Source organism: Cupriavidus sp. MPR-AND1C, assembly GCF_058809705.1.
Window position 1 is genome coordinate 1 of record NZ_JBXASU010000041.1, and the last position, 57,237, is coordinate 57,237.

The 57,237-nt window shown below is 62.6% G+C and carries 48 protein-coding genes and 4 pseudogenes (1 of these 52 only partly in view); 23 read left to right on the forward strand and 29 right to left on the reverse strand.

Annotated features, from left to right (window positions below; all coding sequences use genetic code 11):
• Positions 1-552 precede the first annotated feature (552 nt).
• Entirely contained in the window at positions 553-942 is a 390-nt protein-coding gene (locus AC1RWI_RS21325; RefSeq protein WP_043346218.1) for a nuclear transport factor 2 family protein, read from the forward strand.
• 326 nt (positions 943-1,268) lie between these two features.
• Here the strand turns inward: AC1RWI_RS21325 and catC are convergent, their stop codons facing one another.
• From catC to AC1RWI_RS21360, 7 genes are all read right to left on the reverse strand, one after another.
• Entirely contained in the window at positions 1,269-1,544 is a 276-nt protein-coding gene (gene catC, locus AC1RWI_RS21330) for a muconolactone Delta-isomerase (protein WP_492868568.1), read from the reverse strand.
• Positions 1,545-1,637: 93 nt separating this feature from the next.
• Positions 1,638-1,976, reverse strand: coding sequence for a 4-carboxymethyl-4-methylbutenolide mutase MmlI (mmlI, locus tag AC1RWI_RS21335; RefSeq protein WP_492868570.1), 339 nt, complete (start codon positions 1,974-1,976; stop codon positions 1,638-1,640).
• A gap of 58 nt (positions 1,977-2,034) precedes the next feature.
• The gene (locus tag AC1RWI_RS21340; RefSeq protein ID WP_492868572.1) at positions 2,035-3,342 is read right to left on the reverse strand and encodes an MFS transporter; all 1,308 of its coding nucleotides are present in this window, start codon (positions 3,340-3,342) and stop codon (positions 2,035-2,037) included.
• Between the two features lie 81 nt (positions 3,343-3,423).
• A complete protein-coding gene (locus AC1RWI_RS21345) occupies positions 3,424-4,086 on the reverse strand; it encodes a 3-oxoacid CoA-transferase subunit B (protein WP_043346208.1) in 663 nt (220 codons plus the stop codon).
• Positions 4,087-4,091: 5 nt separating this feature from the next.
• On the reverse strand, positions 4,092-4,838 hold the full coding sequence (locus tag AC1RWI_RS21350; protein ID WP_492868574.1) for a 3-oxoacid CoA-transferase subunit A: 747 nt from the start codon (positions 4,836-4,838) through the stop codon (positions 4,092-4,094).
• Between the two features lie 283 nt (positions 4,839-5,121).
• Positions 5,122-6,036: a LysR family transcriptional regulator gene (locus AC1RWI_RS21355; RefSeq protein WP_043346207.1), complete on the reverse strand. Its 915-nt coding sequence runs from the start codon at positions 6,034-6,036 to the stop codon at positions 5,122-5,124.
• Positions 6,037-6,143: 107 nt separating this feature from the next.
• Entirely contained in the window at positions 6,144-7,034 is an 891-nt protein-coding gene (locus AC1RWI_RS21360; RefSeq protein ID WP_492868576.1) for an MBL fold metallo-hydrolase, read from the reverse strand.
• 538 nt (positions 7,035-7,572) lie between these two features.
• Between AC1RWI_RS21360 and AC1RWI_RS21365 the strand changes: the two genes are divergently transcribed.
• Positions 7,573-8,931 carry a sensor domain-containing diguanylate cyclase gene (locus AC1RWI_RS21365; RefSeq protein WP_492868578.1) on the forward strand — a complete coding sequence of 453 codons (1,359 nt, stop codon included), beginning with the start codon at positions 7,573-7,575 and terminating at the stop codon, positions 8,929-8,931.
• 42 nt (positions 8,932-8,973) lie between these two features.
• Here the strand turns inward: AC1RWI_RS21365 and AC1RWI_RS21370 are convergent, their stop codons facing one another.
• A complete protein-coding gene (locus AC1RWI_RS21370; RefSeq protein ID WP_043346200.1) occupies positions 8,974-9,387 on the reverse strand; it encodes an NINE protein in 414 nt (137 codons plus the stop codon).
• 455 nt (positions 9,388-9,842) lie between these two features.
• Between AC1RWI_RS21370 and AC1RWI_RS21375 the strand changes: the two genes are divergently transcribed.
• From AC1RWI_RS21375 to AC1RWI_RS21385, 3 genes are read left to right on the forward strand one after another with little or no spacing between them, the layout of a single operon-like run.
• Positions 9,843-13,181, forward strand: a complete 3,339-nt coding sequence (locus AC1RWI_RS21375) for a bifunctional diguanylate cyclase/phosphodiesterase (protein WP_492868580.1) — start codon at positions 9,843-9,845, stop codon at positions 13,179-13,181.
• Between the two features lie 55 nt (positions 13,182-13,236).
• Positions 13,237-13,743 (forward strand): glycine-rich domain-containing protein, encoded by a 507-nt coding sequence (locus AC1RWI_RS21380; protein WP_236702011.1) that lies wholly within the window; start codon positions 13,237-13,239, stop codon positions 13,741-13,743.
• A gap of 50 nt (positions 13,744-13,793) precedes the next feature.
• The gene (locus AC1RWI_RS21385; RefSeq protein ID WP_492868583.1) at positions 13,794-15,194 is read left to right on the forward strand and encodes a hypothetical protein; all 1,401 of its coding nucleotides are present in this window, start codon (positions 13,794-13,796) and stop codon (positions 15,192-15,194) included.
• A gap of 276 nt (positions 15,195-15,470) precedes the next feature.
• On the opposite strand, the gene pdxR is transcribed toward AC1RWI_RS21385, so the two are convergent.
• Positions 15,471-17,003, reverse strand: coding sequence for a MocR-like pyridoxine biosynthesis transcription factor PdxR (gene pdxR, locus AC1RWI_RS21390; RefSeq protein ID WP_043346193.1), 1,533 nt, complete (start codon positions 17,001-17,003; stop codon positions 15,471-15,473).
• A gap of 158 nt (positions 17,004-17,161) precedes the next feature.
• Here pdxR and AC1RWI_RS21395 point away from each other — a divergent pair, with 158 nt between their 5' ends.
• The 4 genes from AC1RWI_RS21395 (at position 17,162) to AC1RWI_RS21410 (ending at position 19,678) form a co-directional block, all read left to right on the forward strand.
• Positions 17,162-17,914, forward strand: coding sequence for an SDR family oxidoreductase (locus AC1RWI_RS21395; protein WP_492868585.1), 753 nt, complete (start codon positions 17,162-17,164; stop codon positions 17,912-17,914).
• Positions 17,915-18,107: 193 nt separating this feature from the next.
• The gene (locus tag AC1RWI_RS21400; RefSeq protein WP_492868587.1) at positions 18,108-18,587 is read left to right on the forward strand and encodes a carboxymuconolactone decarboxylase family protein; all 480 of its coding nucleotides are present in this window, start codon (positions 18,108-18,110) and stop codon (positions 18,585-18,587) included.
• 4 nt (positions 18,588-18,591) lie between these two features.
• Positions 18,592-18,996 carry a cupin domain-containing protein gene (locus AC1RWI_RS21405; RefSeq protein WP_492868589.1) on the forward strand — a complete coding sequence of 135 codons (405 nt, stop codon included), beginning with the start codon at positions 18,592-18,594 and terminating at the stop codon, positions 18,994-18,996.
• Between the two features lie 316 nt (positions 18,997-19,312).
• A complete protein-coding gene (locus AC1RWI_RS21410) occupies positions 19,313-19,678 on the forward strand; it encodes a hypothetical protein (protein ID WP_492868591.1) in 366 nt (121 codons plus the stop codon).
• Positions 19,679-19,769: 91 nt separating this feature from the next.
• Here the strand turns inward: AC1RWI_RS21410 and AC1RWI_RS21415 are convergent, their stop codons facing one another.
• Positions 19,770-19,904, reverse strand: a complete 135-nt coding sequence (locus AC1RWI_RS21415) for a hypothetical protein (protein WP_269083389.1) — start codon at positions 19,902-19,904, stop codon at positions 19,770-19,772.
• A gap of 229 nt (positions 19,905-20,133) precedes the next feature.
• On the opposite strand from AC1RWI_RS21415, the gene AC1RWI_RS21420 reads away from it, so the two are divergent.
• The 3 genes from AC1RWI_RS21420 (at position 20,134) to AC1RWI_RS21430 (ending at position 23,350) form a co-directional block, all read left to right on the forward strand.
• Positions 20,134-20,364 (forward strand): hypothetical protein, encoded by a 231-nt coding sequence (locus AC1RWI_RS21420; RefSeq protein ID WP_492868593.1) that lies wholly within the window; start codon positions 20,134-20,136, stop codon positions 20,362-20,364.
• Between the two features lie 392 nt (positions 20,365-20,756).
• Positions 20,757-21,821 (forward strand): SMP-30/gluconolactonase/LRE family protein, encoded by a 1,065-nt coding sequence (locus tag AC1RWI_RS21425; RefSeq protein ID WP_492868595.1) that lies wholly within the window; start codon positions 20,757-20,759, stop codon positions 21,819-21,821.
• A 449-nt stretch (positions 21,822-22,270) separates the two neighbouring features.
• Positions 22,271-23,350 carry a YncE family protein gene (locus AC1RWI_RS21430; protein WP_158408278.1) on the forward strand — a complete coding sequence of 360 codons (1,080 nt, stop codon included), beginning with the start codon at positions 22,271-22,273 and terminating at the stop codon, positions 23,348-23,350.
• Between the two features lie 483 nt (positions 23,351-23,833).
• Here AC1RWI_RS21430 and AC1RWI_RS21435 read toward each other — a convergent pair whose 3' ends face one another.
• The 3 genes from AC1RWI_RS21435 to AC1RWI_RS21445 all read right to left on the reverse strand — a co-directional run bounded on the left by AC1RWI_RS21435 (position 23,834) and on the right by AC1RWI_RS21445 (position 25,634).
• Positions 23,834-24,250, reverse strand: coding sequence for a type II toxin-antitoxin system VapC family toxin (locus AC1RWI_RS21435; RefSeq protein ID WP_492868597.1), 417 nt, complete (start codon positions 24,248-24,250; stop codon positions 23,834-23,836).
• A complete protein-coding gene (locus AC1RWI_RS21440; protein ID WP_492868599.1) occupies positions 24,247-24,501 on the reverse strand; it encodes a FitA-like ribbon-helix-helix domain-containing protein in 255 nt (84 codons plus the stop codon). The genes AC1RWI_RS21435 and AC1RWI_RS21440 overlap by 4 nt, the downstream gene beginning before the upstream one ends.
• A gap of 425 nt (positions 24,502-24,926) precedes the next feature.
• Positions 24,927-25,634: a TetR/AcrR family transcriptional regulator gene (locus AC1RWI_RS21445; protein WP_052494570.1), complete on the reverse strand. Its 708-nt coding sequence runs from the start codon at positions 25,632-25,634 to the stop codon at positions 24,927-24,929.
• Between the two features lie 193 nt (positions 25,635-25,827).
• Between AC1RWI_RS21445 and AC1RWI_RS21450 the strand changes: the two genes are divergently transcribed.
• The 6 genes from AC1RWI_RS21450 (at position 25,828) to AC1RWI_RS21475 (ending at position 34,063) form a co-directional block, all read left to right on the forward strand.
• The gene (locus AC1RWI_RS21450; RefSeq protein ID WP_492868602.1) at positions 25,828-27,093 is read left to right on the forward strand and encodes an MFS transporter; all 1,266 of its coding nucleotides are present in this window, start codon (positions 25,828-25,830) and stop codon (positions 27,091-27,093) included.
• 46 nt (positions 27,094-27,139) lie between these two features.
• Positions 27,140-27,943 (forward strand): cyclase family protein, encoded by an 804-nt coding sequence (locus tag AC1RWI_RS21455; protein ID WP_492868604.1) that lies wholly within the window; start codon positions 27,140-27,142, stop codon positions 27,941-27,943.
• 7 nt (positions 27,944-27,950) lie between these two features.
• Positions 27,951-29,264, forward strand: coding sequence for a fumarylacetoacetase (gene fahA, locus AC1RWI_RS21460; protein WP_492868606.1), 1,314 nt, complete (start codon positions 27,951-27,953; stop codon positions 29,262-29,264).
• Between the two features lie 269 nt (positions 29,265-29,533).
• A complete protein-coding gene (locus AC1RWI_RS21465) occupies positions 29,534-30,532 on the forward strand; it encodes a porin (RefSeq protein WP_492868608.1) in 999 nt (332 codons plus the stop codon).
• Positions 30,533-30,563: 31 nt separating this feature from the next.
• A complete protein-coding gene (locus AC1RWI_RS21470) occupies positions 30,564-32,273 on the forward strand; it encodes a CocE/NonD family hydrolase (RefSeq protein ID WP_492868610.1) in 1,710 nt (569 codons plus the stop codon).
• 209 nt (positions 32,274-32,482) lie between these two features.
• Positions 32,483-34,063, forward strand: a complete 1,581-nt coding sequence (locus tag AC1RWI_RS21475) for a fatty acyl-CoA synthetase (RefSeq protein ID WP_492868612.1) — start codon at positions 32,483-32,485, stop codon at positions 34,061-34,063.
• Positions 34,064-34,346: 283 nt separating this feature from the next.
• Here AC1RWI_RS21475 and AC1RWI_RS21480 read toward each other — a convergent pair whose 3' ends face one another.
• From AC1RWI_RS21480 to pgaA, 6 genes are all read right to left on the reverse strand, one after another.
• The gene (locus tag AC1RWI_RS21480) at positions 34,347-35,585 is read right to left on the reverse strand and encodes a hypothetical protein (protein ID WP_492868614.1); all 1,239 of its coding nucleotides are present in this window, start codon (positions 35,583-35,585) and stop codon (positions 34,347-34,349) included.
• A gap of 2 nt (positions 35,586-35,587) precedes the next feature.
• Positions 35,588-37,093, reverse strand: coding sequence for a glutamine--fructose-6-phosphate transaminase (isomerizing) (gene glmS / locus AC1RWI_RS21485; protein WP_492868616.1), 1,506 nt, complete (start codon positions 37,091-37,093; stop codon positions 35,588-35,590).
• A gap of 93 nt (positions 37,094-37,186) precedes the next feature.
• Positions 37,187-37,630, reverse strand: a complete 444-nt coding sequence (locus AC1RWI_RS21490) for a hypothetical protein (protein ID WP_492868618.1) — start codon at positions 37,628-37,630, stop codon at positions 37,187-37,189.
• Between the two features lie 13 nt (positions 37,631-37,643).
• Positions 37,644-38,966, reverse strand: coding sequence for a poly-beta-1,6-N-acetyl-D-glucosamine synthase (gene pgaC / locus AC1RWI_RS21495; protein ID WP_043346157.1), 1,323 nt, complete (start codon positions 38,964-38,966; stop codon positions 37,644-37,646).
• Between the two features lie 66 nt (positions 38,967-39,032).
• The gene (gene pgaB / locus AC1RWI_RS21500) at positions 39,033-41,078 is read right to left on the reverse strand and encodes a poly-beta-1,6-N-acetyl-D-glucosamine N-deacetylase PgaB (protein ID WP_492868620.1); all 2,046 of its coding nucleotides are present in this window, start codon (positions 41,076-41,078) and stop codon (positions 39,033-39,035) included.
• Between the two features lie 6 nt (positions 41,079-41,084).
• Entirely contained in the window at positions 41,085-43,007 is a 1,923-nt protein-coding gene (gene pgaA, locus AC1RWI_RS21505; protein ID WP_492868622.1) for a poly-beta-1,6 N-acetyl-D-glucosamine export porin PgaA, read from the reverse strand.
• A gap of 1,627 nt (positions 43,008-44,634) precedes the next feature.
• Between pgaA and AC1RWI_RS21510 the strand changes: the two genes are divergently transcribed.
• Genes AC1RWI_RS21510 through AC1RWI_RS21520 form a run of 3 tightly spaced genes read left to right on the forward strand, consistent with a single transcriptional unit; the run spans position 44,635 to position 45,892 of the window.
• A complete protein-coding gene (locus AC1RWI_RS21510) occupies positions 44,635-45,138 on the forward strand; it encodes a hypothetical protein (RefSeq protein WP_144409808.1) in 504 nt (167 codons plus the stop codon).
• A 2-nt stretch (positions 45,139-45,140) separates the two neighbouring features.
• A complete protein-coding gene (locus tag AC1RWI_RS21515) occupies positions 45,141-45,605 on the forward strand; it encodes a helix-turn-helix transcriptional regulator (RefSeq protein ID WP_492868624.1) in 465 nt (154 codons plus the stop codon).
• Positions 45,602-45,892, forward strand: a complete 291-nt coding sequence (locus tag AC1RWI_RS21520) for a hypothetical protein (protein WP_043346151.1) — start codon at positions 45,602-45,604, stop codon at positions 45,890-45,892. Before AC1RWI_RS21515 ends, AC1RWI_RS21520 begins: the two co-directional genes overlap by 4 nt.
• A 160-nt stretch (positions 45,893-46,052) precedes the next feature.
• Here AC1RWI_RS21520 and AC1RWI_RS21525 read toward each other — a convergent pair whose 3' ends face one another.
• The 4 genes and pseudogenes from AC1RWI_RS21525 to AC1RWI_RS21540 form a co-directional block, all read right to left on the reverse strand.
• Complete coding sequence (locus AC1RWI_RS21525) at positions 46,053-46,847, reverse strand: type IV pili methyl-accepting chemotaxis transducer N-terminal domain-containing protein (protein ID WP_492868626.1); 795 nt, start codon at positions 46,845-46,847, stop codon at positions 46,053-46,055.
• A gap of 13 nt (positions 46,848-46,860) precedes the next feature.
• Positions 46,861-47,541 carry a methyl-accepting chemotaxis protein gene (locus tag AC1RWI_RS21530; protein WP_492868628.1) on the reverse strand — a complete coding sequence of 227 codons (681 nt, stop codon included), beginning with the start codon at positions 47,539-47,541 and terminating at the stop codon, positions 46,861-46,863.
• A 339-nt stretch (positions 47,542-47,880) separates the two neighbouring features.
• Positions 47,881-47,994, reverse strand: a pseudogene (locus AC1RWI_RS21535) (IS110 family transposase); the annotation flags it as partial.
• 203 nt (positions 47,995-48,197) lie between these two features.
• Positions 48,198-48,479: a hypothetical protein gene (locus tag AC1RWI_RS21540; protein WP_492868630.1), complete on the reverse strand. Its 282-nt coding sequence runs from the start codon at positions 48,477-48,479 to the stop codon at positions 48,198-48,200.
• Between the two features lie 411 nt (positions 48,480-48,890).
• On the opposite strand from AC1RWI_RS21540, the gene AC1RWI_RS21545 reads away from it, so the two are divergent.
• Positions 48,891-49,094: a hypothetical protein gene (locus AC1RWI_RS21545; protein ID WP_043346144.1), complete on the forward strand. Its 204-nt coding sequence runs from the start codon at positions 48,891-48,893 to the stop codon at positions 49,092-49,094.
• Positions 49,095-49,139: 45 nt separating this feature from the next.
• Here the strand turns inward: AC1RWI_RS21545 and AC1RWI_RS21550 are convergent, their stop codons facing one another.
• Positions 49,140-49,988, reverse strand: a complete 849-nt coding sequence (locus AC1RWI_RS21550; RefSeq protein WP_492868641.1) for a methyl-accepting chemotaxis protein — start codon at positions 49,986-49,988, stop codon at positions 49,140-49,142.
• A 352-nt stretch (positions 49,989-50,340) separates the two neighbouring features.
• Here AC1RWI_RS21550 and AC1RWI_RS21555 point away from each other — a divergent pair, with 352 nt between their 5' ends.
• On the forward strand, positions 50,341-52,983 hold the full coding sequence (locus tag AC1RWI_RS21555) for a bifunctional diguanylate cyclase/phosphodiesterase (RefSeq protein ID WP_043346142.1): 2,643 nt from the start codon (positions 50,341-50,343) through the stop codon (positions 52,981-52,983).
• Positions 52,984-53,133: 150 nt separating this feature from the next.
• Here AC1RWI_RS21555 and AC1RWI_RS21560 read toward each other — a convergent pair.
• From AC1RWI_RS21560 to AC1RWI_RS21580, 5 genes and pseudogenes are all read right to left on the reverse strand, one after another.
• Positions 53,134-53,463 (reverse strand): annotated as a pseudogene (locus AC1RWI_RS21560) (IS5/IS1182 family transposase); the annotation flags it as partial.
• Positions 53,464-53,468: 5 nt separating this feature from the next.
• Positions 53,469-53,702, reverse strand: a pseudogene (locus tag AC1RWI_RS21565) (thioredoxin-disulfide reductase); the annotation flags it as partial.
• A 2-nt stretch (positions 53,703-53,704) separates the two neighbouring features.
• Positions 53,705-55,554, reverse strand: a pseudogene (locus tag AC1RWI_RS21570) (DUF4158 domain-containing protein); the annotation flags it as partial.
• Between the two features lie 797 nt (positions 55,555-56,351).
• On the reverse strand, positions 56,352-56,963 hold the full coding sequence (locus AC1RWI_RS21575) for a DUF6036 family nucleotidyltransferase (RefSeq protein WP_492868632.1): 612 nt from the start codon (positions 56,961-56,963) through the stop codon (positions 56,352-56,354).
• A gap of 1 nt (position 56,964) precedes the next feature.
• Positions 56,965-57,237 carry the 3' portion of a hypothetical protein gene (locus AC1RWI_RS21580; RefSeq protein ID WP_150984839.1) on the reverse strand. It continues 18 nt past the right edge of the window, so 273 of the gene's 291 nt are visible here — the last part of the coding sequence; the start codon falls outside the window, past its right edge; its stop codon occupies positions 56,965-56,967.

The following is a 57,237-nucleotide window of genomic DNA, read 5'->3' on the forward strand; positions in this document are numbered from 1 at the left end:
GTAAGCTAAAAGACCGAAGTCTTCCGCATCCGCTATCAAGCGCCCACACTTATCGGTTGTTTGTTTGTTAAAGAACTGGCCGCGGTTCGCTTTGCTTACCGCGTCACTGCGTTTGCTGCAGCGGAGAAACGAGACTATAAAGAATTATCTGCGTTTCATCAATACTTTTTTAATCTTTTCTTGCTCGGGAAAGTTTCGCTATGCGGATTACTCACCTTCCCCACTAGCAGCCCCCGCGAACTCTTCCGCCCTGCCCCTGAAGCTGAGCCTCATGCCGCGAGGGGAGCGAATACTAAGTCGTTCGCGCAACGCTGGCAAGTTTTTTCCAAGATTTTTTGCCCCAAGCTTTGTCGCCGCGGGATGAAGATCACCGCAGAGCACTTGTGCAATGACGATGGGGATACCACCAGCCTGCCGGGCGGATTCCGGCCAGAGCCGAACGGCGCGGACCCCCGAGCTGAACATATTGTATGCAATAATAGAATGCAATTACATGGTTTGACGCCCGCCATTCTGGCCAAGGCCAGGCGGATTCATAGATCTGGAGACAACATGACATTCAGCACCCCCGGCATGACATCACAACATGTAGCCGCTCTTGAGCCGATCGAGAACTACCTGCAAGCCCACATCACCGGCGATGCCGAATACATGCGCAAGGCGTTCCACCCGGATGCCAGGATCATCTCGTTTCGCGAGGGAAAGCTGCACGCCTTGACCCTCGATGAGTTTTCCGCGCGCTTCCAGGGCCAGCCTGCGGCAGATGAAGCACAACGCAAGCGCTACATCACGCATTTCGACGTCACCGGCAACGCCGGCACTGCCAAGGTCGTGCTGGAGTATCCGGAAGTGACCTTCACGGACTACATGACGCTCCTGGAAATCGACGGCGTCTGGAAGATCGCCAACAAGACGTTCAGCGCAGCGCCGCCGAAAAAATAGCCAGGCAGAACCGCGCAGGGCACGGCGCCCGGTGGGCGCTGGCCCGCCTCCTGATGCGCCAAAATCTGGCGATGACGCGGAGAAATTAATTTAAAATCAATGAGTTGAAGGAAAATCGAGTTCGCCGGACCGCGTCCTTCGGATGCAAAATCTGGCGCATCCGCCCTTTGCCAGCAGCACTGAACCCCAGCGCCATTCTTGGCCGATGCTGCTCGGTGCGGAACGGCAACATACCTCGGAAATTCACATGTGCCGAATGCGTCGCCCCCCCCTTCCCGAGGCGGGGCGACGGCATGGCCGCATGCTTGCCCCGCGCCCCGCCGCCGTCAGATCGCCGACGGATGCTGTGCCAGCGGCGTGACCTGGATGGTCATATAGGGAAACAGCGGCAGCGACGACAGCAGCGCGTGCAGTTCATCGTTGCTCTCCACGTCGAAGAGGCTGACATTGGCGTAGCGGCCGACGACGCGCCATAGGTGGGACCACTTCCCGGACTTCTGGATCTCGATGGCGCGCGCCTTCTCGGCTGCCTTGATGGCGTCGACCTGCTCGGCCGGCAGGGAGTCGGGAATGTTCACGTCCATCTGCACGTGGTAAAGCATGGTGTCTCCTTGAAGGATGGTTGCGGGACGGGCACGACCGCGCGGTGCGCCGGCCGGGACCCGCCGGGTGGGGATCGTGGGGGCCGGCCCGGCTCAGCCCGCGCCGTCGCCGCCGACCGTTTCGGTACGAAAGGGCTTGAGCCGGCCGATGAAGGTCTTGCCGTGCTCGAACCAGGCCTTGCGGATGTCGCTGGCCAGATAGGCGGCGTAGGCCGCTTCGTTCTCGAACCAGCATTCGCCGACGGCGTCGACGTGGCCGATGTCAAAGAAGGGCACATGGGTGTCGGTGGGCTGCTCGGCGATGAGGCGGACCTCGTACTTGTGCAGACCCGGGATGGCGTGCGACATGTCGTAGTGGCGCCGGCATTCGGCGCGGAAGGTGGCATCGGACATGCCTTCAGGCTTCACCAGCAGGTACAGCATGCGGATCATCGCGTCTCCTCTCGGTATGGATCAGTTCTATGTGGCGTGCGCTTGCCGGCGCCGCGCATCAACCATGCGCCCGTACGGGCTCGGCCCGCGGTGCCGCGGCATGGGCATCGTGAGCATCGGCGTGGCCACCGTCCGCCGCGCCGATGTGCTCGATGGCAATGCCTCGCGTCTCGGGCAGCAGCAGGATGCCGAACACGGCGATGGCATAGGCCACCAGGCAGAAGGCGCCCATGGCGTTGGCGAGGCCGATGTGGGTGGACAACACGCCGACGCCGACGACGGAGCCGGCGCCCACCGACTTGCCGACGTTGTAGGCGAAACCCATGCAGGTAGTGCGCACGTGGGTGGGGAACATCTCGCTCAGGAAAGGCCCCAGCGCAGCAAACATGCCGATCGCGGAAAAGCCTACCAGGAAGCCGAGCACGGCCGCCAGCACCGGGTTCAGCGGCAGCAGCATGTAGCTGGCGGTGACGATCCACGCGCACACGGCCAGGCCGATCAGCGTGGGGCGCCGGCCGATGCGGTCGGCCAGGTCCGCGGCCACGGCGAAGCCGCAGAACGAGCCGAAAGACATGATGAATACGGTGACGATCATCGAGGACGCGGCCACCTGGCGCTGGGCGAGCAGCGAGGGCAACCAGATCAGGATGGCATAGCAGCCGGCCTGCAGGCCGATCACCAGTATGCTGGAGAGGATCAGTGAGCGCGCGTACTGGCGGCTGAACACCGAGGCCAGCGAAGCACGCGCCATGCGGCTCTGCCTGGCGCGCTCGAACATGGGCGAGTCCTTGATGTGGCGGCGGATGAAAAGCACGATCGAGGCCGGGATTACCCCACTCCAGAAGGCCACTCGCCAGGCCAGGTCATGCGGCAGCCAGGCCAGCAGCGCGGTGGCCACCACCACCGCCAGCGCCCAGCCCAGGGCGAAGCCGGATTGCACGAAGCCCATGGCCTTGCCGCGGTGCTTGGGGTCGATCACCTCGGCCATCAGCGCGGCGCCGACGGCCCATTCGCCGCCGAAGCCCAGACCTTGCAGCGTGCGCGCGACCAGCAGCTGGTTGTACGACTGCGCGAAGCCGGCAAGCACGCCGAAGAATGTGAACCAGACGATGGCGAACACCAGGATGCGCGCGCGGCCGTAGCGGTCGCTGAGGATGCCGGCGCCCCAGCCGCCGATGGCGGTGACGACCAGCGCCACGGTGCCAAGGACACCCACTTCGGCCTTGCCCAGGCCCCACGCCGCGGTCAGCGCGGGCAGCAGGAAGCTGAACATCTGCATGTCGAAGGAATCCAGCGCCCAGCCGGAATAGCAGGCCCAGAACGTCTTCTTCTGCTGGGCATTCCCAGCCTTGTACCAACCTGTCATTGTCGTCTCCTGTTTGTTCTGACTGTTCTACTGACTCTTCTGTCTGGTCTTGGTCCTGCTATCACGCGCGCCACCCGGCGCTCAGGCGTACTCGGCCATGACCATGTTCGTGAAGTCGAGCGCCACGTCGGTGACCGACTGCAGCGCTTGCGACGACATGTCGCCGACGATCTCGATGACCGACACCCCTTGCGGGCCGATAGCGAAGGTGCCAAGTTCGGTGTACACGCGGCTCACGCATGCCATTCCGGTAAGCGGGTAGCTGCACTGGCGGCGCAGCTTGCTCGTCCCGTCCTTGGTCAGGTGGTCCATCATCACGAACACCTGCTTGGCGCCGATGGCCAGGTCCATGGCGCCGCCCACCGCGGGGATGGCGTCGGGCGCGCCGGTGTGCCAGTTGGCGAGGTCGCCGCGCTCCGAGACCTGGAAGGCGCCAAGCACGCAGATGTCGAGATGGCCACCGCGCATCATGCCGAAGGCGTCGGCATGATGGAAAAAGGCCGCGCCGCGCTCCAGCCGGATCGCTTCCTTGCCGGCGTTGATCAGCTCCCAGTCTTCCTGGCCAGGTTCGGCGGCTGACCACTGCCCCAACACGCCGTTCTCGCTGTGCAAGATGACTTCGCGGTGACGCGGCAGATGGTTGGCTACCAGCGTGGGCAGCCCGATGCCGAGGTTGACATAAGCGCCGTTGGGGATGTCGCGCGCCACGCGCGCGGCCAGCAGGTTTCTTGCCACTTGGTCCATTTTCCTCACCTTGCCTGTGCGCTTGCCTTCGCGCCTGCCTGCTGATTTGCCGGGGCGCCTTGCGGCCCGCGCATTGGCTGTGCGCAGCCACCGCCGCGCAGCACCACGCGCTTGACGAAGATGCCGGGCGTGACGATGGCCTCGGGGTCCAGCTCGCCGAGTTCGCACACGCGCGTCACCGCGGCGATGGTGGTGGCGGCGGCCATCGCCATCACGGGTGCGAAGTTGCGCGCGGTCTTGTTGTAGACGAGGTTGCCCCAGCGGTCGGCTGCCGCGGCGTTGATCAGGGCCACGTCGACGTGGATGGGGTACTCGAGCACATAGTCGCGCGCGCCGATGCGGCGCGCTTCCTTGCCTGCCGCCAGCAGCGTGCCGTGGCCGGTCGGCGTATAGAAGCCGCCGATGCCGCAGCCGGCCGCACGCAGGCGCTCGGCCAGCGTGCCCTGGGGAATCACTTCCAGCTCGATCTCGCCGGCCCGGTACAGTGCCTCGAAGACGTAGGCATCGCGCTGGCGCGGGAAGGAGCACATCAGCCTGCGCACGCGGCGAGCCTTGAGCAGCGCGGCGAGGCCGGCGTCGCCATTGCCGGCGTTGTTGCTCACCACGGTGAGATCCTTGGCGCCCTGCTCGATCAGGGCATCGATCAGTTCGTCAGGCATGCCGGCGCCGCCGAATCCGCCGACGGCGATGGTGGCGCCGTCGGCCACGTCGGCCACCGCCTCGCGCGCTGTTGCGTAGAGCTTGTCGATCATGTCTCGCGTCGTTGTTATCGGGTACGGCAAGATTGCCATGCACCTGCCAGCCAAACAATTTTGCGATTTGCAAGCACCCTTAGCGCTGCGTTAAAGACCAGGCCAGGGCTGCCGTGAAGGTCTGGCGGGAACGCTTCGACATGCCGCGCTCATACCATGCGCGACGAGCCGGGAAGCGCCTCGCGCGCTGTGCCGAGGGCGAAGGCGAACGGTGAAAGGAAGGCGAAGAGAAGGCGCCCTGGGCGGGCAGCGAGCGCGACAGGTGCCCCGCTGCCCCGCGCGTCTAGCCCGCGTCGCCGGCGGGCGCGTAGTGGCCGATCAGGCGGTTCGCGAACTCGCGCGCAAAGCTGGACAAGCCTTCCAGGTCCCGCGCGCAGACCTGGAAGGTGCGCACGGCCCAGTCGTCGAGCAGGTCGCTGCAGCCGATGCGTTGCTCGCCCTTGAGGCGCGCGAAGGCGGCCTTGGGCATGATGGCAATGCCGGCGCCGGCGGCCACCATGCGGCAGGTGGCATCGTAGCTGGCCACGTGCACGCGGATCGTCATGGGCTTGTGCAGCGCGCCCGCGGCGCGCGTCATGAACATCTGGTAGGCGCTGCCCTCAAGCAAGGCGACGAAGGCATGCTCGAGCGACTGCTCGAACCACACGGCCGGCTCCGCTAGCAGCGGATGGCCGAGCGGCGCGACCAGGATCAGCGCGCTCTTGACGAAGGGTACCGCCTGCAGGCCTGCGGTGGGCACGTTGCCGGAGATGATGCCGAGATCGGCTCCGCCCTCGCGGACCACGCGCACCACGTCATCGCTCAGGCGCTCGCGCACGTCGATGCGCACATCCGGATGGGTGGCGAGGTACTCCCCGATGACCGGCGGCAGGTATTCGGTGATGGCGGTGGTGTTGGCCACCAGCTTGACCTGCCCGCTCAGGCCTGCGGTGAAGGGCTGCAGGTTGCCGGTGAGCCGCTCCAGCTCGGCCAGCACCACGCGCGCGTGGTGCAGGTAGACTTCGCCGGCCGCCGTCAGCGCCACGCCCTGCGGCGAGCGCTCCAGCAGCCGTACGCCGAGCGTGTCCTCGAGGTTCTTGATGCGGTTGCTGACCGCCGGCACCGAAAGAAACGAACGCTCGGCGCCGCGGGTCAGGCTGCGCGTTTCCGCCACGTTGACGAAGAGGCGGAAGTCGGTGATATCGAAGGGGACAGCCATACAGCATGGTCTCGCGGCTCATTCGTGTAGCGGGGATGATAACCCCGTCGAGGCAGACACCATGGCGCCATGGAGCGCACGCGGCCGCGCAGCCAGGCCGCGGTGCACTACCAGCCCGCCGGCTCGAAGCGAAAGCCCTGGTCTTGCCGCCGCACGTAGCCGCAGTATGGCTCGCCGAAATGCACTGGCAGCACCAGCGCGCCACTGTCGGCGGCCTGGTTGAGGAAGGCAAGGCGCGTGCTGCGGGCAAGGTCGGGGCGGATACAGTAGCCGGAATTCACGTCCGGGCGCACGATCTGCAGTGGGCTGTGCAGGATGTCGCCGCAGAAGATTGCCTCCTCGCCGCGCGAACGGACCCGGAACGCGACCTGCCCCGGGCTATGGCCGGCGGCGGCCTCTACCTGCAGGCAATCGGCGATCTCGCGCCCCGGCTCGATCATCTCGGCCAGACCCGCGTCGACCACCGGCATCACGCTGTCGAAGAACGATTCACCGAACACGTCCACCACGCCCGGCTCCCTGTTGCGGCCCTGCTCGCAGAAGACGAAGTCTTCCTTGGGGAGGTAGTAGCGCGCGTTGGGGAAGGTGGGCACCCAGCGGCCGTCTTGCCAAGTGGTGTTCCAGCCGACGTGGTCGGCATGCAGGTGCGTCATGACCACGTCGGTGACCTTCTCCGGCGGCGCCCCGGCCGCGATCATCCATTCGCGCACCAGGGTGTTGAGCATGTTCATGCGTGCGATGCCCGCGCGCGGCTTGAAGTTGCCCACGCCGGTATCGACGACAATGATATGGCTCCCCGCATGCACCACCCAGAACTGGATCGTCACGATCAGCTTGTTCATGTGGGGGATCCAGTGGTGCGGCGCCATCAGGCCGGCATTCGCATCCAGCACCGAGCGGTCGATGTCGGGGAACAGGAAGGCTGGATCGTGCGTGGGACCGGCGTATTCGAGGATGCGGGTGACCTTCAGGTCGCCGACGGCGCGCGTTTGCATCATGGTGCGGTATCTCCTTCTTGGTTCTATGCGGGCCGGGACCGGCGCGCCGGATACGCAGCTCCGCTTGGCAGGCTCCAAGCATCAGCGATTCCGCCGCCGGCGCCAATTTCGCTTTGCGAAAGTGGGGTTTCAGACGGCTTTACCCTCGCAGCCGGCGACGTCCGCCCTGCCCCTGCGCCTCGCTTGGCAGCCGCCCTTCCTCCGCGCGAACAGGGAATCTGGGATAGTCTCAACGGCACGCAGGCTTTCACAGCCAGACGTCGCGCCGGCAATGCCAGGGAGAGCGCGCAGCGCAGCATTCCGTCACGGCACAGGATATCCCCCGCGAATGGTGGCCGCTGTTCAGTTGTGCCTCATTCGACACATTGATGCTGGATCCCTCTTGTCGGGAGACAGCAGAGTGGCGCAGAATCCCCCCTGCGATTCCAATGACCCGGCATGACAGGCCTGGTACGGTTGATTCTGCCCCAACGGTATGTAACGTCAGGATGCAGGGACCACACTGGCTGTAGGGCAGAGCCAAGGACTGGTGAACACCATGGAAAGCTTCCTGGTACGGCAAGCCACGCGCAGACAGGCAATGCTTGCCGGTATCACGGCGCTACTCATCCTGTGCGTCTTCGCGATCGCAGTCCCTCGAGCCACCCAGGCGCTGCCCGCGGTTCCCCCTTTCATGCCGATGTGCGCGCTGACGGTATTCACCACGGCCTGTATCGCCAGCTTTTTGCTCGGCGCGCAATTTACGGTGACCCGGCAGCCGATCCTGGGAGCACTGGGTGGGGCCTACGCGTTTACCGCATTGGCCGTGGCTGTGCAGCTGCTGACGTTCCCCGGTGTTCTCACCCCTGGCGGCCTCTTTGGCGCCGGTCCGAATAGCGCCGGGTGGATGTGGGTCTTCTGGCACGGTGGCTTTCCGTTTTTTGTGATTCTCGCGGTGGCGGCGCGTAGCCTATCCGTGGAAGATCTGATCCGCCCCAAGAATGTCCGCCTATGGGCATGGGGGCTAGTCGGCGGGCCCGTCGCAATTGGCGTGGCGCTGTGTGGCCTCGCCATATACGGCGACCTGCCATCCGCCCTGAACGTAGCGGAAAACGCCGGAGCTTACGACAAGAATGCAACCGCGCTGGCGATATGGTCGCTCAATGTCGTTGCGATTGCTGTCGTGTTGCTGAGCGGCCGCTTGCGGGCCGTACTCGACATCTGGCTATCGATTGCCTTGCTGGCTTGCCTCATCGATACCAGCTTGAACCTGCTGAGTGCCTCGAGGTTCAGCGTGGGCTGGTATCTCGCCAGGGTATTCAGCATGTTTGCACCTGGTGTTCTGGTATGCGTTCTGGTGTGGGAGGTCACCATACTGTATCAACGTCTATTTGCCGCCCATGCCACTTTGCTGCAAACGTCTGTCCATGACGCGTTGACGGGGATCTATAACCGGAGCTATTTCAACGAGCAATTCAACAAAGAATTCGACCGTGCGAAACGCAAGAATTTGCCACTATCGCTGATCATGATCGATGTCGATCATTTCAAGCTCTACAACGATACCTTGGGCCACCTGAAAGGAGATGCTTGCCTTGGTGCTGTGGCGACTGCTCTCGCCGGGGTCGTTCGCCGGCCGGCGGACCTTGTCTGCCGCTACGGCGGAGAGGAGTTTGTGATTGTGCTTCCGGATACGGACCGTCGTGGCGCTTCCGAAGTCGCGGCGCAAGCGCTCCAGGCGGTGACCCGGTTGAAACTCGAATCTCCGACTTCCGTCGGCTATGTCACAGTCAGCGCCGGCTACGCTGCCCTTGCGCGAGAACGCTTCCCCGACGAGCTTGTCGAGGCGGCCGATGCGGCGCTGTACCGAGCGAAAGGCGCTGGGCGAAATCGCGCATATCTCGCGAAAACTGAATGAAGGGCTCTTTGCGCTCTATCCTGTTGGCCGCGCATCACCCCGTCAGGGATATATCCTGTTTCTCTCGGACACCTGCTCATTCAGCGTCCAGAAATCGTACAGCACGCCGATCAGGAATAGGCCACCGGTCAACAGGTAGATCAGGCCACTGATCCATTTGCCGATAACCATCCGATGCACACCGAAGATGCCGAGGAAAGTCAGCAGGATCCACGCCACGTTGTAGTCGTACCTGCCGGACGCAAACCGGCTGTCCGCTTCCCGGTCCATGCCGGGGATCAGGAACAGGTCCACGAGCCAGCCGATCCCGAGCAGGCCCAACGTGAAGAACCAGATCGTTCCGCTCACCGGCTTGCCGTAGTAAAAACGATGGGAACCAGTAAAGCCAAATATCCACAACAGATAGCCAATGACTTTGCTGTGCGTATCACTCGGGGGGGTGCTCGATGGCTGCATCGTCCGTCTCTTGCAGTGGTTTGGCGCGATGATGCCATAACCTGTGGCACCGAAGCTTGGGCAAGCCGGCGCCGCCGTCCCGTTGGTACCGCAGCAGCAAGCGCAAAAGCTGCCGATAGGTCTGTCCAAGGCTGAAGGCAGCCGTCAGGTGTGCGACACGCGCTCGTAGTACTGCTCCGCGGACTGCGGCGGCACGGCCTGGCCGGACAGGCCTTGCAGACCCGGTTAAGCGATCAGGCCTCGATGGCATCCTGGCCGGATACCCCACTTAAGTGGGGGTTCCACAACCGCATTCGGCCTTGCCCCGGCTCCAATTTGGGATAACGTTGTAGAGACAGGTCAAACAACGCTGCGCAAATCCGCGCGCCTCGGCGGCGGCCCAGCAGCCGGTTGACATCATCGCCGCTTGATCGCTTAGGTTCGCAGTCAACACGTCACGCTCCGGGGGATATCGTGTGCGCAAACCACTGACGCAATTGCTGCGTCCGTTTGGGCGCGTCAGTACGGCCGCCGTTACACTCGGCGCGCTGCTGCTTGGCCTGCTCAGCACGATCGTTGTGCATTCGCTCTACACAGACTTGCTGGAGAAGGACGCGCGCCTGCGCTTCAAGAGCGATACGGACGATATCGCCCGGCAGATCGATACGCGTATCCGGCTCTACACCGACGTCCTGGTAACCATGCAAGCGCTCTTCGGCGCTAGTGATGACACCTCGCGCGAGGAATTCCGCGACTTCGTCAATGGTCTCAACCTGGAGCAACGCTACCCCGGGTTCCAGACGCTGAACTACGCGCCCTATGTGCCGGCCTCCGAGCTGGCCAGCTTTGTCTCCAGTCAGCGCACTGACCCGTCCCTGCGCGACGCCGGAGTGGTGTTCTCCATCCACCCGGCAGGAGAGCGGCCAGCCTATTTCGTGTTGACTTATGTCGAGCCGTTCCATAACAACTTGCCGTCGATCGGCATCGACATGGGCGCCGAGCCGGGACGCTTGGCCGCCCTCGAAAGCGCCCGCGACAGTGGGCAGGCAGTGAGCAGCGGGCGCCTGATCTTCAGCGGAGCCAAAGGCCCACACGTCGGCATTGCCTTGCGCCTTCCGGTCTACAGAAAGGGGCAACTGCTCGACTCAGTGGAGCAGCGCCGCCATGCCTACGTTGGCTCCGTTGGTGCAGGCATACGAATCAGCGGCCTGCTTGGGGAGATCGCCGGCAACGAGCGCGTGTATGGGACCCGTTTCGAACTGTACGACGCCGGGAAACTCGATGACGAGCCGGTGCCGCCGTCCCCAGCGACTTTGCTGTATAACAGCGCCGACGGCTCGATGGCCACCGCCACCGCCAGAGCCAAGGCTGCTAGCCTGGCCAGCACATCGGACGATCGTTCCTTCCTGCGCAAGGAAGTGGCACAGCCGTTTGGAGGGCGGCGCTGGCTCATTGTTTTCTCCGCCGACGCCCAGGCCATGGCGGGCTCGCAACGCTACCTGAAGAGCGTGATGCTTGGGGCCGGGTTGATCATTACCGCGCTACTGGCCGGGCTGGCCTACGCGCTATCCAGTTCCCGTTCACGGGCCCTGGCGGTGGCAGATGGCATGACACAAAGCCTGCGCGAGAGTCAAGAGGGGCTGGCCCAGGCGCAACGGATCGCGCACGTTGGGGATTGGCGCCTCGACCTTGAGCACAACGCGGCCTATTTCTCCCGGGAGATGGCCCGGCTGCTCGGTGTGCGTGTGCTGGATCTCACGCCAGCCACGCTGGTAGGCGCAGCCGACCCGCGCTTTCGCGGCGCGTTGCGGCAGAAGATGCAAACCGCCTTGCGGGAACGCATCCCTTTCGAGCTCGAATGCCCCTACCGCTCGTCGCGTGGACGCACGGGTTGGATTCACCTGATCGGCCACGCGCATGGCCCACCGGGTACGGCCGTCCTGCGCGGCACCGCGCAGGACATTACGCAACGAAAGCTCATCGAGCAGGCTCGCGCGCAGGAACATCTGGTTGCCTTGCATCTCGCCAGCGTGTCCAGCGAGGCCGAAGTCCTGGAAAAAATCGTCCGGACGCTGGTTGCAGGAATGGAATGGGAGGCGGGTGCGTTCTGGCCCTCGGATGCTGGACGTGGCTTGACACTTGCGCCGGTTCGCCAGGCCAGAGAGCACGAACTGGAAGCTTGGCTGGCACGGCGGCCGGCCGAGCCGCAGGCAGATCAGGCAGACGCACTGACGCAGCCACATTGGTATGCGAGCCGCAGCGCCATCGCGGGTTTGCCTCAGCATCAATGGCTGGCCGACGGGGGCATGCGAACTGTATTCGTTTTCCCCCTACGCAAGGGTACGACCACGCTTGGACTGGTGGAGTTGTATTCGCGCACCAAGCGTCCACGCGATCCGCATGCGCTTGCCATGGCTAGCGCGATAGCAAGTCACACTGGCCACTTCCTCCTACGTCGCCAGGCCGAGGAGACCTTGCGCTTTTTTGCCAATCACGATGCGCTCACCGGCCTGCCAAATCGGCTGATGTTCAAAAGTCACCTCGAGAGCAGCCTCGCGCGTTCGCGCTCCCGTCAACATCGTCTCGACATCCTTTTTGTTGACCTGGACCAGTTCAAGAGGGTCAACGACACAATGGGCCACAATGCAGGCGACGACTTGCTGCGCGCCGTGGCAGATCGCTTTAGCGCCACGCTTGGAGAAGCCGAACTGATTGCCCGGCTTGGTGGCGACGAGTTTGTCGTACTGGTCGAGCCGATCGACGACTTCTCCCTTTTGCATCGCATCATCAAGCGTATCCAGGCCGCGCTCGCATCCGGCTTTGTGGTCAATGGCAAGGAGCTGCAAATGACAGCGAGCATCGGCGTCAGCTCCTTCCCCGAAGATGGCAATGACGCGCAGACTCTGCTCAAGCATGCTGATCTCGCCATGTATGCCGCCAAGCAGCTCGGCAAGAACGGCTTCCAATACTATGTGCGCGAAATGAGCGTTTCCCTGCAGAATCGCATCGACATAGAATCGTATCTGCGCAGCGCGCTCGAGCACGATGAGTTCGTGCTGCACTACCAGCCTCGAATCTCGCTGGACACCAATGCCTGTACCGGCGTGGAAGCACTGATCCGATGGCACCATCCGAAACTCGGCCTGGTGATGCCAGCTGATTTCATACCGATTGCGGAGGAATGTGGCGCCATCGTGCAGATTGGCGCGTGGGTACTGCGTGAGGCTTGCCGGCAGAATGCGCAATGGCTTGCCGACGGCATTGCCCCGATACGCGTCTCCGTTAACCTGTCCGCGCGGCAATTTGCCGACAAGGACTTGAGGCAAATCGTTCTCGCTGCCCTGAAGCAAGCCGGCTTGCCAGGGCATCTGCTCGAACTTGAACTGACCGAAAGCATGGTAATGCGCGATGCCGAGCAAGCGGCGCGCTGGCTGTCGCGCCTGAAGCGAACCGGGGTGCGGCTGGCCATTGACGATTTCGGTACCGGCTACTCCTCGCTCGCCTACCTGAGCCGTTTCCCGATCGATACGGTGAAGATCGACCGCTCATTCATACGCTATCTGCCCGACAGCATGAGCGATGCGCAGATCACGGGCGCGATCATCGGGCTGGGGCACCAGATGGCTCTGGAGGTCGTGGCCGAAGGCGTCGAGAACGAGGCGCAACTGGATTTTCTTCGCCGCGAGGGCTGTGACGAAGTCCAGGGCTACTATTTTAGCCGCCCCATTCCGGCCGAGGATGTCACCGCATTCCTCGCCAGCCATATTGTGCACGGCCCGCTGCCTGAGCAGGGACCGCAGCCGATGCGCGCCTGATTCTGGAATCCGGCGCGCGCCCCAGCGTCAACTCAACGATAGGAGGGATCACATCATGACAGTGCAGCAACAATCGATTGAACGGTCATGGCAAGCAATCGATGCGCTCGATTTCTCGAGGATCAAAGCCAAGCTCCTACATGGACAGTCTGCCCATTGGAGCCTCGAAAGCCTGGCCGATGCCGAGGCGGGTTACCGCAGGTTTCTCAAACTCGCGGCAAAGTACCCCGACGCACCGGTCGTACCCGGTGAACAGGTGGACGCATTCTGGCACGCCCATATTGTCGATACCAGGCGCTATGCAAGCGACTGTGAGCGCATCTTTGGCCATGTACTGCATCATGACCCCTATGTCGGCATTGATGGACCACAGGATGAAGTCCGCCTGCGCGGGCTGGCCGAGGCAAGCGCTCAGCTCGGCAAGCGCGAATTTGGCTTGAAACCGACGACGGCCGCCTACTGTGCGATCTCAGGCGAGGAGAGATCCATGCAGAGTCCTGCGCCGACCGGCGCCAAGGCGGCGTACTGTGCGATAGCCCAGGGAGTGGTTTCGCCCCAGTGATGGACCAGGCCACGCCCTGGAGGGCGTGCCCTTCTGCCGGAGACGATGCGATGATCGATGCATTGCTGTTCAGCAAGCCGTTTACCTTCCTGGCCTGCCCACCGATAGCAGAACTAAAAGAAGCCATCGATGCGCTCAATACGCTGCCAGGACATTCGCGCTGGCTCAAGGAGGAAAACGCTATCCGTCGCGATCATGTGCCTGCCTTTGTCGAGCAGAGCCGCCAGGCCCTGGAGGCGCTTGTTCCGGGTCGGTCTTTCATGGTCGATAGTCTTGCCGAACGGATTCGGCACACACCACGCGTGCTACACGAGCTGCGCGAGTACGGACCTGAGGTGGCGGCTGCCGCTCACTCCTACTTCTACTGGCGCTACTCAGCCGACGTGCTTGGACGAGCGCAGGGTATTCCGCGAAGTGCGCTGGAGCGTCAATTTGGCAGGGTGGCAGCGCGCGACGGTTCCCACAGGATCATGTGGGACTGTCCGTGTTGCGCTCACCCAGCGCGATACCAGGTTGATGGACTCCTTGCCAACCAGCGCCCGTCGCGCCAGGGTGGCTTTGCCCTCGAGTGTGATCACTGCGGGCACCAGGAACGGCTGTATGCCGGATTTCTGCATTACGGGCGCCTCCAATGCCAATGTGCTGCGTGCAAGAGCTATGTTGGCGTTCTCGCCTATGACATGGCCAGGGCCGCGCGAAAGCTTGCCGAGAATCTCGAGAGCTACGCCTGGAGCCAAGCTGCCGAGACCCTCGCCGAGATCCAGGAGTACAAGGACGAGTTCCTGCACAAGCTGCAGCGCCGGGGGAGCCCGTCACGCAATGCGGTCTCATTCGCAATGGAAGTCACGTCTGGCAGGCACGCATCGATGCCTGCCATTCTAGCGAGCTTGGACCCTGGCCTGGAAGGCTGCATCGAGAAGAACCCCAGATCCTGGACATTGCTGTGCGAGTTGCTGCGCGAAGGCATGGTTGACGCCGAATGCCTGACTTACCAGGAGGCTGACCGCGAGCGCGTGGCGCTGCAGCTCTGCCTGCTGGACGACCTCTCCCCCAATTCGGAAAGCTTGCCTCACAAGAACCTCGAAATTGTGCTGCAAGGCTATCAGCCCGCATCGCGCGAATCCTTCGTAGCCTGGCTGAAGGCAAGCACGCAACTAAAAATCTTCACCAGTAAATTCTGCACCGCGGTGGAAGTTACCTGGAGGCCCAATATGCAGCGCTGCGAGATTGTCGCCAGCAGCGAAGTTGTCCAGAGCCTGGCCCTCCCGCACGATGCGCCGGCAGGACCAGCGACTTCCTTCATCCCGCCTTCGAGGCACCCGCCCCACACCGAAGCGGAAATTGAGGCAGTGACGCTACTGAGATCACTGGGCTACATTGTTGTGGATCCCGCTGTCATCGAGGCGCACGGTTACGCCAAACTGGAAGAGAGCACACCGCTCAACAGGTAGGCCCGTGCAGCATGAATCCGTTAACGTCACCTGACGGCGCCGCCTCCGGAGCCCTCCATGTGGGGATACTTGTCGGCTCCGTCTCCTTTGATGCAGCGAATTGGAGGGGGCGCGACTGGAAGGTGAAACGATATACGGCCAAGCGCCGGGTGTCGGTGGTTGCGCCGATGACGCCCCTCCCCCGCTTGACCGATCAGTAGAGGCGTTGGCCATCCACGCCGCAGCTTAGGCGCGCAGCGCTTCGTGAGTTCGGGATTTTGGCGCCTGCCCCGCGCGTCAGCCGTTCAGGCAGGTGCGCAACGTTCGCGCGAGACGGCCCGCTTCGCCCGCGTCGGCGACGTTCGCGAAGCCCATCACGAGGCCGCGCGGCGTGCACCGCATGCGGCCATTCGCGTACCAGATCGAAAGTGGCAACACCGCAAGCCCAGCCTCGCGGGCACGCGCGGCAACGGCGACATCGTCGACCGGGCCATCGGGGCCTTCGGCGAATTGCACCGCGAACTGGATCCCACCGGGTGGCAAATTGACAATCAGCCGCTCACCGAACGCCTGCTCTAGCGCAGGCGCGATCAACAGGCGCCGCTGTCCGTACAACGCACGCATCCGCTTCACATGCCGCGCGAAATGTCCCTGCTCCATGAAGTCTGCCACGGCAGCCTGCAATAGCGTTGGCGAGCCGGCGTTCATGCTGCACGCCACCCGCCCCACGCGCTCGACAGCGCGCTGCGGCACCACCGCGTACGCGAGCCGCAGACCGGGAAACATCACCTTGCTGAACGTGCCGCAGTAGATCACGCGGTCATGCCGGTCCAGGCTCTTCAAAGCCGGCAAGGGCCGCCCAACGTAACGAAACTCGCTGTCGTAGTCGTCTTCGATGATCCAGCGAGACGCTTTTTCTGCCCACTCCAGCAGCGCCATGCGTCTTGCGAGCGACAGCGTTTGCCCGAGCGGGCTCTGATGCGACGGTGTCACCAGCGCGAAGCGCGCCTGCGGATCCAGTTGTGTGCCGCGCTCGACGTCAATCCCTTCGCTATCCACAGGCACCGGCACGAGCTGCACGCCGGACTCGGACAGAAAGCTGCGCGCGAGCAGATAGCCGGGATCCTCGAACCACATGTGATCACTCGGGCTCGCGAGACTGCGCAGCACGAGTTCGAGCGTAGCGCGGTAGCCACCGGTCACGAACACCTGTTCCGGCAGGCAAGTTACGCCGCGCGAGAGACCGAGATAGGTGGCGATGTGTTCGCGCAGCGGCCTGTAGCCCGCCGGATCCGGGTAGGCAAGCACCGCGCGTTCGCCACTGCGTGCGCGATGCGATACGAGCCGGTTCCATACCTTGCGCGGAAACGCGTCGAGCGCTGGCAGGCCTGGTTGCAACGGCCGCGGCTCGCCGCTCATGGCGACGGTGATCGCCAGTTGGCGCGGCGCCCAGGGTTCCCCACCGGGTGATGCGTCTGGCGTCTTCGGCGCGCTCGCTTCTTTCGAGTCCGTTCTGCCATGCGCCTCCTCGAGGCCTTGCCTTTGTGAGGAACGCAGTACCGATGGCGGCAGCGACGGTGATACGAACGTGCCTGCCGCACCGCGCATCTGCAGGTAGCCCTCGTCGACGAGGATCGTGTAGGCCAGTTCGACTGTCCCGCGCGCCGTGTTCAGCTGTGTGGCGAGGCCACGCAACGCGGGCACGCGATCGCCGGGGCGCAGATGCCCCGCCGCGATCGCCGTTCTGAAACGCTCGCAGATCTGCAGATAGATCGGCAACGCCTGCTGCCGATCGACTTCGATGGCCAATGCTGGGGGCGGTACGGTCATGACGGTCTCGCGGGCAAGGGGGCGGAAAGAACTTGGACTAGTCATATCGACAATTCTTGGCCCTTATCAGTGGGTCATGATTGTCCCATACTGGCCTCAAGCAATGCCCCGTTCACCGCGCCCAGCGCGGTCATTGACCCTCATCTGGAGAATTTGCCATGAAGATCATCGTAGTCGGAGGTTCCGGCCTGATCGGCTCGCGTCTCGTCACGCTGCTCAACGAGGCAGGCCATGCGGCGCTCGCCGCATCGCCGCGCAACGGCGTCAACACCATGACAGGCGACGGCCTGAGCAACGCGCTCGTGGACGCGGACGTCGTGGTGGATGTGACGAACGCACCCTCATGGGAGCCGCAGGCGGTACTCGATTTTTTCCGCACTTCGGCGCGCAATCTTGGTAAGACCGAAGTGGCAGCAGGCGTGCGTCATCACGTTGCGCTGTCGATCGTCGGCGCCGACCGCATGCCGCAGAACGCATACTTCGCTGCCAAGGTCGCGCAGGAGGAAGTGATCGAAGCGGCAGGTGTGCCATACACGATCGTGCGCGCGACGCAGTTCATGGAGTTCATCGGCGGCATCGCTGATTTCAGCACGGAAGGCGGCACGGTGCGGGTGGGCGACGGCCTGTTCCAGCCGATCGCCGCGGACGACATCGCGGCGATCCTCGCGCAGGTCGTGCTCGCGGCGCCGCTGAACGATACGATTGAAATCGCCGGCCCGGACCGCGAGCCCTTCGCGGAAATCATCACGCGCTATCTGAAATCGGTCGGCGACGCACGCCCGGTCGTGACCGATCGCAATGCGCGCTACTACGGCGGCCAGGTCGAGGAGTTGTCGCTCGTGCCGCTTGGCGACGCGCGGATCGGCCGGGTCAATCTTGACCAGTGGCTCGCGCAGACTAAAGGCGGTTGATCACAGGTTGCCAACCTGCGAAGTCCATCCTGCCGCGCAACGCTTGGATCCGAGCGTCACGCCGTTGCCGGGCACAACTTGCCTGACGAGACCTGTTCGGGCCAACCGCTTAAAACCATGCCGGCGAGCTTCAGCGAGATCCGCCTCGATGTGCCGCCAAACACAACCTTGACCATCTCCCCAGGAGAGCATCATGACGCAACGCGTTAACTACTTTCAGCAATCCCCGGAATTATCCAAGAAGCTCATGGAGCTCAGCGCGCTGTTTCAGAAAACGACGATCGAGACGCACATCCGCGAGCTTGTCGAGCTACGCACGTCGCAGCTCAATGGCTGTGCGTTCTGCGTCGACATGCACGTCAAGATGGCGAAGATCCATGGCGAGCGCGAACTGCGCCTGCATCATGTGGCGATCTGGCGCGAGTCGACCCTGTTCTCACCGCGCGAACGCGCCGCGCTGGCGTGGACCGAGGTGCTGACCAACATTCCTGCCCAGGGCGTGTCCGACGATATCTATGACCGCGTACGTACGCTGTTTTCCGAGACGGAACTGTCGGATCTCACATTCCTAGTGGGTGCGATCAACAGCTGGAACCGGCTGAACGTGGCGTTCCGTATGGTGCCCGGCTCGTCTGACAAAGCGTTCGGGCTCGACAAGGCCAATCTGGAGTGACGCCATGAAAACGATCGCTTCATTTGCGGCACCCCTGGTGTTGTCTTCCTTGCTGGTTATGCATCCGGCCGTGGCCGCGCCGCAAGCGAGCGTCACGCCGCTGACCTCGGAACCGTTGCCCGAGTACCCGGGCAAGGAAGTCCAGATGATTGTGGTGGACTATCCGCCTGGCTCGGCAGACCCCGTGCATCGCCATGACGCGCACGCCTTCGTCTATGTACTCGAGGGAAGCATTATCATGGGCGTCAAGGGCGGCAGGGAGGTGACACTCAAGGCCGGAGATACGTTCCACGAAGGCCCCGACGACATCCATACCGTTGGGCGCAACGCCAGCGCGACGCGACCGGCCAGGTTTGTCGTGTTCCTGATAAAAAACAAGGGCGCGCCAATCCTGACCCCGGTGAAATAGCCAGGTCGTTCACGCAGGCACCGGTAGCGCCGGCTTGCTTTCCTGTGCGCAGAAGAATGACTGCATCGCGGCGTTCTTGCCGCGTCCCCGGTTTCCTGAGAGAGAGACGATCCTCCGGTCCTGACGCGACCGGGGGCATACCTGGCCAATGCCCGCAACACGCTGCCCGCGCCGGTCACCGGCGGCGCTTTCTCCGCCCTGCCCGCGCAGAATGCCACCAGCAACTAGACAGAATGTCCTGAGTCTGAAATTCGTTGAAGAAATAAGTTGTCGCACGTTCTATTGCACGACCTATTGCACGACCTATCGCACCGACGTGTTCCAGCGCTACGGTGAATATCCCAGGCAATATGAGGTCATCAATATGCGCTTTGTCCGCGCCTTTTGTCCGCTGCCGCCTGTTGGCATTCTTACGGAATTCGAAAAGCGCATTGCCAGCGCTTCAGGCGTCATGCATGGCAACATGATCAGGCCGGTCATTCCATTCAGCGCGATGATCTCGTGGGTGTACCTCGCGCTGGAGCAGGTGGTCGAAAGCACGGAGAACCCATTCGAAGGAAGCCCCGATGACGTGCCCGTGGCCCAGATCTGCCGGAAGATCGAACTTGAACTCATGGACATGCTTGGCGAAAAGAGCGATGTCCCCGAGCCAACGGCAGAGCACGGCTTTGTCCTGCTATAGACCATTCAGGGTTATCGGCTTTCCCACCCAGGGAGCCTGCTTGGTAACTTTCCGCACACGTGCTTTTCTACGGAACTGAATTGAAATCCGTTCAGAACCTCGCCGCCATCAGGGTCCACAAGACGTAGGCTAGTCCAGGTATCAGCAGGCAGGCCGCCAGCCCCAGGTAATACCGCGTCCCGTGATGCCGCGGGTTGGAGTGAAAGTGGCGAATTAGTGGTTTCATGGCGGCCTCCGGGAGGCAGGATGTGCACTGAAGTCGCTTTTAGAATAGACCTCGGTGCCGCATGTAAAAAAGCAAAGCCAATGCCCCCCTCCCGCTGGGCGCGCTGCGGCGCGCGCGTGGTCGCCAGCCTGATCGTCTGCGGCATTTTCGACTCGCTCATCGGCAGCGGCCGAGACCCGCGCGCCGCGATCTGCCAATCGGCAGCGCGACCACTGCCCCACAGGCCGGCATGGGGAAACAGTGTCACCCGGCGCCACGTCAAGATATACAGGCCGATCTGGAACAGCTGGCTGACACTGGTTTTGTGCAGTGCAGTGCAGTGCAGTGCAAGCTTTACCTGCGGCAGACTGGCCGACTGACCCGGCAGATCTCGCCGATCGGCAAGGTGCGCGTGCTCATCATCAATCTGCTCGACATGCACCGTCGCCTTCAGGATTCAGTGTCGCAAAAATGGGCGTGACCATCTTCTGAAGCGGCCCCGGGGTGATCTTCTGGCTCTTACGAATCCTCATCGGGAGCGATAACCTACAGATATCACTCCATTAAAAATGGTGAATAGACAGTAATTGGACCGACGGAGAAAATCTCTAAAACAAAGTCGAATCCAGACAGGAGACAAGCATGCCGGCTGCGCCCCGCATTGCATGGGCGCGCGCGTCCCACACCGCTTTGCCAGTCGCTTCGATGCCTTGCAAGCACCGGCAGTGACCGGGAACGGCGCCACAATCTGCCGCCTTTTTCCTTGCCCAGCCTGATGAGATCCGGGTCCGGCAAGTTCTGAACGAGTTCGAAAAGCTCGCCGCCAAGCCTGCTCGGCATCCTTGCTCAACATCCAGTGAAAAAGGCCAACCCATGTTTTTGCGTCATTTTCGTCCCCACCGTTCGCAATCCGGCAAGCTTTCTCGGCGGCGTTTCCTGGCGTTCTGTGGCGGTGCCGCATTGGCGGCGCAGGCCGTTGCACGGGAGTCCGGCCCGCTGGCGGCCACGCGCCTGCAGGAGCCGGTTGTGCTTGATGAACGCTTCCAAGACGTCCTGCAACCGGGCCAGCTGCTCGAGCGGCTGGCGACCGGTGCGATCTGGAGCGAGGGGCCAGTGTGGGTGCCCCGGCTGCAGAGCGTGCTGTGGAGTGACATTCCCAACAACCGCATGCTGCGGTGGTCCGCTGCCGGCATGGAGGTGTTTCGCCAGCCTGCACAATTCACCAATGGCCATACGCTGGACCTGCAAGGCCGGCTGGTGTCGTGCGAGCACGGCCGTCGCTGCATCTCGCGCACCGAGGCTGACGGCAAGGTTGTCATCCTCGCCGACCGCTACAAGGGCAAGCGGCTCAATTCGCCCAATGACGTGGTGGTCAGATCGGACGGTTCTATCTGGTTTACCGACCCGAGCTACGGCATTCTCAGTGACCGCGAGGGCTACAAGGCGGACCAGGAGCAGCCGGGGCGCTACGTCTATCGCATGGACCCGGTGACCGGCGCGCTGGAGGTCGTTGCCGACGATTTCGTGCAACCCAACGGGCTGGCATTTTCCCCGGACGAGTCGAAGCTATACATCTCGGATACGTCGGCCTCCCACGATCCCGACGGCAATCACCATGTGCGCGTGCTGGACGTGGCGACAAACGGCAGGCCGGGCAAGCGCCTCGCGAGCGGCGGTGTGTTCACGGTTATCTCACCCGGCTTGCCGGATGGCTTGCGCGTGGACCGTCAGGGCCGGGTCTATATCACCGCGGAGGATGGGGTGCACGTGCACGCGCCGGACGGCACCGCTCTCGGGCATATCGCCGTGCCGGAGAAGACCGGTAACTGCACGTTCGGCAGCGCGCCGGGTAGCGCGGCGCGCAACCGACTGTACATCGCTGCATCGAGCTCTCTGTATGCCATCACGCTGATTACGACGGGCGCGGGGCACGCATGACGTGTTCGCGACGCTACGCTGCCCGATGGTGTGCCGCGGCATTGAGCGGTGGCGCGATGCTGCTAGGGGCGCCAGCGGCGGGCGACGTTTCCCCGCCCCGTGCGGATGAGGTTGCCGACACCGCGCGCGCGACCCAACTACTCAAACGCCAGGCCGCGTTGCCGGTGCGGCCGTGGTCCGTGCCCGATCCGGCCACCATTCTGGCCGCGTATGTTGTGTATGAACTGCCACGCAAGCACGACCCGGGGCGCGTCCGGTCGTATCCAAACGAGAACTTCAGGCCTGGCGGTTTCGTCATTCCCGAACAATTTCCGGGGAACACAGCGGCATATCAGCGTGCGCGCCTCGGACCATTCGCCTTCCCGCCGGCTCTTGCCGTTTCCGCACGTATGCGCTGACCAGGCACTCACAGGCACCACACTCGCAGGCACCAAGGAAGGAGACTAACCATGCAATCCGTGCAATCCATCAGGCCGGCCACCAGTCCGGCACGCCGCCATTTCCTGCAGCAGTGCGCCACGGGTGCGGCTGGCATCGCCCTGGGGGCGCTGGGCATGCTGGCCGGACCGGCGACAGCCAACCCAGCGGTAATCCGCCCGCGCGAAATGCTGTTGCTGATCGAGAAATCAGCCCATACCTTCAGCATTTACGACGCGGTGACGGGTGATCCGATCAAGCACATCCCGATGCCGTCTGGCGCGCAGTATCCGCACGAGTTCGTGGTGGACTCCAGGCGGCGCTATGCGTACATCGGCCACTACGGCGTGCAAAACTCCAGCATCGAGGGCCAGGGCGGCAACCGTATCTTCGTGATCGACCTGGAGCAGATGGCCCACGTGCGAACTCTGCGCACCGATACCTTCTATCGCATCCATGGCTTGGCCATGGATGACCAGGACCGTCTTTATGCGTTATCGGAGACCCAGGGCGCCGTGCTGATCTTCGACGACCCGACTCGGGGCGAGACCCCCAACCGGGCGGTACCGACCGGGGGCTACAAGAGCCACCTGATCGCGCTGACGCGCGACGGGCAGCAGGCGTTCTCGATGAACCTGCTATCCAACACGGTGACCTACTTCAGGCCGCACGACCCGGCATTCGTGCCCGTCGTCGTCAAGCCGGGCCGCAAGCCGGAGGGCAACTGCCTGTCGCAAGACGAGCGCACACTGTATGTCACCAACCGTAATGACGACACCGTGGTCGCCATCGACGTTGCCACGAGAAGAATCGCCGGCAGCGCCGCGACGGGCAGGGATCCGACGCGCGTGTACCTGGCTCCCGACGGGAGACTCTTTGTCTCCAACTACGGTGAAAACTCGATCTCGCTGTTCGATACGGCGCTGAAGCCGGTCGGCCGCATTGCACTGCCCGCGCAACCCATCGCGGTTAGCTTCCATCCGACTCGTCCGGCGGCCTACGTCTCGCTCACCAACGACACGCTGGGCATACTGGATCTAGCCACGCTGCGCTTCACGCGGTTCATGAAGACGCTGGCGGAGCCGGATGTATCGATGGTCATCGTAGCCTGACGGCGCGCCGCCTGGCTCGTTACGGCAGACAGGCTGGCCACGAAATTGCAAGCGTCCCGTTCCGGCAAGTCCAATCCGAAATTGGGGAGTTGGCCCAGCAAGCCCAGAGTGGCGAAATCGAACTCGCCTACGTAGACGAAGTTGGCTTCGCGCAAGCGCAGCCGAATCGAAGTGCTTGGACACCCATGGAGGAGCAACACATGATTGAAGCCCGGCGCGGTAAGCGTCTGAACGTGGTCGGAGCACTGCAGTCCTCGGGACAGCCCGGAGCTCAATCGCATCGAAAAGCGCTGGCACAAGATGAAATACAAGTGGCTGGCCTTCAAGGCTCGCGACACCAAAACCCTTGAAGCTGATGTCGATGTCATCCTTTTAAGATTCGGGGAAGACTATAGATTCACTTTTTGCTGAAAGCTTAGCGCGCATCGCCGTCGATGCCTTGGTCGGGTTGGGAATCGACGGAAGGAACTTGCCCCGCATTGGTTACACCTCCCACGGATTGATGACGGTGACGCCGGCCGGGGTGTACGGGGCCGCGTCACGAGACGCCACGATGAACCCGCGCGAAGCCGCGATCGCGGCAATGTAACCGTCAGGCGTCGGGAAGCCGCGCCCGCTGGTCCTCGCCAGCATGGCCAGCTCGGCATAGTGCCGTGCTGCGTCGGTGTCGAAGGGCAGCACCCGATCGCGGAAAAGCGCCAACAGGCCGTCAACGGCCTCCGTCAACATGTTCTTTCGCTTGCCGGCCGGGAGTGCCGCGATCCCGAACAGCAGCTCGGCGACTGTCACGCTCGACAGATACAGCGTTTCAGCAGCCTGGTTGTCCAGCCAAGCACGCACCGCCGGGTGCGACTCGGGCTTCATCGCCTCGGAAACGACGTTTGTATCCAGGACGATCATTCAAATCTCAGCGGCTCGGCCGGCGTCTTGTCGCTCACACGGTCGAAGACCTCGAAATCCTCGCCGGTCAGGCCGATCTTGCGGCCGAGTGCCGCAAGGGCTTCGCCCATGCGAATGCGAGCTTCTGGCTTGACTACGCTTTCCAGAATCTCGCGGACTTCGGCCTCGGTGCTGCGACCATGTTGCGCGGCCCGCACTCGCAGAGCACGGTGCACGTCGTCGGGCAGGTTACGAACGGTCAGCATTGCCATAGCTTCATCCTTCAATAAACGCATTCGATGCATGCATTTTATATTTATGCATTCATTTCCGCAAGCAACGCCCTAGGAGGTGTCCCTCTGATTTCGGTGCCATTTACCGGGATGGCTGCCTCTGGCATTCATGCGGGTTTCCGGGCGATTTTCTGGAAAATACCACGACAAATCAATAGGTTGCTGTCTGCGGTTGCCTGCCATTTTTGGGTGCGCTAAGCAACATATTAATGCTCTGGGCATTGCGCCCCCCCTTCTCATTGCCGCTACCCTCCGCAGTCCGTCTCAAGCTTGGGAGAGCGCGATGGATCACTGGCGGTTGGCCTACCCTCTTCCAGCGCTTGCAGCGTCAGCCTGTACGCGGCGACCCTCTACGCCTGGACCCAGCGGATCGCCGCCGCCCGCTCGCGGGCACAGGATGACCTTCAGTGCTGCGACGACTTCGGCTCTGTACCGGCACGAATTCCTGCGGCGATAAAGCTCACCAGATACTCGGACTTGCGCCGCATGTCCCCGGCCTTGACCTTGCCTCCGGAGATTCGCTCGATGCGACTGTCGAAAACGCTCATGACCAGCGCCCCGACGGCAAACAGATAGGCCCAGTGCGCATAGCTCGTGCCGTTTCCCGGCAGGGCCTTACGGATCGCCTTGACAAATTCCATGGCAAAGGGGTCGAAGTAGTCGGCAACGATACCGCGCTCGGCTTCCTTCGGGTCGGAGGCCTCGCGTGCGACCAGCTTGGCATAGGCAAGACCGCCCTCCGTATTCTGGATCCGCATCACAGGCTCGACGAACGCCCGGACGATATGCTCGACCGGATCCTTGCCGTCCGTCAGCGGTTCGCGCAGTGCCGCCAGGCGTGCCTCGAACACCGTTTTGCGCCGCTCAAAGAGCGCGCGGTACAGGTTCCGCTTGGTCTCGAAGTGATAGACGATCAGCGGCAGGCCAACCTCTGCGGCTGCCGCGATATCGCGCATCGACACGCCGTCAAAGCCGCCTTGCGCAAAGAGTCGTTCCGCGGCATCGAGCACGCGTTCGCGCTTGCTCGCCTCAGGAATCGGTGACGCCAGCACTTGTTCCCGCGCTCTGCTCCGCGCCCCGATCGCAGATTTCCGTGCTTCTCCGCCTTCCATGCTGCCTCCGCGTTGTTGATGCGCCATTGTAGCGAACCGCACATCACCGCTCGCGGCACCGGCGTTTACCCTAGTTCAAGACTTGACTGTACGAGCGTACAGTCCGCTCAAATTCATACTGACCGATCGTACAGTCAGTATAAGAATAGCGCCGACAACTTAGGCCCCGGCTTACACAACCAGGAGACGCATCATGCCCCTCAATCCTGCCTCGCTGAAGTGGCGCGTGCTGCTCGGCTGTTTCCTCAGTTATATGTTCGACGCGGTGGACATCCTCATCCTTGCCATCGCCATGCCGGCCGTCACGGCATCGCTGCACATCAGCCAGGCGCAGGCCGGCTTGCTGGTCACCGCCACGCTCCTGGGCATCGGGCTGAGCAGCGTGGTGATGGGCCGGTTGGCCGACACCAGGGGCCGGCGCACGGCGTTGCTGCTGTCGCTGGTCATCTTCGGCGTGCTGACGATGGTGACTGCTGCCGCTACTGACTGGCGCCAGATTTTGCTCTTGCGTTTCCTTTCCGGCCTTGGCCTGGGCGGGGTCTGGAGCGCGGCAGCGGCGCATGTCAACGAGACTTGGCCGGCGCACCGGCGCGGACGAGCCACGGCCTTCGTGCTCAGTTCCTTTTCGGTGGGCGCGACCGTGGCCGCGCTGGCCGCGGCCTGGCTGCTGCCCGCATATGGATGGCGCATGTTGTTCCTGGTCTGCGGCGCTGCCGTAGGCATCGCCATCGTCTATGTCTGGCTGTGCGTGCCGGAATCAGCCGTCTGGCGGCAGCAGCGAGCTAGGGGGGCGGCCGGCGAGGCGCGCGCTGGCAGCGGGAGTCTTGCCGAATTGTTCGCCCCCGGCATGCTGCGCATTACGCTGCTCGGCACCACGACCTCAGCGCTGGCGCTGTCCGCGTACTGGGGCGCTTCGACCTGGCTGCCGACCTTCCTGGTCAGGGAAAGGGGGCTCGATGTCGCCACCATGGCGAGCTTCGTGGCCGTGCTGAACGTCGGTATGTTCCTCGGGTACAACGTCTTCGGCGTGCTCGCGGACCGCATCGGCAAGCAACGTGCCGTGATCGCTTCGCTGGTCGGCTCCGGGCTGATGCTGCCGGTCTATACCGCCGTCACGGACCACACCGCTTTGCTGGCGCTGGGACCGGTGTTCGCCTTCTTCATGGCCTTTGCCGGGCTGGTGGGCTCCTATTTCTCCGAACTTTTCCCGACGCACATCCGCGCAACCGGCGCCGGATTCTGTTTCAACGTCGGCCGCGGCATCTCCGCCTTCGCCCCCCTGGCGCTGGGCTCGGCGGCAACGGCGTTCGGCTTTGCACCCAGCATCGCACTGTGCGGCGGCTTGTTCCTGCTGTCTGCTGGCGTGGTGACTCTGTTGCCACGCGCCGTCGCCGGGCAGGAAGCCGGCGCGAACGCATCCGAGGCGGCAAGCGCCGCACCGTCGCTGGACGCCAGCTGAGCCCGCGTCTTCCGAACTTACGCATCTCCACAGAGGATTCGCCACCATGACCCGCCACTTCGTCGATCTCTCGATCTACCTGGAAAACGATGTCGTTTCCGACCCGCCCGGCTATGGCCCCCGGATCGAGTACCTGTCCCATCGCGCCACGGCCAAGCAGATCGCGGCCTTTTTCCCAGGGCTGAATCCATCAGACCTCCCGGACAGCGAAGGCTGGGCGATCGAGCAGGTCCAGCTCAATACGCACAATGGCACGCACCTGGACGCACCCTATCACTTCCACAGCACCATGAACGAATCGTTGGGGCAGAAGGAGCGCGCCATCACCATTGACGAGGTGCCGCTCGAGTGGTGTTTCCAGCCGGGCGTGAAGCTCGATTTCACCAGCCTGGCCGACGGCTATGTGGTCACCGCCGACGATGTCGAGGCCGAACTCGCCCGCATAGGCCACGTGCTCAAGCCGCTCGAGATCGTGGTGGTCAATACGCGCGCGGGCAAGCGCTACGGCCAGCCTGACTATGTCTCGTCAGGCTGCGGCATGGGGCTCGACGCCACCATGTACCTGCTTGAGCATGGCGTACGCCTGACCGGCACAGACGCGTGGAGCTGGGATGCACCGTTCGTGCATACGGCAAAGAAGTATGCGCAGACGCACGATGCCTCCCTGATATGGGAGGGCCACAAGGCGGGCCGCAATATCGGCTATTGCCATCTGGAGAAGCTGCATAACCTTGAGTCGCTGCCGCCGCATGGCTTCTACATCTCGTGTTTCCCGCACAAGATCCGGGGTGCCTCGGCCGGCTGGACCCGCGCCGTTGCCATCTTCGACGATGCCCTCAACGCCGCCTGAGTTCATCATGGAACTGAACCACACGCATGATGCCTCGCGCCGCAGCTGGCTGGACTCGGCCAATGCCGCTGGCTGCGATTTTCCGCTGCAGAACCTTCCGCTTTCTGTCTTCCGGCGCAAGGGCAGCACCGAAGCGTGGCGCGGCGGCGTAGCAATCGGTGACCAGATAGTCGACCTCGGTGCGTTGCAGTCTCTGCCCGGTTTGCAGGACAGCGCCGCAGAAGCGGTGCGGGCTGCGGCGGCGCCAACGCTCAATGGCCTGCTTGAACTGGGTCCGGAGAGCTGGCGGGCACTCCGGCACGGACTCTATGGGCTGTTGCAGTCCGGCAGCTCGCTTGCACGGCAAGTTCGCGAAGCGCTGGTGCCGCAGCTGGATGCCGAGCATGCCGTTCCCGTGCGTATCGGCGATTACACGGACTTCTACACCTCGCTGGACCACGCCGTGAACTGCTGCCGCCAGTTCGGGATCGAGGTCAACCCGAACTTTGACTGGCTCCCCATCGCCTATCACGGCCGCGTGTCCTCTATCGATGTCAGCGGCCAACAGGTCTACCGGCCGGCGGGTCAGTATCGTACAGATCCCGGCAGTGCGCCTGTGTACGGACCTTGCCAGCGTCTTGACTACGAACTGGAAGTTGGTGCGGTCATTGGCATCGGAAATGCGCGTGGTACGCCCATCTCCCTGGCAAACGCGCAGCAGCACATATTCGGCTTGTGCCTGCTCAACGATTGGTCCGCGCGTGACATCCAGACCTGGGAGATGCAACCGCTCGGGCCCTTCCTCGCCAAGAACTTCGCCACCACGTTGTCACCATGGATCGTCACACTGGAAGCCTTGCTGCCGTACCGCACCGGGTGGACGCGCGCTCCAGAGCGCCCGCAGCCGCTCGACTATCTTCGCTCGGCGGACAACGCTGCAGCCGGCGCGTTCGACATCCAGCTCGAGGTGTCGATACTCAGCGCGCGCCGACAGGCGCAGGGCCGGCCACCGCACAAGCTGACCCGTACCAGCTTCCAACACCAGTACTGGACACTGGGCCAGATGATTGCCCACCACACCGTGGGAGGCTGCAACCTGCAGCCCGGCGACCTGTTGGGGAGCGGCACGGTTTCTGGCCCCAATCCTTGGGAAGCCGGGGCGTTGATCGAGCTCACCGTATCCGGGACGCATCCGGCAGATATCGGCGACGGCGAGCAACGCGGCTTCCTTAAGGACGGCGATACCGTCGTGTTCCGTGGCTGGTGCGAGCGCGAGGACTATGCGCGGATCGGCTTCGGCGTCAACTACGCGACCGTGTTGCCGGCCCCTGGGCCTCCTTGACAGCTTTCTATCCACAACTGGCGCGCGCCACGCTCTGCCCCTTATGGGTCGCACTGCGCTGTCGCGTCGCAGCCAGCATGGGCGAATACCAGCATTCACACTGCCGCAGGGCGGGACGACCACCCCGTCAGTGAGCTGGCTCATACGCCACGATTTTTGGTGCTCGAAGTCAATAAGATGGAGGAGATGCTTTGTACAAAGAACGACAAGTAAGCAGTGCCATTGACGACATGGCTTGTAGCCAGCGCGAGGATTCAAGGAGCGCGCCGATGGTGAAGTGGTACGCGCTGGCGCTCATTGCGTTGCCTTGCGCAGCCAATGCAACCGGCGCACAGCTATACGGGCTCGCAGACGCCTATGTCGGCTCGACCCATCTCAGTGGGCAGCGTTCCGCAACTGGCGTGGAAAGTGGTGGTCTGCAGACGTCCTTCTGGGGCATGACGGGGAGCGAGGACCTTGGCGCCGGGCTCAAGGCGAACTACCGCCTCGAGGGATTCTTCCTGACGGACACGGGTGCCAATGGGCGTGCACCCACGGATGGCCTTTTCGCCCGGAATGCCTATGTTGGATTGGAAAATGGCTTTGGCGAAGTTCGCCTCGGCCGGCTCGCCAATCCGACATACCTGGCCACCGCACTCTTCGATGCGTTCTCCGGATCGACCAAATTTTCGCCATTCGAGAACGTGCTGTGGACGCCGCAACAAGGCCGATTCATTGCTGGCGATACCGCTTGGAACAACGCGTTCGGATACTACTCACCGGAATTCTCGGGAGTTTCGTTCCGGGGCCTATACAGCCTTGGCGAGCAGTCTGGCACAAACTCGCAGAACAATGCCGTCGGTATGCTCCTCTATGATCGCGGGCCATTCTCGGCGAGCTTCGCCATCCAGAGGACCCGGCTCGGTCCCGGACTTCCGGCGGGAAGCTGGGCGCAGACAGCAATGGTGGGAGGATTGTCCTATGACTACAAGGCCATCAAGCTGCTGACTGAATATGCCCACACAAGCACGAGCGGCGCATCGACGATGACCGATACGCTGCAAGTGGGTGTGCAGATTCCAGTCGGCAGCGGAAAGATCTTAGCCTCGGCGGTGTCTTCACGCGTACGTAGCGATGTCATGGCGGACTATCGTCGTCACGGGCTTTCCGGCGGTTATGACTACGCCCTGTCGACGCGCACGGACCTTTACGTTGCGACTATGTTCGACAAGGTGGCTGGAAAGGGCAGCGGCACCAGCTTCGCCCTGGGCATGCGCCAGAAGTTCTAACGCTGACTACAAACTGTATCAGGAGACAGACATGCAAATCGATTGGGACGTTGAAATCCCCATGGACGATGGTTCGGTAGTTCGTGCCGACGTCTTCCGCCCGCAAGAGGAAGGACGCTATCCGGTGTTGATGTCATACGGACCCTACGCGAAGGGCCTCCCATTCCAGGTGGGATTCCCTGCACAATGGCAATCACTCACTGCCAAGCACCCGGAAATCCTCAACGGCAGCAGCGGGAAGTACGCGAACTGGGAGACCGCGGATCCTGAACGATGGGTACCCCTGGGTTATATCTGCATTCGCGTGGACTCGCGCGGCGCTGGCCGATCACCAGGCGTCATTGATTCCTTCTCCCCGCGCGAGGCACAGGACTTCTACGATTGCATTGAATGGGCAGCGCAGCAGCCCTGGAGCAACGGGAAGATCGGGCTGGCGGGCGTGTCCTATTACGCTTCCATCCAATGGATCGTCGCGGGAAAGCGCCCCCCCCATCTGGCGGCGATCTGCCCCTTCGAGGGGTTCAGCGATTTCTACAGGGACGTCGTCAGGCACGGCGGAATGCTCAACACCTTCATGATCGAGTGGTATCCGATGCAGGTGACAAACGTGCAGCACGGCCTCGGCAGGCGTGGGCATGTGAATCCCAACAACGGGGTTCCGATTTCCGGACCGGCGGAACTCAGCGACGAACAACTGATCGCCAACCGCGTTGACATCGATGCCATGCAGGTCGGCTCGGAACTTATCACGGCCGGCTACTTTGACGGCAGGCGCGCGGACTTGCCGGCCATCGAAGTGCCTGTGCTCTCATGCGGCAACTGGGGTGGCCAGGGCTTGCACATGCGCGGAAACATTGAAGGGTATCTGCACGCCGGATCGAAGCAGAAGTGGCTCGAGATCCATGGCCTTGAACACTGGACGGAGTTCTATACCGACTATGGGGTCGCACTCCAACGCCGGTTCTTCGATCACTTCCTCAAGGGGGAAGACAACGGCTGGGACCGTGAGCCGCCAATCAGGCTTCAGGTACGCCACACAGACAAGTTCATTGAGCGTGCCGAGTTCGAGTGGCCATTGGCCCGGACCGCGTGGACGCCCATGTATCTGGACGCAGATACCCTGGCACTGAATGCGGAACCGCCGGCTGCGTCATCTCTACAGTCCTTTGACGGGCTCAACGGGAAGGTGAGTTTCAGTACGGTGCCCTTTGAGCAGGACACAGAATTGACCGGGCCACTGGCTGCAACGCTCTATATCTCCTCGACAGCCGCGGATGCCGACTTGTTTCTGACGGTGCGGGCCTTTGCGCCAGACGGAAAGGAGCATCTGGTGCTCGGTTCCGTCGAGCCCCACGCGCCCATTACGCAAGGCTGGCTGAGAGCATCTCATCGCAAGCTGGATTCGGCTGTCTCCAAACCTTATCAGCCCGTACATACGCATGACGAGATTCAGCCGCTTGAGCCGGGCGAAGTATACGAAGTCCAGGTTGAGATCTGGCCAACCTGCTTCGTCTTTCCGAAAGGCTATCGGCTTGTACTTACGGTAGGCGGCTCGGACTTTCAGCATGATCTGCCAGGTCCCTATCCCAGGCTGTATGGCAAGGAGCTGCGGGGATGTTCGGTGATGCTGCACGATCATCCTGTCGATCGGAGCCAGGAGCGATTCCGCGGCGTGACTTCCCTTCATTGCGGTGGTGAATACGCTGCGCGCATCTTGCTGCCTGTCATTCCGGCGCTCTGAGTCGCCGTCCGCGGCAAGCGATCAGCAGGCCGTTGTTTGGCCTCCTCTCGTATGTCGTTCAAGGCAGCACGGCACGAGGAACGGCTTCAACTTCGGTAAGGATCGGGGGCCTACCGATTGAAGCCACCACGCGCGGCGCACGGCTTTGACCGCGCGACACATGAGATCGCCCCGAAAGGCCCCAGTTCAAAATGATAAGGAGACCGAAAATGAGCAAACATGGACTGGTCGACGAGTTCGTCCGGCAGCAGTGCATTGGCGACATACTCCGCCGCGCGGCGAAACGTAGCCCTGACAAGGACGCGATCCTATGCGGCGACGTGCGATGGACCTATGCCGAGTTCGATCGCATCTGCAATCGGGTCGGCCATTCGCTACTCGAACGAGGCATCGGCAAAGGGGACCCGGTCGCCATCCTGTCGCGGAATTCCCACGCGTTCGCCGCGATGCGTTTTGCCATCGCGCGCATCGGAGCCATTCTCGTTCCAATCAATTTCATGTTGAACGAGGACGAGATTGCGTACATCTTGCGCAACTCGGGTGCGCAAACGCTTGCGGTCGGCCCGGGGCTGGAGGATTTGGGGCTGGAGGCGATCAAACGGGACACCAAAGTGTCGCGAACGCTCTGGCTGCCGGGTGAAGAACCGGCAACAGCACTTGCGGGAATGGAAACATTCGCCGACTTGCTGAGCGGTGCCGATGAGCCGATTTCGATCACTGTCGAATCCAGCGCACCCGCTCAAATCATCTATACCAGTGGCACCGAGTCTTTGCCCAAGGGCGCACTCTTGAGTCATGACGCTGTGCTGTGGCAGTACGTCAGCTGCGTCATCGAAGGGGAGATGTCAGGCGAGGATACGCTTCTTCATGCGCTGCCCTTCTACCATTGTGCGCAACTCGACTGCTTCCTCGGGCCAGCGATCTATCTTGGATGTACGAACGTCATCACCGGCACGCCGCGGCCGGACGTGATTCTGCCGTTGATCGCACGGAATGCGATTAGCTCGTTCTTTGCTCCGCCGACGGTATGGATCAGCCTGCTGCGTTCAGAGCTATTCGAATCGAGTCATCCCACTACGCTTGAAAAGGGCTACTACGGCGCGTCCATGATGCCGGTCGAGGTGCTACTAGAAATGTGGCGGCGCTTGCCTAAGGTTCGGCTGTGGAACTACTACGGGCAAACAGAAATCGCGCCATTGGCGGCGGTGCTCAAGCCGGGCGACCAGTTACGCAAGGCCGGATCTGCGGGACGGCCGGTACTGAACGTGGAAACCCGTTTAGTCAATGACGAAATGGAAGATGTCCAGCCCGGTGAGATCGGTGAGATCGTGCATCGCTCTCCCCAACTCCTGTCGGGTTACTTCAACGCGCCGGACAAGACCGAAACGGCATTTGCCGGCGGCTGGTTCCATAGTGGCGATCTGGCAAGGATGGACGACGAGGGCTACATCACAATCGTGGATCGAAAAAAGGACATGATCAAGACTGGCGGGGAAAACGTCGCCACTCGAGAGGTGGAGGAGACCATCTTCCGCATCGCGGAGGTTTCGGAGGTCGCGGTCGTCGGTGTTCGGGATCCCCGCTGGGTCGAGGCAGTGGCTGCCGTCATTGTTGTCAAGAGGGGATGCACTCTTGAGCAAGATCGGGTGATCGAACACTGCAAGGCCCACATGGCGCACTTCAAGGTGCCCAAGCGCGTGGTCTTCGTCGACAGCCTACCCAAAAATCCGAGCGGAAAGCTGCTCAAGCGAGAATTACGCCGCCAATTCGAGGTGCCGTCTACCGTCTGACCAATTGAGAGGCACCGTTCCTTGAACAGCTTCTGGATGGTCGTCGGGCTGGTGTTCAGGTAGGCCGCGAACTCAGCCTGGCTGGCACGCGTGCGCAGCCGCAGCGCCTTGCCCCACGCGCCCTTTCCGCTGGACGGTCCCAACGGCCATGATGAAGGCTTCCCTGGCGCCCACTGCGTGACAAGCGGCTGCGCCGCACTAATTTGGTGCAGAGCACCAGCGTAGATGGCGCGATGAGTGATGCGACTTCCCTGCTTGTCGTATTGCGCGGTCGGATACATCCCTACTTGCACAAATCGGCAGCCGAAGGCGGCGTCGCCAGGCTCAAATCAAAATCACTCTCTCGCAGGCCCGCGGGAGTCAGGGAGACCCAGTGCAGTATCGATGGCGAGCGCACCAGCCCAAGGCTGCCTGCATAAGTCCATGGAATCGGCGACGGCTGGCTGCCGTGCAACGCAATTGCGTCGGCGGACATCTTCAGGTGCAGTAGGCGGCCATCCTGCGAGGGCGTGTACGCCATGTTGCCGACCACGGTGATGCCGGCCTCGCGCACGCTTTCCGGCATGCAGGCCAGCGAGGCACTCACCCTGCCCGCCCTGTCCAGCAGATGCGCGAAGCCCTTGCCCACGTCGTTAGTGCCAACCAGCAGGAAGCTGTCCAGGGCCGGGACATAGGCCACGCTGTAGGTGTAGTACTTCAGGCGGCCATTCAGTACTTGCATGCCAGTCAGCGTGCCGTCGATGGGCCGATAGACGGCCGTCTTCAGCCTGGCGTGCGTCTCGCCGGGCACGAACTCCTGCCAGGCAAGCAAGGCCGTCTCCTTCGAGCCTGCAATCAATGGCCACCATTCGCGCTTGTTCGGCGCCACCTCGGTGCTTTGCAGCAGCCGGCCGTTACCGTCGTAGGTCTTGAGGTAGACGCCGTTCCCGGTGCCCAGGTTGTCCACGCCGCCACCATCGATCCAGTCGTCCGAGTAAAACACGACGAAATTGTCCCCTACCGCTGTCACGTGGCCAGAGTGTCCGCCAGACCAGACGTCGGTCGATTTCGCCTCTTTCGATTGCAGGTCCGTGCCGTACACACGAAAGCGCTGACTGACGCCGTTGGTGGTGTTCGAGCCGTCCTCAAAGGTCAGCATGATGCGGCCCGCGGCGTTCTGCGCTACCGAAACCGGCTCCTGCGCTTCCTTCTCGGCGACCAGTAGCCGGGGCTTGCCAAGACTGGCCTGGGCCGGGTTCCATTCGGCGACGTAGATGTCGTGCGTCCAGTTGCGATTGCGATCGGGGCCACGCGGCGGCAGGCCTGAGCTGCTGAAGACGATGTAGGTGGTCTGCCCAGGCCCGCTGGCCGCGCCAATGCCATGCATAAAGGCGCGCTGATCGATCGCCGGGCGGACCTTGGCGGGCGGCCGGGTGTCAGCGCGGCCATTGTTCCGGCCTTCGTTACGCGCACCCGCCGGCGCGCATAGCAGCGCACCGGCAAGCACGAGGGTAGCGCCACGCATCATGGCGAACGCACGCATGGTTATTCCACAGTCACGGACTTGGCGAGATCGCGCGGCTTGTCCACGTCGGTGCCGCGCGCGCAGGCAGTGTGATACGCCAGCAACTGCAGGGGCACCACGTGCAGGATCGGCGACAGCAACCCATAGTGCTCGGGCATGCGGATGACGTGCAGCCCGGGCGCACTGCGGATCTTGCTGTCTGCATCGGAAAACACGTAGAGTTCGCCACCGCGTGCGCGCACTTCCTGCAAGTTGGACTTGAGCTTCTCCAGCAACGCATCATTGGGGGCAACCGTGACGACCGGCATCTGCTCAGTTACCAGTGCCAGCGGCCCGTGCTTTAGCTCGCCGGCAGCATAGGCCTCGGCATGGATATAGGAAATCTCCTTGAGCTTGAGCGCGCCTTCGAGTGCGATCGGGTAGTGGATACCGCGGCCAAGAAAGAGCGCGTTCTCCTTGCGCGCCAGCGAGCCTGCCCAGGCAATGATCTGTGGCGCCAGCGCCAGCACGCCATTCAGCGCCGCCGGCAAGTGGTGCAATTGCCCAAGCATGGCGGCTTCGCGGTGCGCGTCCAGCATGCCGCGGCGCTTGGCCAGCGTTGCCGCCAAGACGAACAGCGCCACCAGCTGGGTGGTGAAGGCCTTGGTGGAAGCAACGCCGATCTCGGCGCCCGCGCGGGTCAGGAAGTGCAAGGCCGCCTGGCGCAGGATGGCGCTGCCCGCCACGTTGCATACTGCCAGTGTATGACGATGGCCAAGCGCCTGCGCATGCTTGAGCGCGGCCAGTGTGTCGGCCGTCTCGCCTGACTGCGAGATTGCCAGCACCAGGGTGCGGGGATTCGGCACGCTGTCGCGATAGCGGTATTCGCTCGCGATCTCCACGCTGGTTGGCAAACGCGAGATCGACTCCAGCCAGTACTTGGCGGTCATCCCCGAGTGGTAGCTGGTGCCGCAGGCAAGGATCAGCACCGAATCGATTTCGGCGAAGACAGCATTGGCATGCGCACCGAACAGTGCCGGGGCGAACCTCACCAGGTGTTCGGTGGAGTCGGCGATCACCGATGGCTGCTCGAAGATTTCCTTCTGCATGTAGTGCCGGTACGGGCCGATTCCGACGGCTGCCTCCGTTGCCTCTAGCTCGCGGATCTCGCGAGCGACCGGGTTACCGTCGCGGTCCGCGATCGCGATCCCCTCGCGCGAGAGTGATACCAAGTCACCCTCTTCCAGGTAGATAAAGTGCTCCGCGTTGCCGGCCAGTGCCATGGTGTCGGAGGCAAGGTAGTTTCCGTCACGGCCGAGTGCGCTCAATGTCTCGCGCAGCGATTCGTGATTCTCGATGATGCCGTTATGCACCAGCGCGATCTCGCCGCTGGAGAAGATGGGGTGCGCATTGCGCGTAAGCGGCTCGCCATCCTGGAGCACGGCAACGCCACAGGAATCGTAGCCGCGATATTCGAGACGCCGCAATCCTTCCAGCAGGACCGGTGTCACATTACGTTGCGCGATGGCGCCGACAATGCCGCACATCCTGATTTCCCCGTGATGATGCAAAATCCATTCAATGAGGACCTCGCGCGAAAGCGGCCGGGCTGCCGGCGCGAGGCCAAACTGCGGAGCTGGTCAGGCTAGTTCCTGCTGTAGCGGTGCAACGTGCGAGATCAGGCCGTCTTCGTCGTGAAAAGCCACCAGGCGACGACCCGTGCCCACCGATAGCACCACATCCTTGGCCAAGTCGAGCGTCGAGATCGGTGCCACCCGGGCAGGCCGTTTCAGGTTGGACACGCTTGTCCCGAAGCGGCGCGCCAACGTCCACACCGTGAGCGCCATGCCTATCCAGAGAATGGTCAACGCGTCGGGGATGACTTCCCTAAGCGCGAACTCGGTGCTTCCCGCGGAGGCCACGCACCAGTAGATGTAGAACGCCGCAGCTACCCAGATGCAGGCCACCAGCAGGGGCCGCGCCAGCCGATACCAGAGATATCGTCGGACTGCCTTTCCCCGCGCATGGTGCTGCAGATACTGCTGCAAGGTCGTGCCGGACGCGTCAATGATGGGCTCTTTCATGTCTCACTCCTCCTCAAGAATGCTCTTCAAGCTGCCCGACAACCGGAGATGCGGGCGCAGGTGACCTTGGCGGCGTGGACGCGGGGGCGTCCTCGCGGATGCCGCGGTCGGGGCTGACCCACCTTGCCCGGGTGCGGCGCTGGTGCAACAGCACGCTGGGCAGGGCGATCACCGATGCGACCATGCTGATGGTCCAGAACGCGATCGGGTACCAGATCGTGTCAAGGAAGTAGCGCAGCAGCTTGGTGTCGTAGCGGCGATCGATGACGCAGCCGACCAGGATCTGCACGCAGCAGGTCAGAAAGAGAAAGACGCCGGCCCCGCGCGGCATGCCGGCGAAGCGCCAGGCTTCGGGCAGCACGAACAGCGCGGTTGCGGCCGTCATCACCAGCGTGAACAGCATGCAATAGGCCCAGATCACGCTGATCGAGTATTCGAGGAAGATCGGCCACATCATCGGCTTGTTCTTGGTGACGATGGGCGCCGCATACTTCTGCAGCACCTGGATGCCGCCCCGCGCCCAGCGCAGGCGTTGCTTGAACAGGCCCTTGAGCGTCTCCGGCATCAGGATCCAGCTGAGCGCGCGCGGCTCGAAATGCAGCCGCCAGCCATTGACCTGCAGCTTCCAGCTGATATCGATGTCTTCGGTCAGCATGTCGGGGCTCCAGTAACCCACGCCGCGCAGCGCGCTCTTGCGGAACATGCAGATCACGCCAGACACGGTCAGCAGGCGGCCATACATTTCCTGGGTCCTTTTGATCAGGCCCACGATCGACGAGAACTCGCCGACCTGCATGCGCCCCAACAGCGAGGTCCGGGTGCGGATGCGCGGATTGCCGGTGACCGCACCAACCCCCGCATCCCGCAGGAAGTGCCGCAGCATCCAGCCGATCGCCTCGCGGTCAAGCAACGAGTCGCCGTCGATGCACAGCAGATACTCGGCATCGGTCAGCATCGCCGCAGTGGTCAGGCCAATGGCCTTGCCCTCGTTACTGTTCTGGTGGATCACCAGCAATTGCGGATACTGATCGATCAGCGCATTCAGGATGTCGCCGGTGGCGTCGCTGCTGCCGTCATTGACAGCGATGATGTTGTAGTTCGGATAACGCAACTCCGCCAGGTTCGCGATGACCTCGCGCACATTGGCTTCCTCGTTGAAGCAGGGCACGATCACCGACACCTTCGGGCAATCGAGTAACACGTCCGCCCGCGTTTCCTTGCGCTCTTTTCTCTCGATCAGGAAGTAGTGAAGCAGCCCGCCGGTCATCCATAAGTAGGACATGAACAGTGGGTAGTAGAAGACAAAGTTCGAAAGCAGGCTTGCCGTATTCTTCATAATCTTCCCCCTACCTTGTTGCTATCGGCTCTTGGTCTGGATCTTGGACTGGATCTGGCTCTTGGTCTAAACCTTCATGCCATTGCGCGGTCGCACCAGGTTCTGCATCGACATGACATCCCGCAGCACCGCCAGGTCTGGCTGGTTCACCATGAACTGGTCGGGGCAGTAGCCGAGGTGCTTCACGCCAGCCATGCGCAGGCGCTGCATCTGATCGCGTAGCGCGGTGGTGGCGACCGGCGCCTGGGTACGGCCGTCGAGTGTCTGCAACGCGAAGATGGTTTTCGGCAGCGCGCCCGGATGCGCCGCTACGGCGCGGGCCAGGCCCTCCAGCCAGGGCGTCGAAGGCGGGCCGCCTCCGGCGTCCGCGTAGGCCATCAGGTTGACGAAGTCGTATTGCGCGGCGAACGCATCGATGTCCTGGGCCAGGCGCATGCTCGCATCGGGGCGCAGCACCGCATTGGCAGGCAGGCTGCGCACGGTCAGCACATTGCCGCCGCCCTGATAGTCCTTGACCAGGTCGCCCAGTTGCCCCGTAAAGTCGATCAGGTACCGGAGCTTGGCGTCCGACCATCGTTGCAGCAGATCGGGGTTGGCACGGATCGCAGCCAGTCCGCGCGGCAACCCCCAGTCTGCGTAGGCGGCAAGCGCTGCGTCGCCCGCGTCTTCGATATCGCTCAGGCTCGCGTCATCGCCAAACACGATGCCATTCAGACTGGTGTACCTGCCCAGGTCGTAGTAGATATCGCGGATCACGCTGCGGGCGAGCGGGTCGAAGGGGCTGAGCCGTTGCCGCTGGCGCGGGTCGAAGGGCGTGGCCGGCGCGCCCGGCATCACCGCTACCAGCCGCGATGAGGCCGGATGGCCCGCGGGCAGCTTGTAGGCAAGCACCGGCAATGCCGCATAGACTTGTACGCCAGCTCGGGTGATCAGCTGCCAGGCCGCGCGCGAGAACAGGTCGCCGCGCACCGGCATGTGGCGGTTGGGAAAGTAGAGCGCCTGGGCGGTGCCGCTGCCGTCGGGATCGTGAAACGCCTGCAGGTAGACCGATTTGGGCTCAAGATCCTTGATCCGATCTATCAGCCGCGACAGCCTGGCTTCCTGGCGATCGGGGTTCGGATCGTACACGTCGTCGAGAGAGACGTTGACAACCCGTTCGACCGGCTGGTTGTCGCCGCGATAGGCCGACTGCTGCCGGAACTGGCCCATCATGACACCCGCATCCCAGTCGTAGGAGACCAGCAGGCGCCTGACCTTGGTCAACGGCACCTCGGGCGTATTGGGCCCGTCGTCGAGGGTGAAGTGGACATTCATGCCCAGTTTGTGCGAGGCACCGATCAGCGCCGCGTTGTACATGCCGTAGGGCCAGACCATCGAGCGCACCCGAACCCCGGTCTTGGCCTGGATCATGTCCGAGCACGTCTTCAGGTCGCCACCGACCCGGCTTTCGTATTCCTGGTCGGTTTCGTAGCGTTTCAGGTCGGCATGGTAGAGGTGCGCGCTGGCCGCCGGTAGTTCGTTGCCCTGAGGGTTGGCCACGGCACCGTGGTGCAGGTCGTGCGTGTGCGAGGCGATCTCCACCAGACCAGACTCAGCCATCTCGCGCAGGTTGTCCCAGCTCATGAAATAGCCTGGCGCCATCACCGACTTATGGCTGATGCGCACCGGTTCGTCCTGGGGCGTACTGGTCCAGCGCGACACCACGGCGACCAGGCCGGGGTAGTTGTACTGTTGCAAGAGCGGAAAGGCCTTGGTGTACTGGCTCTTGTAGGCATCGTCGAAGGTCAGCAGCACGGCGCGCTGCGGCAGGCGTGGGCCGCCGTTGCGCGAAGCGATGATCTGGTCGACGCTGACCGGGTGGAAGTCGTTGCCCTTGAGCCAGGCGAAGATATTGTTGAGCGTGGCGGTGCTGATCGCGCAGGTATCTGCCACCGTTCCCACATCCGCACGCAGGTCGTCCCGGATGTCGTGAAACGCGAGTACGCGGAAAGTCAGTCCGTCGTCGCGATCCTGCGGCGGCAGCAAGGACAGCGCATAGCCGGCGTGGACGCTATTGGTCACAGACAGCGCGCCGGCGAGCCCGATGAATGTTCGGCGATTGAGCTTTTGCATGATGACCTATAGAGGGACGTTGAGGTTGACGTAGATCAGCTTGGTCGTCTCCCGGCTGGCGTCGAAGCGCCTGCTACCGATGCCGATGCCGTAGGTGAGCGAAGCCTTGCGGCCAAGCTGCCAGAACTGTTCGAGGCGCGCCTCCCACAACATGCTGTCGCCGAAGCCGTCCTGCCGGTAGCCGCCTGCGGTAACATAGACGCGCTGGCTGAAGGACTTCTCCGCATAGCGCCACGGCGTCCATTGGTACATGGTGCGCAGTTGCGCGGTGTAGTCGCGTCGAGGATTGAAGTAGGCGGTGCTGTCCAGCGTATTGCTGGTGGTGCCCACATCAAGCCAGATTGCCACCTGGTGGCGCGGCTGGTTCAGCAACCGCTGGTAAGCGGTGCCCTGCCACATCTGGTGAAAGTTGGTGTCGCTGTAGCGCGAGGCGCCGTACATCACATTGAAGTAGCGCGCATCGTCCTGCGAGTAGCGTGCCGATGCCATGGCAGCGCGGCCTGTCACGCCGGCCCGGTAGGCCTTCAGCGGCAACGCGTTGTCGTCGGAGTCAACGCCCGCGCCGAAGCGCCAGTAATCATTGGGCTGGAAGGCGACCGTGCCGGTGCCGCCGGTCTTGCCCTGACCGCCGGTGGACTGATGCAGCTCGGCGGCGGCTTCCCAGCCGTCGCGCCGGAAGTCGCCGCCGAGGCCGTTGCGTATGCGGCTGACGCTCTGGCCATCGCCGGTGTCGCCACGCGCCGTGTATTGGTGCGCGAAGACACGCCAGTAGTCCGCCATCGGTGACGAGTAGAGACGGGTGTCAACACCCCAGGCATGATCCGCCAGCACTGCGTTGCCGCGCTCGCCAATCGCGTCGATGATCAGTTGCGGTCGCTCGTAGACGCGGTACTCGCGCTGGAAGTTCTTGACGCTGTTGTTGTCGGGGAATTTGCCGTCGAAAGCCGCGGCGACCGCCTTCGCCTGATCGTACTGATGAAGTTGGAGGGCGGTCTTGCCGAGCCCCACCAGGCTTTCAATATCGCCGGGGTGGTCGACCTGCGCCTGCCGGTAGAGGCTTTGCGAGGCGTACGGGCGCTCCAGCACCAGCGAACCGTCCGCGCGGGCGGTCAGCAGGGAGGGATCGAAGGGGGCATCCTTGCGCAAGGCATCCAGTGCCTGGACACCCTCATTGACGTGATTGGTATAGAGGAGGTACTGCGCCTGCAGCTTCTTGACTCGGCCGTACTCGGGATTGGTTTTGTCCACGTCTTCGGACAACTCGGTTTGCGCTGGCGTGGTACGGGCCATCATCGAGACCAGTTCGCGCGCCGCCTCGTAGTGTCCCTGGTCCAGGTACGCAAAGAACAGGCTTTCCTGCACGTTAGGACGCGATAGCGCATAGGGTTCGGTAGTCTCCTTGATCGGCTCGATGACTGCCTGCAAGGCCAGTTCGTAGGCGCGCGAGGCAAGGTCGGGCTTGTCGAGATAGGCGTAGGCATCGCCCGCGGCGGCATAAGCCGAGCCCGGTAGCGGCTCGTTGGCCAGCGAGAGCTGCTCGTATAGCGCTGTGGCTTCCTTCATGCGTCCGCGCACGGACAACGCCGTGAGGCGATCCGCCTGGACCGCGCGCCGCACCCCGTTGTATTCGCCGTCGGCGGGAATCCTGCCTTGCAGTGCCTCGGCGGCTGCAAGCGCGCTGTCGGCGGGAACCAGGCGATCCTGGTCATTGGAAGCGCTGGCTTGCTGCCGTGCCCAACGGATTTGCTGGGCAACGGCAAGATGCTCCAGCAGCAGCAGATCCCGGCGCGCGAAGACATCCGGGCGTGCGGTGGCCTGTTCCAGCGCCAGTTTTGGAGAACCTGCTTCGGCCAGGGCAAAGATGCGCTCCCTGAGCCGGTCCTGCTCGCCGGCCAACGCGGGTTGCTCCAATCTTGCCGGTGGTTGCACGCGTGGTGTTGCCGGGTTCGCTGTCTCTGCTGCGCAATGCTCGCGAGCGAGAAGCGCCAATAGCACGGCTGTGGTTTTGAGCGTGGTCCGCAATCGCTTGCGGCTTTGCTGGGATGCGTTCACGTTTTTGTCCCCCCGGATCGCGCTACTGCAAACAAGACGTCTCCTGGCGTGCGGCATATCCTTGCCGGCACCAATGCGCTGGAACCAGAGAGACGGACATCACGCGGCCAACCCGATGGCCCCGTTGCAACACAACGCGCCAATCTGGTTCACCGAAACCTGATCTTGCTGAATTCGCTAGAAATCAAAGCGGCTCCGGATCTTCGCCGGTTGCACCCTGTTGCCTCCATCCAATGCCCCTCGCCCTCGGCAGCGATTTGTGCTGCGGCGATGCGGCCGATTTCCCCGATTCTTTTCGTTCTGTTCACGTCTGCCATGAAGGCGGCTGCTCCCTGCTAACCTCGCCCTCCAGACTTTCTCTTTGCGCCTGCATTCATGCACTTGCTTCGTGCAGGTGCGCCTATTATTTGGCAGTCGAGCGCTATTGCGACAGTGACCAGAAGCACTAGAGCGCCCAGCCGAAAGATGGAGTCGATCTAAACCGGGAAGCCAGCCGCGCTGTCATTGGCATGACACGTAGGCGTGCTCACGAACGCGCTGTGAAAAAATGCGCGTTCCTGCAGTGGGTACTGCCTCAAGTGGAAGCGGGGCGTCGAACGGGGCCTTCAGGTTTGGCTGCGCTGGGTTAGCCCGTGCCGTGCGCGCAGTTGGAGGCGAGGCATCCGCATCGCTCCAGCGGCAATTCCGCGATCTCGCAGCCTCCTTGCCCACGGAGAATCGTTCCGCTTACCTGGTACGATCAGGGATCAATTTTTCGTAGCCCGCCGAGCAAGGCAAGTGCGGGCAGATGCGACGGGGACATCCCGCGACGTTCGTGAGGACCATCGTCTTCGACGCCAGGGAGCTGAAGGATGACACCACGCCTGACTGAGACTGAAGCACGTCACCTGCCGCCCGTCCCCTTGTTGGTCGGGCGGCAAGGCAGTGTCATCCTGGAACGGCGCTGCGAACGCCGGCCGCAGGCCCGGCCCATGCCGAGCTTCACGCTGTAGTCCGGCCCGAAGGTCAAGTCGCCGGTGCGCAGCCCGACCTGCACGCGGTCGTGGCAGTGCGGCGTGCCGACTGCCGCGCTTGACGCGCAATGGCTGGGCGCCCTCCCCTCGCTCGGGTTCGCCCACAGCGCAGGAGAACCAGGTCGAGGACCCTTGCCGCTACCCCACCAGATCCAGACTGAGTGCGGCACGCATGATGGAGGCGGCAATGTGCGCCAGGCCACAAATGGGTGGGACTTCTGGCGGATAGCTGTGGATGCTGCAATTGTCTAGGCTTCTCGCACCAAACCAGAGAGGGGAACGCAGTGCCAATCTCACATACTGCCCGCCCGGCTGCTGTTGCGCGCTTTGTATTTACGGTTCTGTCGGCGGCGCTCGCGTTTGGCACGCACGCCCAATCGTCGCCAGAGACATCGCCTACGTTGCCGCAGGCGGCCTCCTCGTTGCCAGAGGCTGCGGCAAAGCCGGCGGAGCTGGCACCGGCGGAGGCGCCGGCCCAGCAACCGCAACCCGTGACCACACCGCTGGAGATAGCCGCCCCGGCGATGGCAATACCACGAGCCGCAGACCCGCAGGCCTCAATTACACAGGTACAGACGGCAAGCGCGCAACCGCCGCATTTCATCGCGCAGCCGGATGCCGCAGCCTCACAGGCGCAACCGCCAGTCATGCGCCCGCAGGCCTCCGGACCGCAACTGATGGTGCCGCGGACTGTGGGCAATGTCACCTATATTTGCGGTGGCACGGGCGTCGCGGAGCAGGACCAGCTGACCGATCTCGAACAACAATACAACCTCGGCATCATATTCACGGAGGGTCCACGCGGCGACTTACTGGCGGGAGTCAATGTCCAGCTGCGGCGGCATGGCAGGGTGCTGGTGGCGTTCCAGGCCACCGGCCCGCGCTGCCTGTTCAAGGTGCCCCCCGCCGACTATCGGGTGGAGGCCACGTACAAGCAACGAACGCAATACGTGATCTTCGAAACCGGATCCTTGGGGACAGGCATGCGCTGGTAGCAATGACCTGCGGCTGGCTGACCCAGCAGCAACTGGCGGATATGGCCAAACTGTCGCGCCAGTCCCTAAACGGCATCGAGCATGGAACCGTGAACGCCACGCTCGAAACGCTGGGCCGGCTGATGGACGTCCTCGGTCTGGCGCTTGATGTGTACGATCCCGAAGCCGACCGCAGAGCCGGGGGCACGCCGACCCGCGCGCTATGGATGGCCGTGAAGGGCGCGAACGTCAGTTACACCGGCGAGCTCACGCCTGATCAGCTTGAATGGGCGCTGGCCACTGGCGAGGTGCCGGCGGAATTTCGGCCGCAAGTAGCCCAGGTCTTGGATGAGGCGCCACTGCAGCTCGTCACCAAGGTAGTGGCCGACGTGGCGGCGAAGCAGCACCGGAAACCGGCCGACATCTGGAAGAACCTCAGACGGCTCGCGCAGTCATTGACTGCGACACGCGGAGGGCTGTGGGCATGAAGATTGAACTCCGGGGTGACATCTGGGAACGCCTGTTCCCTCACGCCTTCACGCTGATGGACGAGGTCAGGACGCACGGGGGTATCGAGCCGTTCTGGACCTTCGGGGGCAGGACGGTCCTGATCGAGGCGGGCCCGCCGATCATGCGCGAGCAGTTCGCCAGAATCCAGCGGATCGGCTTTGACCGAAGCTTTGATGAGTGCGTTGCGCTGGCGCGGGATTTTCTCAATTCGCTGCGGGAAACCAATAACGCTCCGCGAAGGGCGCGGGAACGACAGCGCCCGTAGATCTCCCGAAGTGCGCGTCGTTCTTTCAGTTCTGGCACCTGGTGGGCAATATGATCCGCGTGGACCTGCCGTCGCTGCGGAAAAAGCTGTGCGCCTGGCAGGCATTGCAAACGTGGCTGCCGTAAAGCCGCGTCTGGCATAGCTCGTTCACGCTCCCACGTTACTTGGGTATCCCTTCATACATGCTGGTGACGTCATCCATCAGCTGAAGAATACGCTCGCTGGTCGTGGCGATGTTTCTCAACTGTTCCGCGCGACTGACCCCGGTCTGATTGAGCGCCTCTTCAAAGAACAGCCACTGAGAGTCGGCAAGCTGCAGTTCGCGACGGATGGCCTCTGTGTTTTGCGGTGCTGCGGTGAGGAGTTCCTGCGCGGCTGCGAATTCCCTGGTGGCCGTGTCCAGATCCTGTGCCATCTGGGGGGAAGTAATGCCCCAGGCGCGGAACATGCTGATCTTGGCGATTCTCTGCGAGAGCATCCGCTGGCGACCGGCAACGTTGATCAGCTTACCCGTCATGGTGCCGGAATGTTTCTCGAGCAGGAGGGTTCCCTGTTGCGCAAGCTTCAGCACGTCCTCGCTCATTCTTGCGATTGCTTTCGCGCTATCGAGATTCGGATCGCCAGCGGACAGCAACTGCTTGTAGGGAATCCATGACTGCTCGAGCCTGGCGTAGGTGTCCTTGATCTCCGGCGTGGGCGCTGACGCCTTCAGCTCCATGAGCTGCTTGTCAAAGAGCGCCACGGATTGTTCGAGGATCTTCTTCGAACGCTCGACTTCAACACCAAGGCCAGCCTGGCAGTAGGCCTTGGCCATGCGCTGAGACAGCATGCGCTGGCGGCCCGCCTTGTTGATCGCCGCGTTGATTGTTGGCGTTTCGGCCGAAGCAATCCCGGCCAAGGCCAGCGCCATGACGCCGCAGGCAATCAAGCAGAAGGAACAGACGTAACGTTTCAAGGGTGTCTCCGCATTAAACTTTGATTGGATCTTTGGACGCATCGATCGAGCCGACGACGTGTCGGATCAACTGATCCATCTCCTTGATGATGTCCGCAAGCACCAGCGTGATCACCGCGAACTCCCTGCCGTACTCTCCCGCCCGCGCCGCCGAGATGCGCGCATTCATTGCGACGATGTTCGCCTGCATTGAAATACCGCTGAGGCGCTCGACGAGGTCGGTGTGGCGTTTGCGCACTGCGGCCTCGCAACGGTGCATCTCCTCCTGGTAGGCCTGCGTGACGGTCTGCAGCAGTTCAAGCACCGGCGTGGCCTGCGCCACCAGTACGTCGAGGGATGGCGCTCGCCGGCCGGTGTCGGCCAGTGGTGCGTCTATCGCTGTTCTGACCAGGGCGATGAATTCACGGATACGCGCGTCAGCGCGCGGACTGCCAAAATACAGCTGCTGCAAAGCGCCGGAGAATGCGCCGGGCAAACGCGCATTGCCCGTTACGAGATCCGAATGCGCCGACTCGAACATTGACAGGCACTTGCGCGCGATATCGAGCGCGCCAGTGTCCCCCCGCGAAGCGAGCAATATCTGGAGGACGATCCGTTGCGACAGCATGCGCTGCCTTCCGGAAAGGTTGATCAATCCGCCGATGGTTTCGGCGGACACTTCGGCCTCGGGTGACTGAGTAGAGAAAGCGTTCATGCCATGCCTTGCAGGTAGTGTCGACGCAGACGCGCACCGCGCTGACCGGCAAAGAAAAAGCGCCCCGAAGCGAGATGCCTGCAAACCGGTTGTCCGGTTCGTGATCATTTCGCTTCGGGGCGCCGTTGCCCGGGATGCTCCTTTTCGGAGCGTGTCATCGCGACTTGCCAGATTGTTTCAAGGCCGCCGTTGGCCTGTGTGTCGCCTACGCAATATCTATGCCATAGCCTACGGGGGGTTGCATCAGGCTGCGGGCGCAGGAAAGTGGCACGGCGGGGCCGACCCACGCACCGATCCCGTGCCAGATGCCTCATCACGACGCGTGCGTTGGGGCATGGCCAGCTGATCACGGGTAACTCTCGGCTTGACTGGAAGTACTTTGCCTGCCGCATCGACCCCATGGACGGCAAGCACGTCTTTGGTCAGCCCGATACCCACGATAACAATGGACATGGGGCTTCCCCTCCTGTGGTCTTGATGGCATTTCGACATGCCATCATGGCACCTCGATGCCGACTCGCGGCTTCCGCCGCAGCCTCGGGACGGGGAAGTCCCTTCCATTCGATTACCCCTGCCGTCAGCGAGGGGGCGGCATGCCACAGTCAATCGCCAATTACGGACCAGCAGGTCCGGCTGTATATGAGCAAGCGCAAACATCACACGCAGGAAGTCGCCGCGGCCAGGGCCGGCATGGCACCACGCCCGTCCCAGACCTGCCCGTGCGCGTTGCGGTAGCGCACCGCCCCAGGCGACCGGGTCGGCGGGGTCTCAGTAAAGCAGCCGGTGGCCTGCAGGTCGACCAGGGTCAGGCCGTACTGGGCCATCTGGATGCGGATCCAGGTAATCGCTTGTGCGCGCTCGATTTCGATCGACGTGGTGTAGGTGAACCGATTTGGGGGCTGCGCCGGATCCGGCGTTGTGCCGTCGTCTGGGAGCATGGGACTTCAAGGTTGTCTGGAGGTGGCCGTTGTGGGAATTCGCGCCGGCGGGAACTCGCGGCCCGCCCTTTCGCTTAAATTTTAATCAAATCCGCAGAGGCTGCCGGCCACCTGCCCCTGCGCGGCTTGTCCACAGGCGTGTCCCTGCGTGCGGTGGATCGGCCTCGGCTACTGCGGCGCGCGCCAAGTCGAGGGATGGCCGGGATTAGTCATATATAAGTAGCTTTACATATTCGAGAATGCCGACCATCCCTCTATCCGGGCAGCGCGGAAACTGGCGTTGGGTCAAGGAAATGCCAAGTGGCAGGGAGCAATTCGAGGGATTCAAACGCTCCCCCATTATTGGGGGATCAAAGAACGCAGATCGGCCGTACACTGCTTCTAACGTGTGCACTGCACCATGAGGCCGCTATGAGCATCTCCCTGCTGGGCTTCCTCGTCTTCGAGGCGCTCTGGTTCTTCCCATTCCGGAAGGTTTTCCGCACGGCTCGCTTCGAGTCGGGCTTCGAGTATCTAGCCCTGATACCTATTTTTGGGCCTCTGGCCTGCGTCTGGATTCTCGCATTCAGGCCTTGGCCACTAAAATCGAGACTGGTGCGCACGCTGGCCCCCTAGATCAATAGAGCCACCCGAAGGTGGCCGCTTTCTGGCGAATCGGTTCTACTGCGGTCGCTTTATCTGTGGAAGCGACTCTTGGAATCCGTGGAGCAAACAGCCAACGAGCGCCGGACCGTAATTGCTATCCGGACTATCTGGGATCTTCCATTCGAAGAAACCATCCTCGGAAAAGGTTGCGTTCCCCTGATCCTCGATCAGGATCACATGGAACGGAATCAGCCGCATCATCTCATCTGTGCCTAGAACGAAGCGCGAGAATTGGTACCGCCCCACGAGGTGTCCATCCCATTTCGCAAAGCCGAACTGAGCATAAACGCGACCGAAGCTAGTATTGAGTTCGAAACTCTCTCTCTCATCACCCGGTAACGCTGGGCCTTCCACCGCGGAGCGGGCCAAGAATCCCTCTTGGGCGAGACATTCGCCCACGAACCTCATGAACCGCCTCGCCTGCGCGCGAAGCATCTCGGCGCGCATGGCATTTTTCCTGGCGGCGTCGCCCTGCTCTTTTGTGGCGTCCATGTCAGCTGCATGATGGTGAAGTGACGCCCAGTCTCCGATGTGCTGGCAGTGTCTGCAATAGCCCTTCATGGGGGAATGTAGATCCGCGGATCGAGGCGGCGTGGCGAACCAATATGTATGAGAATCCGACAAGAGCAACCTCGGCCCACCGCAGGGCTGCTCGCCCGCGCGCGCTGCTTCCACGGCGGCATTTAGCGCAAGGATGTCGGTCTGGAAGGCAATGCCTTCGATCACGCCGGTGATCTCGCCAATCTGGCTGGAGGCGAGCCGGATGTCACCCATCGTATCTACCACGCGCCGCACAGCCTGCCCGCCGCGTGCAGCGAGGTCGGAGGCCTGCGCGGCCGCGTGCGCCTGGCGCTCTGCGTCCAGCTCCCCCTGTAGCGCCGCGCTGCCCCGCTGTCTATCTGGGCCGGTGGACGGGGGGCAGTTGCCCTTGCCCCAGCATGGGGCTTATCGATGGTTGGCGTCGGAGGCGGTGCTGGCGGATGCGGGCGTGCACGCCTATACGAAGGCGTACTTCGCATCAGGCGGGCCATGTCCGGTATCGAGGCCCTGCCCACGAGTCGAGCAGAGCGCGAGCGTAACGTGACGTTTTCGGCGCATGCCAGCCCGGCTCCACGCCGTGAGCACGGGACTAGCGTACATGCTGCTTGTCGGGTTCGCTGACCTCGATTAGCCTGCTATCGATGTCCATTCTTCGCTGCGCTGCGATACCAGTTTCATGCCAAAACGTTCGACCACCCAATATGGCAAGGCGCTGCAGCGCCTGCGCCAAGTCTTTTCCCCGTTGAACCTGGGGGCGGCAGCGTGGCTGATTGCAACATGGGTGTTCGCGGTGTTTCAGCTCGTGAGCGAACGGGACCGCTTGCTGCACGACGCCGCGGAGCGTACCCAGGCGGAAGCTCAGGCGTTCGGCGCGTACTCGCAATCCAGCATCCTGCGGCTGTCCGAGTTCCTCCTCGACCTGCGGGCCAGTTGGCTGGTTGGCCAGACGGGGTTCATCGACATGGTGCGTGAGCGGGAGAACCTGGTGGTAGACCTGTCGTTCCAGGTGGCAGTGATCGACAAGCATGGCCTGCTCGTCTACTCGTCCATCGCCCCGCCCGCGCCCGGCGAGAAGGTCGACCTGAGCGGGCGCGAGCATTTCCGGATCCATCGGAACGCGGGCGGGCGCGACATGCTGTTCATCAGCGACCCGGTGAAGGGCAAGGTCTCGCACAAATGGTCGATCCAGTTCACGCGCCCCATCCTGCGCGCGGGCAGCTTCGACGGGGTCATCGTGGTCTCGGTCAGTCCGGAGCAGTTCGCCAGCTTTGCGCAGACGTTCACTAACCGTGATGGCGAAGTGGCGTCGGTCATCAAGACTTCAGGCCAGGTCATTGCGCGCGTGCCGGCCCTGGAGGGCACGCTGGCAAGGGCGGTCAGCAACAGGCCGTACCTCGCCAGCGAGTCGCCCCAGTCTGGTAGTTATCGGGCGGTGTCGGGCTCCGAAGGCGTGGAGCGGGTCTTCGGCTATCACCGTATGCCGGAGTTCGGGCTCAATTTCGTGGTGGGCGAGTCGGTCGGGCTGGTGCTGGCGCCCTACGAGGTCTATCGCCGCGTTGCCTTGGCCGGTGCCATGGCTTCCACGCTGCTGCTTGGCCTGTTGTACTACAGCTTGCGCCGCACCATGGCGGAGCGACGGCGCCATATGGAGGAGATGCGGCTGGCTTCGCTGGTCTATTCGTCCAGCAGCGAGGCCATGGTGGTGACGTCGCTCGATGGCACCATCATCGACGTGAATCCGGCCTTTGCCGCCGCCACCGGCTATACAGCCGAGGAGATCAAGGGCCGCTCGGGCTATAGCATCAGCGGGGCAGGCAATGCGGCAGGGCTGGTCGAACGCCTGCGGGCTACCGTGGGAGCCAAGGGCAGATGGAGCGGCGAATTCTCGATCCGCCGCAAGGACGGCAGCGAGTTTCCCGCCTACCTGACGGTGGATACCTACCTGGCCCACGCGTATGGCGAGCGCCGCCGCGTCGCGCTGATCCATGACATGACCGAGAAGCGCCAGGCGGAGGAAGTCATCCGGCACCAGGCGAATTTCGACGCGCTCACGGATCTGCCCAACCGCCGCCTGTTTTTCGACCGGCTGGAGCGGGAGATCGAGCGTTCGCGCGGCACACAGGATGTGCTGGCGCTGCTGTTCATCGACCTGGATCGCTTCAAGGAGGTGAACGATACCCTCGGCCACGACCAGGGCGACCTGTTGCTGCTGGAGGCGGCGCGGCGCATTGCGGCATCGGTGCGCGCGTCGGATACCGTGTCGCGGCTGGCGGGCGACGAGTTCACCGTGATCCTGCCCGCGGTGGGCGATGCCGGCGTTGCCGAGGGCATTGCCCAGGCGATCCTGCAGCGGATTTCCGCGCCTTACCGCCTGGCCGGCGAGCTGGTGGTGGTATCGGCCAGCATCGGCGTGGCCACCTACCCCAAGGACGCCAACAACGCCGAGGCCCTGCTGGTGTGCGCCGACCAGGCGATGTTTGCCGCCAAGCAGGAGGGCCGCAATCGCTGGAAGGTCTTCACCCAGGCGCTGCTGCAGGCGGAAAAGGAGCGCCTGCGCATCACGCAGGATCTGCGCACGGCGCTGGCGTCCGGGCAGTTCGCGCTGCACTACCAGCCCATTGTCAATCTGCGCACGGGCAAGGTCTGCAAGGCCGAAGCCCTGATTCGCTGGAACCATCCGGTACGCGGGCCGATCCACCCGGCCGATTTCATTGCCGTTGCAGAGGAATCCGGCCTCATCATCGACATCGGCCGCTGGGTGCTGACGGAAGCCCTGGACCAGCTTGTGCGCTGGCAGGTGCTGCTGGGCAAGGGCCTCCAGATCTCGGTCAACAAATCACCCATGGAGTTTTGCGCGCCTGCGAGCGGGCCCGAGTCCTGGTCCAGCATGATCGAGCGCAGGAACGTGCCGGTGGGCAGCCTCGTCATCGAGATCACGGAAGGCTCGCTGATGGAGCAGAACGCCGACGTCATGGATCAACTCTCCCGCTTCCAGGCGGCGGGCATCGAGATCGCGCTCGACGACTTCGGCACCGGCTACTCGTCCTTGTCGTACCTGCGGCGCCTGGACATTGACTACATCAAGATCGACCAGTCCTTCATCCGCTCGCTGACGCGGGGCCCGGACGACGTGGCCTTGTGCCGCGCCATCATCAGCATGGCGCATGCACTGCGCATCCGCGTGATTGCCGAGGGCATCGAGACCGAGTCGCAGCGCGACATCCTGCTGGCTGCCGGCTGCGACTACGGGCAAGGCCACTTCTTCTGTCCGCCGGTGGAGGCCAGCGCGTTCGAGGCCTTCGTGAGCGCCTTGACTTAACAGGCTGCTGAACTTCGTCCCGCGCAACGGCGGCTTTTCCCGCTCGCGCGGCGACGACTCTGTTTTTTCCACATCCTGAAACGTAGGCGTAGCTTCGTCGGCTTTTCGACTGCCTGACGCCTGTTTCCCGCGCGCTTTTGTCCCTTTATCAATCGGATCGGGCACTGCAGAGCGTCGCCCATTGGTGTTTTGCGCCACGTGCGGCATGACCCTCATCCTCAGGCACGCTTCGACGAACTCCGCTGCGTCATAGCCCTTGTCTGCACCGAGCGTGAGCACCGTGCCTGGATCCTCAACGGCCTGCCGAGCATCGTTGATCATGACCTTGGCGGCCTCGCGTTCTGCGCAACCGTCCGCGACAGTCATCATGGCGCTGGCCACCAGGCCATGACGGTTATCGCTCAGGGTGTGTCCCATGTAGCGCAGTGCACTGGCTGTATTGCCTTTGCGGAACAGCCGAGCATCGGGAAATAGCCGGGAGGCCCCTATTGCTCCAGGTATCGCAGCGCATCCAACGCCGCCATGCATCCAGAGCCGGCGCTTGTAATTGCCTGCCGATAAATTTGGTCTTGCACATCGCCGGCAGCGAAAACTCCAGGCACGCTAGTCATGGTTGCGAACCCGTCGACACCGGTGGAGATATATCCATCCTGCATGCCAACTTGTCCAGCAAAGATTCCCGTGTTCGGTTGGTGCCCAATCTGGGGTAATCGTCCTTTATGCGTCGACGTGGATCAACACGAGCGATCCACAGATGTCGTGAAACGTCCAGTGACATCATGTCGGCCGATGCCTTCTTTCCGGTGCCCCAGTAGCACCTCGCTGAAATTGGTCGAGGCGTCGACCTCCAGCAATAGGTCCGGAAACTGGACATCGCCAATTGTCTTGAAGATCAAGTCGCGCGTGCGGCGCGGCTCATCGTCCTGCTCCACCGGCGCAATCACCGGCAGGTGAAGCATGCCATCGTCTCCAATTTCGATCTTGCCTTGAGCGCAGGCCTCGGCCACCGCAGCCACCCCAGCACGCAGGGTATCCAATAGTTGTGCGATGAAGGTATCAGCTGCGAGTGGCAGGCCCAACAGCCCGAGATACTTGGCACGGTCGCGCTCCCACTCATTGGCAGGGATGAGCATTTGGTCGCCATCACGAAAGCGGATCGAGTGATCAATCCATACGCTGCCCCGGCGCAGGCCATTTCGTAGCGACATCTTGGTACAGGCGGCGAAGGCCTGATAGCCACGCTTTGGATCAGGGTCATGGACGAGGCCATGCCATGCCATGCCGTGCCAACGCCGCCAGTCTCCGTAAAGTCTTCTGGCAGGGCATTGAGCTTCCTCGTCTGCAGATCGCGCCACGCCTTGAGGTTCGCAAAGCCAGAATCATCCTCCCTGCCTCCGAATTCCAGGCCATCCAGGCCCGACAGGAGAGCGTGAATCCGCTGATGGTCACCGGTCAGCGCCGCGCGCACATGTGACGCAAAGCTCGATTGCGTCGCATCGGTGACGTCGGCCAGATGCTTCAGCGCTTCATCCACCCGCTGCTTGGTGGACTTGCTCTTGTCTTGCAGAACGGCCTCGGCCTTGAGCGCCTGCTGCCGGTCTTCCATGGCAGAGCGGGTGTGCGTCGACTGCGCCGTGCTGGCCGCGCGTCGGAACAAATCCTGGCTGCGTCGGCTGGTCTGGTGTATTGCGATATCGGTGAGTTCCAGCAAACTCATCCGTAGAAAGCACACCAGTTCAAGTCCCTCGGTGCTCTCCTTAAGTGTTTTGGTCTTGGCTGGTCGCCTTGCTTGCACCTTCTGCGCATAGGCACGCAGTTTGGGCAAGGCGATGTCATCCAGGTTCCACTCATGCACAGCAAGGGACTTTAGGTACCGGATCTTGCCAGCGTTTCAACGAGGTTCTTGGGGCCGCTGCGCTTGGAAGGCGCCTTGATCCACTCGAGGTGCGTTGTAGAGCCGTCAGCCCGTGGACTGCGGACGGATTCCATGCAGTGCCGCAGCGTAGCCACTGGCACTGCCCGGTTGACCGCTGCGAGCATTTGCGCCTCGTAGGCGGAAAATGCCTGGCGTGCCAAATCGGTGATCTGGCGCTGGCCGGGAATGAGGCGGCAACGCTCGTAGAGCCATCGCTGGGCGGTGGCGACAAGTTCATCCATGTGTGCCGCTGCGGCAGCTTGCACGTAGAGCATCTCCAGCAAAGCAGCCTGGCTGGTGACATCGAACGCCTTGATGCCAAGGTGCTCCTTGACCCATTGCTGATGCTCGTACAACGTCGGGCGTCGTTGGTACAGCGTCTTCAGGCTGGCAATCGACAGCGGCGGCGCTGAAAAAGCTTCGCATAGGTACTGAAGGAGATTGCGCGGCACGGCAGCAACCCGGTCCAACGGCCGACCGAAGGTCCGGAGACCAACGAGCTGTAGGCCTACCGCTGCGTATCTGTCGGCCCGAAACCGCTCCCGTATTGCCGCAATATCAGCATTGGTGAGCTGAAAGAACTGCCGCAGGTCAAATTCTGTCAAGCGGGCAGGCAACTCTTCCCTACCAACGTAGCGATACGCAAATGCCGACATCTACACTTTTCGGGGCGTCGTTCGGGACAAAACTGTACGACAAGTGCTTGGATGGCCGCAATAAGGTCAACCGCGCGGGATGCAACCCACCCAACATCGGGGCTGACTAATAACCGTATCAATCTGCACGAAAAGGACGATTACCCCGACAAGCGAGGCCTCGCTGCGCGTTGCCAACTCGGGGATTGGCACCTGCATCATGTTTCGTGCGGCCTCGCGTATCGCGCTGGTAAGGCACTCACGTTTGCCAGCCAGGTCAAGACTCCCCTGGTCCCGGATCAAGCGGGTCGCGTTGAAACGCCAAGCGGGACGCCGTGCGGTGGCTCCGGCCTCGGGTGCCGCGCTGATGCCGACGGTGGCGTGGCACACGTGGTCCATCCGCGGAGACGCTTTGGGGCCAAAGAGCTGGCGCGAATCGCCGACCAGGAACTATCGGCTCTCATCCACGCTTTGGATAAAGCCCCAAGGCGCCGCACGGAGTCTAGGTTCCCTGCCGCGGAGCACCGTGCAATCTCCCCCACGCCATAGATCCGCAAGCCCACGCTCTACCATCATTGCATCGACATAGGCACAGGCGCGACGGATTTTCTCGGCACACGCATCATGCCGACGACGCCGTCTCAGCCAGGACGCGACCGCATGCCGCCGGCTCATAAAATCATCGGCCTGGACGATCCCGCCCGTCCCGTAATTGGCTTCGTTGACGAGACCTCTTAGCAGTCGGGGCGTGGTAGCGTGGCGGCAGGCCTGGATCGGCAGGTGAAGGCACCGCAGGCGTCGCGCAGGCTCTGCAACGATTAGACTGTAGGACGTTCCTTCGTACCAGTCGCAGCAGCGGCGATGCGTTCCTCTTCACGCGCTATCTCGAGTGTGTCGCGAAGGTTGAGGCGTAGCATCTCGATCCCGCCTACGTAACCCCCAAGGGCGCTTGTCGCACGGTTCTCGATCTCGTCTGCCGACGTCAGTCCAGCGGCAACGAGTGCGCGAATGTCTTCGCGATCGTTACCGGCGAGTCGCGCGATTTTGCTGACAGCGAGATCCACGGGGGAGAGCACGCGTACCTGTATCTGATCCAGGCCCAGGTCCACCGGAATAGAGTCTTCCTGGTAGTCCTCATGCATTAGCGCGAACGTTGGATTGTAGTTTGTGTCCAGGTAGATGACCTGAGGCGTCCCATCTTCCAAGACCACGTCCACAAGCACGTCCTGAGGTAACAGCACCCGGCCAGCGAATTCAGCGTCAACGTCCGTCGTGACTCGGCTTGCCGTATAGAGGTGCACGGCCATCCCCCCAGCCAGGTAGACCGTCAGTGGTTGTCGAAGGGAAAGGCGCTGCTCAAGCTGCTTGAACAGCTCGCGAAGGCCCTCGGCAAGTGCCGTGCGTGTGTGGAAGGATACGTTGTCGGCCATTTCAGTGAGGCCGCAACTGCATAGTCAGCATATCGCGCAGCCGAGGCAAGCCCGATACCCAGCCTTTCCGAACCACGTCAGCGCTGGACACCTTATCGGTCGGATACAGACGGAAGTATTGCTCGCTCGCATGCATCAAGCGAACTGATTCCACTGGCAAACGCGACTGCAGCACCATCGCGGCAAGACGAAAAACGTTGGCTTCTCGCTGATCGAAAGCTACCGTGATGTCACCGCGCGACGCGGCCGCGCACCGGGCCAAAACGTTGCGCTC

Excerpts from the sequence above, each read along its gene's own strand:
- AC1RWI_RS21325 (WP_043346218.1), top strand. The coding sequence starts at position 553 with ATGACATTCAGCACCCCCGGCATGACATCACAACATGTAGCCGCTCTT.
- catC (WP_492868568.1), bottom strand. The coding sequence starts at position 1,544 with ATGCTTTACCACGTGCAGATGGACGTGAACATTCCCGACTCCCTGCCG.
- mmlI (WP_492868570.1), bottom strand. The coding sequence starts at position 1,976 with ATGATCCGCATGCTGTACCTGCTGGTGAAGCCTGAAGGCATGTCCGAT.
- AC1RWI_RS21340 (WP_492868572.1), bottom strand. The coding sequence starts at position 3,342 with ATGACAGGTTGGTACAAGGCTGGGAATGCCCAGCAGAAGAAGACGTTC.
- AC1RWI_RS21345 (WP_043346208.1), bottom strand. The coding sequence starts at position 4,086 with ATGGACCAAGTGGCAAGAAACCTGCTGGCCGCGCGCGTGGCGCGCGAC.
- AC1RWI_RS21350 (WP_492868574.1), bottom strand. The coding sequence starts at position 4,838 with ATGATCGACAAGCTCTACGCAACAGCGCGCGAGGCGGTGGCCGACGTG.
- AC1RWI_RS21355 (WP_043346207.1), bottom strand. The coding sequence starts at position 6,036 with ATGGCTGTCCCCTTCGATATCACCGACTTCCGCCTCTTCGTCAACGTG.
- AC1RWI_RS21360 (WP_492868576.1), bottom strand. The coding sequence starts at position 7,034 with ATGATGCAAACGCGCGCCGTCGGCGACCTGAAGGTCACCCGCATCCTC.
- AC1RWI_RS21365 (WP_492868578.1), top strand. The coding sequence starts at position 7,573 with ATGGAAAGCTTCCTGGTACGGCAAGCCACGCGCAGACAGGCAATGCTT.
- AC1RWI_RS21370 (WP_043346200.1), bottom strand. The coding sequence starts at position 9,387 with ATGCAGCCATCGAGCACCCCCCCGAGTGATACGCACAGCAAAGTCATT.
- AC1RWI_RS21380 (WP_236702011.1), top strand. The coding sequence starts at position 13,237 with ATGACAGTGCAGCAACAATCGATTGAACGGTCATGGCAAGCAATCGAT.
- AC1RWI_RS21385 (WP_492868583.1), top strand. The coding sequence starts at position 13,794 with ATGATCGATGCATTGCTGTTCAGCAAGCCGTTTACCTTCCTGGCCTGC.
- pdxR (WP_043346193.1), bottom strand. The coding sequence starts at position 17,003 with ATGACCGTACCGCCCCCAGCATTGGCCATCGAAGTCGATCGGCAGCAG.
- AC1RWI_RS21395 (WP_492868585.1), top strand. The coding sequence starts at position 17,162 with ATGAAGATCATCGTAGTCGGAGGTTCCGGCCTGATCGGCTCGCGTCTC.
- AC1RWI_RS21400 (WP_492868587.1), top strand. The coding sequence starts at position 18,108 with ATGACGCAACGCGTTAACTACTTTCAGCAATCCCCGGAATTATCCAAG.
- AC1RWI_RS21405 (WP_492868589.1), top strand. The coding sequence starts at position 18,592 with ATGAAAACGATCGCTTCATTTGCGGCACCCCTGGTGTTGTCTTCCTTG.
- AC1RWI_RS21415 (WP_269083389.1), bottom strand. The coding sequence starts at position 19,904 with ATGAAACCACTAATTCGCCACTTTCACTCCAACCCGCGGCATCACGGG.
- AC1RWI_RS21420 (WP_492868593.1), top strand. The coding sequence starts at position 20,134 with ATGGGGAAACAGTGTCACCCGGCGCCACGTCAAGATATACAGGCCGAT.
- AC1RWI_RS21425 (WP_492868595.1), top strand. The coding sequence starts at position 20,757 with ATGTTTTTGCGTCATTTTCGTCCCCACCGTTCGCAATCCGGCAAGCTT.
- AC1RWI_RS21430 (WP_158408278.1), top strand. The coding sequence starts at position 22,271 with ATGCAATCCGTGCAATCCATCAGGCCGGCCACCAGTCCGGCACGCCGC.
- AC1RWI_RS21435 (WP_492868597.1), bottom strand. The coding sequence starts at position 24,250 with ATGATCGTCCTGGATACAAACGTCGTTTCCGAGGCGATGAAGCCCGAG.
- AC1RWI_RS21440 (WP_492868599.1), bottom strand. The coding sequence starts at position 24,501 with ATGGCAATGCTGACCGTTCGTAACCTGCCCGACGACGTGCACCGTGCT.
- AC1RWI_RS21445 (WP_052494570.1), bottom strand. The coding sequence starts at position 25,634 with ATGGAAGGCGGAGAAGCACGGAAATCTGCGATCGGGGCGCGGAGCAGA.
- AC1RWI_RS21450 (WP_492868602.1), top strand. The coding sequence starts at position 25,828 with ATGCCCCTCAATCCTGCCTCGCTGAAGTGGCGCGTGCTGCTCGGCTGT.
- AC1RWI_RS21455 (WP_492868604.1), top strand. The coding sequence starts at position 27,140 with ATGACCCGCCACTTCGTCGATCTCTCGATCTACCTGGAAAACGATGTC.
- fahA (WP_492868606.1), top strand. The coding sequence starts at position 27,951 with ATGGAACTGAACCACACGCATGATGCCTCGCGCCGCAGCTGGCTGGAC.
- AC1RWI_RS21465 (WP_492868608.1), top strand. The coding sequence starts at position 29,534 with ATGGTGAAGTGGTACGCGCTGGCGCTCATTGCGTTGCCTTGCGCAGCC.
- AC1RWI_RS21470 (WP_492868610.1), top strand. The coding sequence starts at position 30,564 with ATGCAAATCGATTGGGACGTTGAAATCCCCATGGACGATGGTTCGGTA.
- AC1RWI_RS21475 (WP_492868612.1), top strand. The coding sequence starts at position 32,483 with ATGAGCAAACATGGACTGGTCGACGAGTTCGTCCGGCAGCAGTGCATT.
- AC1RWI_RS21480 (WP_492868614.1), bottom strand. The coding sequence starts at position 35,585 with ATGCGTGCGTTCGCCATGATGCGTGGCGCTACCCTCGTGCTTGCCGGT.
- glmS (WP_492868616.1), bottom strand. The coding sequence starts at position 37,093 with ATGTGCGGCATTGTCGGCGCCATCGCGCAACGTAATGTGACACCGGTC.
- AC1RWI_RS21490 (WP_492868618.1), bottom strand. The coding sequence starts at position 37,630 with ATGAAAGAGCCCATCATTGACGCGTCCGGCACGACCTTGCAGCAGTAT.
- pgaC (WP_043346157.1), bottom strand. The coding sequence starts at position 38,966 with ATGAAGAATACGGCAAGCCTGCTTTCGAACTTTGTCTTCTACTACCCA.
- pgaB (WP_492868620.1), bottom strand. The coding sequence starts at position 41,078 with ATGCAAAAGCTCAATCGCCGAACATTCATCGGGCTCGCCGGCGCGCTG.
- AC1RWI_RS21515 (WP_492868624.1), top strand. The coding sequence starts at position 45,141 with ATGACCTGCGGCTGGCTGACCCAGCAGCAACTGGCGGATATGGCCAAA.
- AC1RWI_RS21520 (WP_043346151.1), top strand. The coding sequence starts at position 45,602 with ATGAAGATTGAACTCCGGGGTGACATCTGGGAACGCCTGTTCCCTCAC.
- AC1RWI_RS21530 (WP_492868628.1), bottom strand. The coding sequence starts at position 47,541 with ATGAACGCTTTCTCTACTCAGTCACCCGAGGCCGAAGTGTCCGCCGAA.
- AC1RWI_RS21540 (WP_492868630.1), bottom strand. The coding sequence starts at position 48,479 with ATGCTCCCAGACGACGGCACAACGCCGGATCCGGCGCAGCCCCCAAAT.
- AC1RWI_RS21545 (WP_043346144.1), top strand. The coding sequence starts at position 48,891 with ATGAGCATCTCCCTGCTGGGCTTCCTCGTCTTCGAGGCGCTCTGGTTC.
- AC1RWI_RS21555 (WP_043346142.1), top strand. The coding sequence starts at position 50,341 with ATGCCAAAACGTTCGACCACCCAATATGGCAAGGCGCTGCAGCGCCTG.
- AC1RWI_RS21575 (WP_492868632.1), bottom strand. The coding sequence starts at position 56,963 with ATGGCCGACAACGTATCCTTCCACACACGCACGGCACTTGCCGAGGGC.